This window comes from Aeromicrobium panaciterrae (assembly GCF_039537165.1).
Taxonomy (GTDB): Bacteria; Actinomycetota; Actinomycetes; order Propionibacteriales; family Nocardioidaceae; genus Aeromicrobium; species Aeromicrobium panaciterrae.
Genome location: NZ_BAAAZZ010000002.1, coordinates 208,780 through 263,235 on the forward strand (window position 1 = coordinate 208,780; position 54,456 = coordinate 263,235).

Genomic DNA, 54,456 nt, shown 5'->3' on the forward strand with positions numbered 1-54,456 from the left:
GGTTCGAGCCCGGGGGTTCTCGTTCCGGCCACGAGCTGGCCACCCTGCACGCCGAGCTGGCGGTCAGGATGACCCTTCGGACTGCGTCCTCACGGACTCCGTCCTAGGGCAAGCCCCTTCGGCGGAGACTCCGTCCTAGGGCAAGCCCCTTCGGCGGACTGCGTCCTCACGGACACCGTCCTAGGGCAAGCCCCTTCGGCGGACTGCGTCCTCACGGACACCGTCCTAGGGCAAGCCCCTTCGGCGGACTGCGTCCTCACGGACACAGTCCTAGCGCGATCAGGCTGCGTCAGCCTGAAGAACAGCCTCGGCCACGATGTGGATCGAGATCTTGTCGCCGATGACGACCTTGTCACCCTCGAGCGGGATGTTGAAGTCGATGCCGAACTCCTTGCGGCTGATCTCGGTGGTCGCCTCGACGCCCACGCGGGTCCCGCCCCACGGGTCTGCGCCCTCACCGAGGAAGTCGACGTCGAGCTCGACGGACTTGGTGACGCCCTTGATCGTGAGGTCGCCGGTGACGACGAACTCGGAGTCCGACTTCTGCGTCACGCCTGTCGACACGAACGTCGCCTGGTCCTGGTTGTCAGCGTCGAAGAAGTCGCTCGAACGCAGGTGGTCGTCGCGCTGTGCCGTGCCGGTGTTGATCGACGACAGGTCGAACGAGACCTTGACGGACGAGTCGGTGATGTCGTCGGCCGTGACGAGAGTGCCCTCGAATGTCTCGAACTTTCCGCGCACCTTGCTGATGATGTGGCGGACCGTGAAGCCGATCTCGGTGTGCGTCGGGTCCAGCGTCCAGGTGCCGGTGGTGACCTTGGTGGTGGTGCTGCTCATTTGATGCCTCCGGGTAAGATGGTTGATTGTTCAACAAGTGCGAGACTACAGGTAGTTCAACGTTCAATCAAGTTTGGAATCTTGTATGATGGATCACATGGAGACCACGACGGAGACTCCGTGGCTCACTGCCGCGGAGCAACAGATCTGGCGATCGTTCCTGGGCGGGACGATCGTCCTCAACGAGCGCCTCGATCGCGACCTCCGCACGGCCCACGGCCTCTCGATGCCCGAGTACGAGATCCTCGTACGTCTCTCCGAGGCGCCTGACCGCTCGATCCGCATGGCCGAGCTCGCCGCCGCCGTCTCACACTCTCGCAGTCGAGTGACCCACACGATCGCTCGCCTCGAGCGCGAAGGCCTGGTGTTCCGAGGCCAGTGCTCCGAGGATGGTCGCGGCGTCTCCGCCGTCATGACCGACAGGGGATTCGCCCTTCTCGAGGAGGCGGCGCACACCCACGTACGCGGGGTGCACTCCTACCTCGTCGAGAACGCCTCGCCCGAGGAGTTCGCCGTGCTGGGCCAGATCATGCAGCGCGTCATCACGACGCTTGGCGGCGGCAAGTTCTGACGCTGCGGCGCCGCCTGCCAGCGACAGCTAGTCGCGGGTGAGCTTGCGGTAGGTCACGCTGTGCGGACGTGCCGCCTCTTCACCGAGGCGCTCGACCTTGTTGAGCTCGTAGTCGGCGAAGTTGCCCTCGAACCAGAACCACTTGGCCGGGTTGTCGGCGTCACCCTCCCACGCGAGGATGTGCGTCGCGACACGGTCGAGGAACCACCGGTCGTGCGAGACCACCACAGCGCAGCCGGGGAAGTCGAGCAGTGCGTCCTCGAGGGACTGCAGCGTCTCGACGTCGAGGTCGTTGGTCGGCTCGTCGAGCAGCAACAGGTTGCCGCCCATCTTGAGCGTCAGCGCCAGGTTGAGACGGTTGCGCTCTCCACCTGACAGGACCTTGACGAGCTTCTGCTGGTCGGGCCCCTTGAAGCCGAACGACGCAACGTAGGCGCGACTCGGCACCTCGAAGTTGGCCACCTTGATGAAGTCGAGCTCGCCCGACACCAGCTGCCAGACGTTGAGCTTGTCGTCGATGCCTCCGCGACCCTGGTCGACGTAGGAGATCTTGACGGTCTGGCCGACGTCAAGCGTGCCGCTGTCGGGCTCCTCCTCCCCCACGATCATCCGGAAGAGTGTCGACTTGCCGACGCCGTTGGGACCGACCACACCGACGATGCCGGCGCGCGGGAGGTCGAACGTCAGACCGTCGAACAACTCACGGTCACCGAAGCTCTTGTGGAGGTCCTTGGCGTTGAGGACGACGTCGCCGAGTCGCGGACCCGCGGGGATGTTGATCTCCTCGAAGTCGAGCTTGCGGCTGCGCTCGGCCTCCGCGGCAAGCTCTTCGTAGCGGCTGAGTCGTGCTTGGTTCTTGACCTGGCGGGCCTTGGCGTTGGAGCGGACCCACTCGAGCTCCTTGGCCAGGATCTTGGCGCGCTTGGCGTCCTTCTTGCCCTCCACGACGAGACGGGCCTGCTTGGTCTCGAGGTAGGTCGAGTAGTTGCCTTCGTAGGGGTGCGTCTTGCCGCGATCGAGCTCCAGGATCCACTCGGCGACATTGTCGAGGAAGTAGCGGTCGTGGGTGATGGCCAGCACGGCGCCGGGGTAGGTCGCCAGGTGCTGCTCGAGCCACAGCACGCTCTCGGCGTCCAGGTGGTTGGTCGGCTCGTCGAGGAGCAGCAGGTCGGGCTGCTCAAGCAGCAGCTTGCAGAGCGCGACGCGTCGGCGCTCACCACCGGAGAGGTGGTCGACGACCTCGTCGGGCGGCGGACACCGCAGGGCGTCCATCGCCTGGGCGAGGCGGGAGTCGAGGTCCCACGCGTTGGCGTGGTCGAGATCAGTCTGCAGCTCACCCATCTCCGGGAGGAGCGTGTCGTAGTCGGCGTCAGGGTCAGCAAGCTCTTCGCTGATCTTGTTGAACCGGTCGATCTTGGCCTTGATCTCGCCGACGGCCTCCTCGACGTTCTCCAACACGGTCTTGCCCTCGGTCAGCGGAGGCTCCTGCAGGAGGATGCCGACGGATGCCTCGGGGTCCTTGATCGCATCGCCGTTGTTGGGCTGCTCGAGCCCGGCCATGATCTTGAACAGCGTGGACTTGCCGGTGCCGTTGGGGCCGACCACGCCGATCTTGGCACCGTGCAGGAAGGACAACGTGACGTCGTCGAGGACGACCTTTTCGCCGAGCTTCTTGCGGACATTGCGGAGGGTGAAGACGTAGTCAGCCATAGGCCCCAAGTCTAACGAGACGCCCGTGACCCGACCCCACCGGTCACGCGGCGGATTGCCCCTCGAGCTCCTCGAGAGCGGCCACCGTGCCGTCGTTGGTGGACACCTGCGGCTGCCGCTCGACCTTGCGCAGCGTGGTCACACCCCACGTCAGGTCGTGGCCGATCAGACTGGCCTCCACGACGGTGCTCTCGCGGGCCTCGCCCTCCGAGGTGGTCCACCGCTCGACGCGGACCTTGCCGCTCACGATGATCGGGTCGCCGACCTCCAGCGACTCCGCGGCGTTCTGGGCGAGCGACCGCCAGGCCTTGACCGACAGCCAGATCGTCTCGAGGTCGCGCCACTGACGGGTTGCCTGGTCGAAGTAGCTCGGGGTCGACGCCACGCGGAACAGCACCCACGGCACACCGCCTTCGCGCAGCTCGACCTTGGTGCCGACTCGGCCATGGAACGTCAGGGTGTTGTCGTTGGACATGTGTGGCTCCTTTGGTTGGGAGCCTCAGGATCGAGATGAGCCGCTCCCCCGAGCCACCACCGGCCATCCTGCTGTGGACGGAGTCATGCGAATGAGTGGGTTGTGGAGGGTCAGCCGAGCGCGGCGAGGATTCCGGTGCGGTAGGCGCCGTATGCGTCGAGCTCGGCCTGGACCGGAGCGACGACTCGCGTCACGGCCACCGAGTCGATCGCCTCACGGAGCTGGCGATCGGCATTCCTGGCCCGGCGTCGACCGCTGAGGCGCGCGAACACCCGAGACAGGAGTCCGAGCACGATGCCGACCGCCGCCGAACCCGCCGCGACGACAGCTGCGGCAGGAAAGCCCGCAATGTCCTTGAGCTCCGGCAGCGACATGTCGGGATAGACGGAGTCCTGCAGGCCCTGCGCGGCCAGCCAGCCGAGACCCGCGATCAGCCCGAGCATCGCCAGCCACTGGATGACCTGGACGACGCGCCACCACCATGCGGTGCGGGCGCGGACATGGGTCGCCGCGATCGCCGCGTCGAGGTCGTCGACGATCGTGTGGCCCGGCGGGCTCGCGGCGGCGCGGACGGCGTCGCGCCACGGGTGTTCGAGGCCGACCGATGCCTTCTCGGCGAGGTCGCGGATCGCGAGCTCGGCATTGGCGCGCTGCACCGGGCTCGCCTCGGGCAGCGAAGCCCTGGCCAGCGCGGTCATCGACATGTCGCTGTCGAGCATGAGGCCCTTGAGCGGGTCGCGGCGCAGCTTGCCGAGCCACCGCGCGACGGGCCAGCCCGTACGCAAGATCGCCTGGCGACGCGTCGCCGCCGCGATCGCGTCGACGACCTGAGGCACACCCGCGCAACTGACGAGGGCATCGTCGAGCACCCGGCGATCGGCAGGACTGATGCCGGGAACCTGGTGTGTGCCGCCCACCTGCGCGATGACCTGCGCCGCCGCCGTGATGTCGGACCCGAGCCGCCCCTTGGCGGACGCCTTGGCGCGGATGCGGGTGGCGAGCAGGCGCTTGAGGTCCTCGATGCCGTCACCGCGGGTCGCGGAGACACCGACCACCTCGACGTCCGGGAGGCCTTCGGCGGCAAGGATGCGCCTGACGTCCTCAAGCGTGCGGGTGCGCTGCTCGTAGGGGATGCGGTCGATCTGGTTGAGCACGACCACCGTGACGTCGCTGTAGGACGCCATGGGCCGGATGTAGCGGTCGTGCAGGGCTGCGTCGGCGTACTTCTGGGGATCGAGGACCCACACGAGGAGGTCGGCGTACTTGACCAGTCGGTCCATCTCGAGGTGGTGGGACACCTCGGTCGAGTCATGGTCGGGCAGGTCGAGCAGCACGAGGCCGTCGAGCTTGGTGTCCTCGGCCGACCTGTCGAGCATGCTCAGGCGCGAGACCTGGTGACGCGGCGGGATGCCCATCCACTCCAGCAGACCCTGTGCGCCGTCGGGCCCCCAGGCGCAGGCCAGGGCCCATGACGTGGTGGGGCGGCGTACGCCAACGCCCGCCAGCTCGAGGTCGGTCAGTGCGTTGAACAGCGACGACTTGCCCGAGCCGGTGGCTCCCGCGAGGGCGACGATGGTGTGCTCGCCCGACAGCCGCAGGCGCTCATTGGCCCGGCCAGCAAGCATCTCGGCGGGCGCCAGGATCTCCTCGTCGATACGGCCGCGGCTCGCCGCGACTGCCTGCGTGAGGCCGTCGAGGCGCTTGGAGACGTCGCTGGGCTCACCCGCGAACGTCGGCTGCGCGTCGTGGACCGCGGTGCTCATGCGTCACCGCCGGCGATGAAGTCGGCGTGACGGGCGTATTCGGACTGGCGGGCGGACTCCCGCAGGTCGTGCTGGAAGCCCTTGAGGTCGTCGGGACGACCGACAAGAGCGACGAAGCGCTGCATCTCGCCCTCGAGCAGTGCTGCGACCCGTGACTCGAGGTCGGCGTGCGCCTTGGTGACGAGCGCCTTGACGGCATCGTCGCCGAAGATCGCCGAGAGCAGCTTGTGACCGAGCTCCACCGTGCTGTCCTTGGTGCTCGCCGAGTCGGCGAACATCGTGACCATGAGGGCGACGCCGATGCCGTTGACCCCGAACGCCAGGAACTTCGCCGTCATGCGTTTGTCACCGCCGTCGGTGCGCACGAGCTCGAGCACGGCCTGGCGCCAGTCGCGTACGGTGCGCTCGGCCTTGACCCGGAAGTCGCGAGAGGCCCGATCGATGTCGGGTGTACGAGCAAGGAGCGCCTTGCCGGCGGGGACCTCTGCCCACGCACGAGCTGCCGCCGAGGCTGCCGACTCGGCTTCCTCCACGACCAGGTTGAAGACTCCCGTCTCGATCGCCGCGACGATGTCGCTGGAGCGTGTGCGCTTGCCCGTGACGCCGTCGACGAACCGGTCGCGGATGCGTCCGACCTTGTCCTCGACGGAGCGGAGCAGGTCACCCGTACCGACGAACTCCTGCCACCTGGCCTGGATCTCGCCCCGCAGGAGCGTGCCGTCGGTGATCTGCGTCGTGAACGACTCGAGAGCGTTGCGATAGATCGTGTCGATGCTCGAGTAGAGCTGCTCGGAGACCTCGATCTGGCCGTCCATCGAGTCGGCGATGTCGTGGGCGCGGAGCACGATGTGGCGGATGGCGCCGTCGAGAGTATGGGAGATGACCTTGCCGCGGGCGTCACCGTCGGCGGCAAGGTCGTGCAGCCATCCGACGATCGGTGCGACGGCCTCGGCTGGAAGGAGCCCATCGGCGTCGACGCCGGACTCGGGGACCGTGAACAGCGGTGAGTCGGACAGCCCCCGCGACGTCATCATGCGGGCAAGGTGTCCGCGGACCTCGACCACGGCCTCGGCACTCGTACGGTCGAGCACCACCGCGACCGACGTGCTGCGCTCCGCGGCCAGGCGGAGGTAGTCCCAGGGCACCTGGTCGGCGTAGCGAGCCGCCGACGTCACGAACAGCCAGAGGTCGGCGGCGGCGAGCAGCTGCGCGGCGAGCTCGCGGTTGCCCTTGTCGATCGAGTCGACATCCGGAGCGTCGAGGATCGCGAGCCCGCGCGGGAGCCTGGTCGAGGTCGCGAGACGCAGCGCGTAGGTGTCGTTGCTGGGCACGTTCGTGCGCGGCAGCTCGGGGAGGATCCGGTCGGGCGCGAACCACTCGGCGTCGTCGGGGTGGTGCACCAGCACGGGTGAGCGAGTCGTGGGCCGCAGGACACCGGACTCGGTGATGCGCTGGCCCAGCAGCGAGTTGACCAGCGTCGACTTGCCGGCGCCAGTGGAACCGCCCACCACGGTCAGCAGCGGGCCGTTGAGCTGGACCAGACGCGGCAGCACGTAGTCGGACAGCTGCGTGACGATGTCGGCGCGAATACGACGAGCGTCCGCGACTTCAGGAAGATCGAGGTCGAGAGGTACGGCACTGACGTTGCCGAGCAGCCCGCTCAGGGCACCGAGAAGCTCGGCCGAAGCATGTTCGCCGGGCACTGGAGCTCCTCTCATCAACTCGCGCGTTCACCATCGGGTATGCGTACAGATTAGTGGACGCAGGGGTACAGCGCGGCCACGGCTGTGTGAGAGACGGGTCAGAAGTGACGCACGGTGTTTTGGAGCGCCGGCGGGAATCTCAGCGCCGGCCGCAACGCATACATCTGGTCGAGCAGCGAGTAGGTCCGCTCGACGCCGTGAGGCTTGGACCGGCCGCTCATCATCGCGTGATGCAGGAAGGCCATCTCCGTGGCCAGCTGCTGGTAGTGCTTGACGACCTTGCCGGCCTCCTTGCCGTGATGCTCCCGGGCGAATCGCCGCGCAGCCTTGCGATAGGTGAAGCGCGAGAGGTAAGGGATCTCCGCCGGGTGGATCCAGCCGCGCTGTGCCACGTACGACAGCGACTGCTCGAGGATCCGTATCTGGTTGGAGCGGACGATGATCGCCATCACCGCGACCATGAGCAGGACGACGGCGAGTCCGAGGTAGACGAGGAAGAATCCGGCGCCTTCGCCGATGCTCAGCGAGGCGTTCCACAGGGCGTGGAGGCCCATGCTCAGCGCCAAGCCGACCACGACCAGCGCGACCTTGGCGACCTTGGACCTGCGGGTGACGGCCAGGCCGACCGCGACGCCGAACGCCGAGGTGAACAGCGGGTGCGCAAACGGGCTGAACACCCCGCGCACGATGAACGTGGTCGTCACGCCGGCGGGACCATCGATCTTGATGTCGTCGGAGCCGAGGTAGCTGGCGGCGTAGTAACCGATGTTCTCGACGAACGCGAAGCCGATGCCGACGAGGCCGGCGAAGATCAGCCCGTCCAGGAAGCCGTCGATGACCCGGCGGGCTCGCAGGAACGTGAGGAGGAGGAACAGGCACTTGGCCGGCTCCTCCGTCATCGGCGCGACGACCGAAGCCATCGTGTCGTCGCTGACGTCGAACGCGTGCTGGATCCAGATCTGCAACGAGAGGGCGATCGCGACTGCGATGACTCCGCCCCAGACGAAGGCGGCGAACTTGTAGCGGCGCGGCTCGGGCTCATAGCGGTCGAGCCACCAGTAGGCCACCCAGAGCAAGGGCAGCGGGATGAGGGCGAACAGGAACGACAGGCCCGCGCCCGCGACGTCGCCCGCGCCGAGGGAGAAGATCACGCCGCCGACGGCACCTGCGGCGCCGATGACGCTGAACGCGATGATCAGCGCGGTGCGCCCGCGCTGCCGGAACGGCTCGCGACGCTCCACGCCCGCGATGGTGGGCTCGCTCGCGATTGTCACCTGCGAATCGTAGGGCATACCCGGGCCGCGACCCCCAGCCCACGCGCGCCGATAGGCTTGTCCCGGGCACACCGCCCGCAGGCCCCCGTAGCTCAGTTGGATAGAGCAAGAGCCTTCTAATCTCTAGGTCGCAGGTTCGATTCCTGCCGGGGGCGCTCAGGCGAGGTGGGCCGAGGCCGCCTGATGGACGGCCCGGGCGGTCGCCTCGAGCGCAGGAGTTTGCAAGGTCCACTGCTGCCAGTAGAGCGTGACGTCGACGTGGTGCCCCGGGTCGAGGTCGACCAGCTGTCCATCGCGCTCCAGCTCCTCGGACTGCTCCTTGGGCAGCATCCCCCAACCGAGGCCCAGCCTGATCGCCTCGGCGAACTGCGACGAGGCGGGAATGTGATGGCGGGGCGGGTCGAGTCGGCGGCGGCTCCGGCTGCGGCTGCGCAAGTAGGCGTCCTGGAGGTCGTCGCTGCGATCGAACACCACGACGGGTGCCACCGCGAGGCTCTCCCCGTCGACACCCGCGCTGAACCACGTGTCGGCGAAGGACGTGCTTGCCATCGGGCGGTAGCGCATCGTGCCGAGTCGGGTCGACCGGCAGCCTTGCACGGGTGCGGCATCCGACGTGATCGCGGCCATGACGGTCCCCGAGCGCAGGAGATCTGCCGTACGACCCTCGTCCTCGCGTCGGACGTCGAAGTAGGCCGTGCCGACCAGACCCGCCAGCGCCGGCAGCACCCACGTCGCCAACGAGTCGCCATTGACCGCCAGCGGGATCGTCGGCGGGCGCTCCAGCTCGTGGTCGACCTCGAGCCGTACGTCCTGGACGAGCGACTCGACCTGCCGGGCGAGCCGAAGGTAGGCCTCACCTGCCTCCGTGACCGCGCTGGGCTTGGTGCGGCGGACGAGCACACGTCCGGCGGACTGCTCGAGAGCCTTCATGCGTTGGCTGACGGCCGACGGCGTCAGGTGGAGCGCAGCGGCCGCGGCGTCGAACGAACCTTCATCGACCACGGCGGCGAGGGCACGGAGCTGGGAGAGATCGACGTCAGGCACATAAGCAATACTAATGGATCATTCACAACATGAACTGGCCTTCATCGGCCCCCTCCAGTTGGATTGACCCATGGACCACGCCGCCCTCGTTGCCGCCCTCGCGGGCGCCGGATTCGGCCTGTCCTTGATCGTCGCGATCGGCGCGCAGAACGCATTCGTGCTGCGTCAGGGACTGCGCCGTGAGCACGTGCTTGCCGTCGTGGCGGTGTGTGCCCTGTCCGACGTCGTCCTGATCGCCGTCGGGGTCGGCGGTCTCGGCAGCCTGATCCAGGCCGTCCCCTGGCTGCTCGACACCATGACGATCGGCGGTGCGGCATTCCTCGTCGCGTACGGCCTGCTTGCCGCCCGTCGCGCCCTCCGTCCGGCCGCGATCGACGCCGACGTCGTCGGCCGTCCCACCACCCTCCGGGCCGCGGTCGCCACCTGCCTCGCGCTCACCTGGCTCAACCCGCACGTCTACCTCGACACCGTGATCCTGCTCGGCTCGGTGGCCGGCACGCACGGAGACGATCGCTGGTGGTTTGGTCTGGGCGCAGCTCTCGGCAGCATCGTGTGGTTCTCGTCCCTCGGGTACGGTGCACGCGTGCTCCGTCCGTTGTTCGCCAAGCCCGCCGCCTGGCGCGTCCTCGACGGGCTGATCGCTGTTGTCATGTTCGCGATCGCTGCGAGCCTGCTGGCAGGTGTCGCGTGAAGCAGCTCGCCCTCGTCTTCCTCGGCGGCACGCTCGGCACGCTTGCGCGCCGCGGCGTCAGCGAGATCCCGTACGACGGGGTCTTCCCGCTGGCCACGTTCACCGTCAACGTCGTCGGCTCCTTCGCGCTCGGCGCCCTGCTCGCGGTGGTGGTGCGCCGCTCCGCCGACCAGGCACGACTGCTCCTCGGCACGGGGTTCCTCGGCGGCTTCACCACCTACAGCGCCCTCGCAGTCGAGACCGACACGCTGCTGCGCGGTGACCACGTGGCGCTGGGCCTCACGTACGCGATCGGCACCGTGCTCGCGGGGCTCGTCGCAGCGCTCGCCGGTGTCGCACTCGGATCGAGGGCACGGTCGTGACCCCGATGTGGATCGCCCTGGCGGGCGGCCTGGGGGCGGGCACGAGATTTCTCGTCGACTCGTGGATGAGGCCCCGGGTCTCCGCGACCCTCCCCTGGTCGACACACCTGATCAACGTCACGGGTTCGCTGCTGCTGGGGCTGATCGTCGGCCTCGGTGCCGGGGACACGTGGCACTCGATCGCCGGCACCGGGTTCCTCGGCGGCTACACGACGTTCAGCACGGCAAGCGTCGAGACGGTCCACCTCGCGATCGACCGCCGCTACCGCGCGGCATTCGTCAACGCCACGGCGATGCTGGTGGTGAGCGTCGCCGCTGCCGCCGTGGGCTACGCGGCCGGGCGGGTCATTGCGTGACGGCGCCGACGACGCCGCCATACTGACCGATCGCCCTGGGCTTGCCGTTGCCACCGGGGATGTGGAGCAGCACCTGGTGCTTGTACTTCAGCGTGCCGGAGCCCGAAATGCCCTGCGACAGGAACGCCTGCTGCGGCGTCCCCTGCGGCCACGTCACGGTCAGGCCCTTCTGGACCGTGTAGGTGTCGTCACGCAGCAACGTGACGAATGCCAGTGCACCACCGTCAGACGTGCGCACCACGAACTTCACGTCCTCGGCACTCCATGCCTGCGAGAAGGTCACGCCCTGGAGCCCGCCGTTGGCCGCGGCAGCCGAGCGCATCTGGCGGATGAACGAGTCGTTCACGATGCCGTCCGCCTCCGGTGCCGAGGCGTCGCCGAGCGCCTTGGCGTACTCCGTGGCCGCCTCCTGCGCCGACATGCGCATGCCTGTGCGGTTGCCGGGCTTGACGGTCAGGACCTTCGAGCCATTCGTACGGAGCTCGGGCAGGGACGTCTCGGCGACCGTCTCGGGACTGGCCACGAGCAGCCACGGATCGGCCGCTGCCGCTCGCTCGAACACCTGGACCCGGTTGACACCACGGGCACGGTCACGCACGACGGCGAGGAACCAGAGCGGGTACTTCGAGAACTCCGGGGTCAGCACCTTCGTCACGTCGACCGCAGCGGCATCCTGCTTCTGCTTCTGGGCCAGTCGCTGGGAGACCTCGAACGACCCGGAGTCGATGTCGAGGACCGCCTCGCTCTCGATCGTCGACAACGGCTTGGGATCGAGCAGCTTGATCGCGGCGTTGCGCACCGTGCGGTAACGGTCGAAGACCTGGTCGACCTCGGACGTACGCGCGGCGGCCTTCTCGACCGGGAGGCTCGACCGCTGGTGCGGCACGGCACAAGCCGACAGGACGAGGAGCGCCGATGCCGCGACGATGACACGCTTCACGGCTTCTCCTCCTCTTCGTCGACGAGCTCGAAGTCCGCGAGCTCTTCCTCGCTGACCTCGTGCTCGACTCCATCCTCGTCGACGAACACGTAGACCACGCGCTCCGTCGGCGTGCCGGACGCGGGCGCAGCCTTCACCTCAGCCTCGGGTTCGGGTTCGGGTTCGGGTTCGGGTTCGGGTTCGGGTTCGGGCGCGGGCTCGGGCGCGGGCTCGGGCGCGTCGACGACCGTCTCACCGACGAACTCCAGCTCGGCCGCCTCGTCCGCCGAGATCTCGTGCTCGACACCCTCGTCATCGACGTAGATGTAGACGATCTCGTCCTCGTCGTCCTCCGTGTCCGGCTCCGGAGCGGTCTCGCGTACGACGGGTTGTCGCTCTCCGACGACCGGTCCGGAATCCGGCTCGACGACCTCCTCGTCGACGACCTCGTACTGCTCCGCCTCGTCGGCCGAGATCTCGTGCTCGACACCGTCCTCGTCGACGTAGACGTAGACGACGTCCTCCTCCTCGACGTCGTCGTCATCGCTCCACAGCGACTCGCCACGACGCAGCAGGCGAGCGAGCAGGATGCCCCCGGCGCCCAGGAGGAGAAGGCCCAGGCCCTTGATGAACCCGCCCTTGACGCCGTACGCCAGCGTGACCTTGAGGCCCGACAGGTTGGTGTCGCCGACCGACAGGATCGCCAGTGACACCGTTTCGTCGGGCAGTGTCGCCGAGATGCTCGCGCCACCGCGTCCTGCCGAGCGGGCGAGCCACCAGTCGAGCGCAGTCGGTGCGCCGGGAAGCCCATCCCTGCCATCGACCTGGCGGGTCTTGACCTTCCACGGCGTGTGGAACCGAGTGACCTCGAGGCGGGCCGTGTCGCCCACGTAGTTCTGCACGTCGACCGTGTTGCCCAGCCCGACGAACACGGGCTTCTCTGCCGGAACCTCCGCGAGGACGTCGACCCGGACATCGGCCCAGCTGATGACCCTGGGTGCAGTCACCACGGCGATGCCGTCGGTCTCCACCTCGTGCGGGCCGGTCGTGAAGCGGCTGTCGGGACCGAGGACCAGCATCACGGTGAGCCCCGCGATCGCCGAGAGCACGCCGAGCACGGCGAGCACCCAGCTCCACCTCGTACGCATCGTCACGCTCCCTCGCCGATCTCCGAGCGGACGGCCGGTTTGACCCTACCGGCAAACCCTCCGCGGGTCAGAACAATGCGGACGCGAGAGTCCGGCGCGCCGTGGCCACACGGGGGTCGGCCGTGCCGACAACCGTGAACAGCTCGATGAGCCGCTCGCGCACGGTCTCGCGCTCGTCGCCCGCCGTCCGCTTGACCAGTTGGATCAGCCGATCGAACGCGTCATCGACGTGTCCGCCGCTGACGTCGAGGTCGGCGACCAGCATCTGTGCCTCGAGGTCGTCGGGTGCATCTGCCGCCGCCTTGCGAGCAGCCTGGAGGTCCACGCCCTGCGTACGGGAGAGCAGCTTGACCCCGGCCAGCCGCTCACCGATCTCGGCATCCGCGGGGTACTGGGCGAGGAGCTTTTGGTACTCCGAGACTGCCGTCGCATAGTCGCCCGCGCCGAAAGCCTCGTCGGCCGCGGCGAAACGTGGGTCGGCGGGCTCTTCGTCCTCACCACCGTCGGAGGGCGCACCAGCGGCCGCGGCGCGCCCGGTCACGCCGTTCTCGGCTGCGACCCTCACGAGCTCGGAGAAGAAGCGCATGACCTCGGCCTCGTCGACCGTGCCCTGGAACAGGGGGACGGGCTGGCCCTTGACCAGGCCGACGACCAGCGGCACGGCCTTGGCCTCGAGCGCTTGGGCAATCGCGGGATTGGCGTCGACGTCGACCTGGGCCAGGACGATCTGACCGTCGAATGTCCCCGTCACCTTGGCCAGCACACCGTTGAAGTCGGCGCTCTGCGGTGACCTCGGCGACCAGAGGCTCAGCACGACGACGTGCTGCATCGAGGCCTCGAGGGCGGCTGACTGGAAGTTCTGCTCGGTGATGTCGACGACGTACGAACCGCCGCCGGGTGCAGCGGGTCGCACGGCCGGCTGCTTGAGCGCCGAGAGGTCAATGGCACCGGGACGCGAGAAGTTCATGCGTCCAGTGTAGGAAGTCGCCGGTGGTGAGGACGGCGCCGGTCGCTGGCGCGTGGCTGACAAACCCCGGCGCGGGTGTGCGAGCCACGCGCTAGGTGATCTTGTCGGCCAGCACGCAATAGGTGAAGAACGCGACTCCCAGCAGCATTCCGACATGGCCCAGGATCGACAACGCCGGACCCTGGGCCCAGCTGTCATCGACGGAAGGCGACGCGTGGCGTCCGGAGCCGGGCAACCACCGCAGCAGGATCAAGATCCCCGCCGCGACCTCCAGCCACCACAGGACCAGCGACACCATCCCCACGACGTCGCGCGGCGACGTGAGGTAGTAGACCCAGACCGCCAGAGCCGCCACCCCGAGGACCGTGTGAGCGGCGAGGATCGTGCCCGGGATCTGCGCGTGGCCGGTCTGCCGGCGGTTGGCGGACAGCCGCATCCGCGTCAACAAGATGACGACGGCGGCCAGGGCCGTGAGCATCCAGAGCGCGTCGTCGAGTTCCACGCTGGCATGGTGGCACAAATGTCAGCAAGGCGGGGACAAACCGTCAGCGCCCTTCCATCATCTGCTGCTCGATCGTGCGGCCGCGCAGACCCGAGCGCTGGACCACGCGCTGGATCGTGAGGTCACGTTCGTCCGGGTCTGCGATGTAGCGGATGTTGCGGAGTCCCTGCGCCTGCGCGGCCGACTCGAACGTGAAGTGCCCGTAGCCGAGCATCCGACCGAGGAGCGGCTTTTCGACCGTGATGTCGAGGATGCGGGTGATCGGCATCGTCGCGATCTTTACGGTGAACACGCCACTGGCGCGAAAGACCCTCATGTTGGTCACGACGAACACGTCGCGGCGTTCGCGCAGCGTCAGGTAGAGCGCGTGGAGGGCGAGCACGAACCCGCCGAGGATGAACAGCCAGCCCAGCTGGATCGGACCGATCAGGGCGAGGAACCACAGCAGAGCCGTGCCCGCCACCTCGGCGATCGGGCGCCAGTAGACGATGGAATGGTGATAGACGAGGTCGATCACGCGTTCGCCCTCGTCGGCCAGGAGATGGCTGTCGATCTCCTGGTCGGGCAGTCGGTCGAGCAGCGCCCGGATCATGGATGCCTAGGCGACGAGCTCGTTGACGAAGACGCCGACCTGGCCGAACGCGTCCATCACGGCTCCCGCGGCGTTGCTCACGGCATCGGCCGCGCCAGCAGGCGCCGTCAGCAGGTAGTAGACCCCGAAACCGACGACGAGCAGCATGACGACCTTCTTCACCACAAGCCCATTCTCAACGATGAGGTGGTCCATTGCCCGGACAGACACGCCCTCGGTGCTAGAGATTCTCGACGAGGCTGTCGGCCGCTGCGTAGGGGTCTATGGCGCCCGTCAGGACGTCTGCCGCGAGGGTGTCGAGGCGGGTGTCGCCGGAGAGATGGGCGAACCGGTCGCGTACGGAGGTGAGCGCCAGCGCCTCGATCTCCCGCCTCGTGCGCGCCAGCCGACGTCGGTCGAGCTCCCCCGTGGTGACCAGGTGGTCGTGGTGCTGGGCGATCTCGGAGGCGACCTCGTCGACTCCTTCGCCGCTCGTCGCGACGGTCAGCAGGATCGGTGGCTTCCAGGCGCCGTCGGGACGGTCGGTCATCGTGACGACGGATCGCAGCTCGCGACGTGTCGACTGGGCACCCTCCCGGTCGGCCTTGTTGACGACGAAGATGTCGCCGATCTCGAGGATGCCCGCCTTGGCGGCCTGGATGCCGTCACCCATCCCGGGTGCCAGCAGCACGAGCGTCGTGTCGGCCAGCCCGGAGATCTCGACCTCGGACTGCCCCACTCCGACAGTCTCGACCAGGACGACGTCGCAACCGGCTGCGTCGAGCACGCGCAACGCCTGTGGCGCTGCGACCGACAGCCCACCGAGATGCCCTCGGCTCGCCATCGAGCGGATGTAGACGCCGTCGTCCGTCGCGTGCTCCTGCATGCGAATGCGGTCACCGAGCAGCGCGCCGCCCGAGAACGGCGAGGTCGGATCCACCGCCAGCACACCCACGCGTCGGCCCTGAGCGCGCAGCGCCTTGACCAGCGCCGAGGTCGACGTGGACTTGCCGACGCCGGGCGCACCCGTCAGGCCCACGATGTGGGCCTTCCCTGTGTGCGGCATCAAGGCAGCGCTGACCTCACGCAGCTTCGAAGACTGGTCCTCGACCAGCGAGATCAGCCTGGCGACCGCCCGGGCCTCACCGGCCCGGGCGCGCTCGACGAGATCGGCGACCGAGACCGCCCGGCTGGCCAGGACTACTTCTTGGGTACGCGGATGATCAGTGCGTCGCCCTGACCGCCACCGCCGCACAGCGCCGCAGCACCGATGCCGCCACCGCGGCGCCCGAGCTCCAGGGCCAGGTGCAGGACGATGCGGGCACCACTGGCGCCGATCGGGTGACCGAGGGCGATGGCTCCACCGTTGACGTTGACCTTGTCCTCGGAGATGCCCAGCTTGGCCGAGCTCTCGAGCCCGACCGCCGCGAAGGCCTCGTTGAGCTCGAACAGGTCGATGTCGGAGACGGCGATGCCTTCCTTGCTGGCGGCCTTCTCGATCGCGTTGGCGGGCTGCAGCTGGAGGCTCGAGTCGGGGCCGGCGACAGTGCCGGCGGCGCCGATCTCGGCGATCCACGAGAGACCGAGCTCCTCGGCCTTGGCCTTGCTCATGACGACCACTGCCGCAGCACCGTCGGAGATCTGGCTGGCAGAGCCTGCCGTGATGGTGCCGTCCTTGCTGAACGCCGGACGCAGCTTGCCGAGCGACTCGGTCGTCGTGTCACCACGTACGCCCTCGTCCTCGGAGATCACGACGTCGTCGCCGCGGCGGCTCGGGATCGTGACGGGCACGATCTCCTCGTCGAAGACGCCGTTCTTCTGCGCCGCTGCGGCGAGCTGGTGCGAGCGGGCGCTGAACGCGTCCTGCGCCTCACGGGTGAGCTTGGTGCCGTCGGCGTTGATCTGCTCGGTCAGTCCGCCCATGGCCTGGTCGGTCAGCGCGTCCCAGAGTCCGTCGGCGGCCATGTGGTCGACGAGCTTGGTGTCGCCGTACTTGGTGCCCTCGCGCGAGCCGAGCAGCATGTGCGGTGCCTGCGTCATGGACTCCTGTCCGCCCGCCACGATGATGTCGTACTCGCCAGCACGGATCAGCTGGTCGGCGAGGGCGATCGCATTGATGCCCGAGAGGCACACCTTGTTGATCGTGATGGCCGGCGTGGTGAGCGGGATGCCGCCCTTGAACGCGGCCTGACGGGCCGGAACCTGACCGGCTCCGGCACCCAGGACCTGGCCCATGATCACGTAGTCGACCTGCTCACCGGTGACACCGGCCTTCTCGAGCGCTCCCTTGATGGCGAGGCCACCGAGGTCTGAGCCGGACAGGCTCTTGAGGCCGCCCAACAGGCGGCCGATCGGCGTACGGGCTCCGGCAACGATCACGGACTGCGACATGTGCACTGCTCCTTCAGAAGACTGTTCCTTCACTTTACTCACGGGTAACGATCGTGTGTCGCCCATGTGCGCGGGATCACCCCGACGGTCCGCAACATCTGCTCTACCCTCGAGGCATGCCCAGCGACCCCCTCGTTCCCGGTCACCTCCTGCTTGCGATCGACCACGTCGGCATCGCCGTGCCGGATCTCGATGACGCCCTCGAGATGTACGCCACGACGTTCGGCCTGCACTCGATCCACGAAGAGGTCAACGAGGAGCAAGGAGTGCGTGAGGCGATGCTCGCCGTCGGCGACTCCGGCAGCTGCATCCAGCTCCTGGCACCGCTGAGCGACGACTCGACGATCGCGAAGTTCCTCGCCCGCAACGGTCAGGGCATCCAGCAGCTGGCCTACCGCGTGTCTGACATCGACGCGGTGTCGGAGACGTTGCGTGAGCGCGGCGTACGGCTGCTCTACGACGTGCCCAAGCGGGGTACGTCCGACTCGCGCGTCAACTTCGTGCACCCCAAGGACGCTGGTGGAGTCCTGGTGGAGCTCGTCGAGCCGGCCGCAGACGCGTCCCACTGAGGGCAGGATCACAGGCCGACGCGATGGCCCGACAAGTTAACGCCAAGTAACATCTCGGAGACCCCAAACGAAGGACGCCACCGTGCAGAACATCCTTGACGCCATCCTCGCCGGCGACACCGCGCCCGAGGACTTCGCCACCATCGAGCTCCCCGAGTCCTACAAGGGCATCACGGTCCACAAGGACGAGGTCGACATGTTCGAGGGCATGGCGAGCCGCGACAAGGACCCCCGCAAGAGCCTGCACCTGGATGACGTGCCGATCCCCGAGCTCGCACCCGGCGAGGCGCTCGTGGCCGTCATGGCCAGCGCGATCAACTACAACACCGTGTGGACCTCGATCTTCGAGCCCGTCTCCACGTTCAACTTCCTGGAGCGCTACGGCCGACTCTCTGAATACACCAAGCGGCACGACCTGCCCTATCACGTGGTGGGCTCCGACCTCGCGGGCGTCGTGCTGCGCGTGGGCCCCGGTGTCAACAAGTGGCAGCCCGGCCGCGAGGTCGTCGCGCACTGCCTGTCGGTCGAGCTCGAGGCTCCCGACGGCCACAACGACACGATGATGGATCCCGAGCAGCGCATCTGGGGCTTCGAGACCAACTTCGGTGGCCTGGCCCAGCTCGCCATCGTCAAGGCCAACCAGCTGATGCCCAAGCCCGACCACCTGACCTGGGAAGAGGCAGCATCGCCCGGACTCGTCAACTCGACGGCCTATCGCCAGCTCGTCTCCACCAACGGCGCCAACATGAAACAGGGCGACACCGTTCTGATCTGGGGCGCCTCGGGCGGCCTCGGCTCGTACGCGACCCAGTTCGCGCTCAACGGTGGCGCGACGCCCGTGTGCGTCGTCTCGTCCCCCGAGAAGGCTGAGATCGTCCGATCGATGGGTGCCGAGCACATCATCGATCGCTCCGCCGAGGGCTACAAGTTCTGGAAGGACGAGAACACCCAGGATCCCAAGGAGTGGCAGCGCTTCGGCAAGAAGATCCGCGAGCTCACCGGCGGCGACGATCCCGACATCGTGTTCGAGCACCCGGGCCGCGAGACCTTCGGAGCCAGCGTCTACGTCGCGCGCAAGGGCGGCACGATCGTCACGTGCGCGTCGACGTCCGGATACATGCACCAATACGACAACCGTTACCTCTGGATGAACCTCAAGCGCATCGTGAGCTCCCACTTCGCCAACTACCGCGAGTCCTGGGAAGCCAACAAGCTGATCGACAAGGGCCTGATCCACCCGACCGTGTCACGCGTCTACAAGCTCGAGGACACCGGCCAGGCCGCGCTCGACGTGCACCACAACCTTCATCAGGGCAAGGTCGGCGTTCTGTGCCTCGCGCCCGAGGAGGGACTCGGCGTCCGCGACGCGGAGAAGCGCGCCAAGCACATCGACGCGATCAATCGGTTCAGAGGCGTCTGATCGGGTGATCGGGCCTCCCGATCAGGGTGTTTTGCCGCCCCAGTCGGGAGGTATGGTGTAGGGCACAACACCAACCCACACACTTTCATGAGGGAATCGCATGTCCCAAGAGTCTGGACTGTCCATCTTTGACGCCGCGCAGAAGGCTGCTGACGCATCGTTCCCGCTGGCCCGCCGCGGTGGATACGACAGTGACGCGGTTGACGCATTCGTTCGCACCCAGTCCGCGGAGTTCAAGAGCGCTGCCGAGTCCGTGAAGTCCCTGACGGAGGAGAACGAAAACCTCCGCGAGCTGATCGAGAAGCTCAAGGACCGTGTCGAGGCGGTCGAGAAGCCGACCTACACAGGACTCGGCAATCACGCCGCACAGCTGCTCGGTCTCGCCGAGCAGGAGGCCGAGGACGTACGCAATCGCGCCAACCGTGACGCCGCCGAGCTGATCAAGAAGGCCGAGGAAGAGGCGAGCATGGTGCGCGCCTCCGCCAACCACGAGGCCGAGGAGATGCGCACCAAGGCCGTCACCGAGCTCGAGGAGAAGCGCAAGCAGCTCCTGGAGGACGCCGAGGCGATGCACGCCGAGGCGCTCGCGCACACCGAGGACCTCCGCGCCCACGCCGAGCGTGAGGCCGCCCAGGTCAAGCTCGCCGCCGAGCAGGAGGCCCAAAACCTCCGCTTGGGTGCCACCCGCGAGGTCGAGCAGGCCCGTGCCGCGGCCGACCGCGAGGTCACCGAGGCCCGCCGCGTGCTCGCCGTCGAGAAGGAGCGCCTCGCCCGCGAGGCGTCGGAGCACCACGAGTCGGCCAGCTCACAGACCGCCAAGCTGGTCGCCGACGCCGAGGCTCGCGCCGGCGCAGCCGACGAGCGTGCCCGCGAGATCATGGCCAAGGCGTCCAAGGCCCGCGACATCGCCTCGGAGGAAGCCACACGCGTCCTCGAGGGTGCCAAGGCCGAGGCGTCCGCACTGATGTCGAGCGCCAGCTCGGAGGCCCAGCAGATCCGGGTGAGCGCCACGACCGAGGTCGAGCGCCAGACCCGCGTGCTGCGCGCCGAGGTCGAGGAGCTCCAGCGCAAGCGCGACGGCATCATGGCCCAGATGGGTCAGCTGCGCGACATCGTATCCACCTTCGCTCCCAGCACGCCCGCCAAGGAAGCGCCCAAGGCCGAGCCCAAGGCCGCCGCCAAGGCTGAGCCCAAGGACGAGCCGAAGGCCGAGCCCAAGGCGGCCGTCAAGGACGGCGACGACGAGCCCAAGACCGAGGTCATGGCCGCCGTCAAGGACGACGACAAAGCCTGACTAGTCGTTGTCGAACGCGGCGACCGTGCGGTCCTTGTAGGCCGACGAGTCGGCGCGTTCCATCGGACCGTCCCAGGTGTCCGGCAGCGGTACGGGGACACCCGGCGCGAGCTTGGCGACGATCTCGTCGAGCACCCGCTCCGAGTCGCCGACCCAAAGGTGCTTGGCGCCGTCGACCGCGATGACTTCGGCTTGTGGGATCGCGGCGAAGCGCTGACGAGCCTCGTCCGGCTGCAGGTAGTCGTCGAGCTCGGGGACCAGCGCCGTGACCGGTTTGCCCGAGGCAGCCCAGGCCTGGAGATGGCCGGGCTGCGACGACCGGAGGGGCGGTGACAGCAGCACGATGCCCTCGACCGACGGCTCCAACCCGTACATCAGGGCGAGGTCGGTACCGAAGGACCAGCCGACGATCCAGATGTGCGGGAGGTCGGCGAATTCCGCATGCTCGACAGCGGCAGCGACGTCGTACCGCTCCCCCACGGCGTTGTCGAACTCTCCCTCACTGGTGCCCTGCAGGCTCGAGGTGCCGCGGGTGTTGAACCGCAGCACGGCGATGCCGGCCAGGGCGGGCAGCCGGTAGGACGCCTTGCGGAACAGGTGGCTGTCCATCATGCCGCCATGTGTCGGCAGGGGGTGCAGGCAGATCATCGTCGCCACCGGAGGACGATCGATCGGGAGTGCGAGCTCTCCCACGAGCGTGAGCCCGTCGGCGGTCTCGAGCGTGATCGCCTCACGCCTGGCCGGAAGGACCGAATTGCCTCGTATGCGTTCGCCCATGGTCACTCAGTGCTTCCTCGCCCAGCACGCGGAGTGCCAGTGTCGTCGTTCATCGATCGCGGACTCGCTCAGCAGCGCCGTCTCGACCGGCCACGCGACGACGTGCGGCGTCGCGACGGCGATGACGTGCCCGCAACCGGGACAGCGGTACTGCTTGGACGAGCCGCGGAGCGCCCGAAAATGCCAGTCGCCGTCGGCCTTGGTCTCGACGCGCTCGGGCATCGATCGTGGGGTGGGTCGCTGGCGCGGAGCGGCACGGCGACGAGGCATGGTTCCAGTGTACGGAGACGTCGCGCGACCGCGGCGCGCGTAGGCTGGCCGGGTGCTCATCGCCGGCGTGATCATCGCCGCCTTCGTCGTGGCGTTCTTCGCGCTCCCGTACGTCGCCCAGCTCTCGCAGGACTCGGCGTCGAAGGGCTCCACGTCGTCGGGCCCGTTCGGCATCCTCGATGAGATCTTCCACCCCGGTGCACACGAGTCCAAGATCGTCATCGAACAGCTCAAGGAGCGCAAGGGCGAGGCGCCGTCGCCCGGAGGCGAGGACGAGCCCGGCGACGATCAGAAGCAGTAGCGGCGGATCCAGCCCGCATGTGCACTGGATGCCGCGATGGCCTCCTCGAACGTCAGCACCTGCACCTCGGTCTGCTCCAACGCCTGGAACAGGATCGTGTCGGTCAGGGCCGGCTCCTCACGACACGTCAGACCCCGCGAGGTCTGCTCGACGATCGCCTCTGAAAGGGCAGTGTTGGTCACCGGGCGGGCGACAACGGTCTGCGTGCTCGGAGCCTGGTTGTAGTGGCTCGCGAATGCCTGGACGGACACCCACGCGACAACCATGACCGCGGCGCACGTCACGGTGCAGACCCGGATCAACCGGGCCACAGCGGTGACGTGGGACGTGCCGATCATGATCGCTCCTGGTGCGTCAACCCCCACTCAGAGCAACGAGACCGGCAACTCAGAAGTTACCGGTCTCGCAGGAAAAAAACGGCACAGCCTTGTGCCGTAACTTTTCGGCCTCCAGGGCGTGTGGAAGCCCGCGCCGTCGATCCAGGCGCCGTCCGCGCCCGTTCGCCAAGGCAGAGGTCCGAAGCGATACCGGGTCTCTCGCCGGCGCTGACTGGCAACCTGATGGTCGGTTGCACCTAATAGGTGTGGAAGCCCGCGCCGGTCTTGCGGCCGAGCTTGCCGTCGGCGACGAGGCTCTCCAGGAGCGGTGCGGGAGCCCAGCCGGCGTGCCCGAAGGTCTCGACGAGCGAGTTCTCGATCGCGAGCGACACGTCGTTGCCGACGACATCGAGCAGCTGGAACGGACCGAGCGGCAGCTGGGTCGCCTTCATGGCCTCGTCGATCGACTCCAGGCTGTCACCGTCTGCCTCGTGGAGCTTGATCGCATCGTTGAGGTAGGGAAACAGCAACGCGTTGACGATGAAACCCGCGCGGTCGGTGCACGACACGGGGTGCTTGCCGGTGGCGAGGCACAGTGCGCGTACGGTCTCGGAGACGTCCGCGGAGGTCTCGTCTCCGGACACCACCTCGACGAGCTTCATGACCGGAGCCGGGTTGAAGAAGTGCATCCCGATGACGTCGGCGGGTCGCTTCGTCGCGGCGGCGCAGTCGTTGATCGACAGCGACGACGTCGTGGTGGCCAGGATTGCGCCGGGCTTGCAGATGCGGTCGAGGTCGCCGAACAGCTCGAGCTTGATGTCGAGGTCCTCGGCGATGGCTTCGACGACGATGTCGGCACCGGCCAGGGCCTCGCGCTCGGTCGAGCCGGTCAGCCGGTCGAGGACGTTGGACTTGCCGTCCTCGTCGAGCTTGCCGCGGGCGATCGCCTTGTCGAGGCTCCTGGTGATCGCGGTGAGCACGCCGGCGACCTTGTCCTCGCCACGGCCGACGTACACGACGTCATAGCCCGACTTGGCGAACACCTCGACGATGCCGGAGGCCATCGTGCCGGTGCCGACGACACCGACGACGCGGATGTCGTGCTTGAGGTCGGGTGCTGCGGCGGCGCTGGCGCCCGCGACCTCTGCGAAGGTCGAGTCGTCTCCGGCCATCGCCGTCAGGATGCTGGTGGGCTGGTGAAGGTCATCGCCGCTCTCGGCGTACATCGCGTCGAGGCCCGTCGCGACGGTCTTGGCGCCGATCGCGTCGATCAGGGCCAGCGGGCCGATGGGGTAGCCGCAGCCGAAACGCATCGATGCGTCGATGTCGTCGGCAGTCGCATAGCCACTCTCGTACATCGTGGCGGCATGGTTGAGGTACGGAAGCAGCAGCGTGCGCGCGATCTCTGCACCCCGGTCGCTGCCGGCCAGTCGGTCGACGATCTCCTGCATGGCTACTCCTGAGTAATAAACGGGTCGTGACAGACTAACGTGACTCACAGGGGAGATGAATGAAACTGCGTATGACGCTGGCCACAGGCATTGCCGTGGCCTCTTTGCTTGCCCTCCCAGGGTGCGATCGGGGTGGCGACGACGCCAAGCCTGGCGTCTCCCCCAGCACCTCGGCGTCGGCCTCGGAGTCCTCCGGCTCGATCGCCGACAAGGCCGACCTGGTCGGCGACTGGGAGGACGTCGAGGCGCAGTGGGCCGTGCACTTCAACGAGGACGGCACATTCGTCGAGGACTTCCAGGGAATCGTCGACTTCCGCGTCGGGACGTACGACATCTCGGGCGAGACCGTCTCGCTCATCGGCGACGACGGCAACACGACCACCGGGACCGTCACCGGCGTCACGCTGGTGTTCAAGCTCGGCACCCTGATCAGGAGCTGACATGCGTCTCGTCATCGCCCGGTGCCAGGTCGACTATGCCGGTCGCCTCGCCGCACACCTGCCCCTCGCCACCCGGCTGATCATGGTCAAGAACGACGGCTCGGTGCTGATCCACTCCGACGGCGGTTCCTACAAGCCGCTCAACTGGATGAGCCCGCCGTGCACGCTCCGCGAAGGTGTCGCCGACGACGGCGTCGCCGAGTGGACCGTCACCGCCGGCAAGACCGACGACACGCTGCGCATCCGCATCGAAGAGGTCCTGCACGACTCGGCGCACGAGCTCGGCATCGACCCGGGCCTGCAGAAGGACGGCGTCGAGAAGCACCTCCAGGAGCTCCTGGCCGAGCACACCATGGCACTGGGCGACGGGATGACCCTCGTACGTCGCGAGTTCATGACCGCGATCGGCCCTGTCGACCTGCTCTGCAGGGACGGCGGCGGTGCGTCCGTCGCGGTGGAGATCAAGCGTCGAGGCGACATCGACGGCGTTGAACAGCTGACCCGTTACCTCGAGCTGATGAATCGCGACCCGGCGCTTCGTCCTGTTCGCGGGATCTTCGCCGCGCAGGAGATCAAGCCGCAAGCACGAGTTCTTGCTACCGACCGAGGCATCGAATGCGTAGTGGTGAACTACGACGAGCTCAGAGGCATCGACGACCCCAGCCTCCGCCTCTTCTAGCTCGTGCCACCTTCGCGGTGCTCATAGAGCACTGTCCGGGCTTCCTTGGTGTCCATCAGAGCCAAGCCTGCAGCAGCCGTTTCGCGCAGTGCCTCGTCCTCAGCACCAAGTGCATCGACGAGGACATTGAGATTCTCGGCTCGCGCCGTCGAGCCGATGAGCTCAAGAAGCCAACGCCTGAGACCGATGTCCGGCTCGGACTCATACGCTTCGACGAGCTTGGGCAGATGCGAGCCTGCGATGGTGCGCATCATCCCGAAGCCGTCCTCCATCAGCTGAGGATCGTGCTTGCGCATGAGGCGCATCGCTTCGGCGAATCTGTCTGCCATGCGGCAATGCTAGGCGCCGGACGACTCAGGTTCTGACGGCCGCGATTTGTGACCTTGGAGGCGTCATTCGTACGCCGTCACGCCTAGAAGGTCACAAATCGTGGGGTTCTACTGCAGGGGGAGGTCGAAGACCGTGGTGCCGAGCTTCTCCCAGCGATCGATCTCGCAGCCGTTGGTGCGGCTGAAGGTCGCTTCGATGTGCGCGCCCTCGTAGGAGCCGGAGATCGTCGCGGTCTGTGGTCCGCCGTAGATCATGGTGCAGGCCTGATCCTTGGGAACCGGCTGGAAGACTCCGGAACCCGCGTCCTTGATCTGCTGGCACGCCTCGGCTGGCTGCGGATGATCGCCACCGGGCGGATCGCACACGAGGTGCATCTCAACCGGCGTCGCACCTTCGTCTGCAGTCACCGTGATCGTCAGGTCCGTCGACGTACCGGGTTGGTCGTCGTCGTTGTTGCAGCCGGCGAGTGCGACCACGAGCGTCGCCGCGGCGAGCGCCTTAAGCACCGGCGATGGCTGGGGCCGTCGGGTCGTTGCCCTCGTTCTTGTCCTCGCGGGCGACCCAGTCCTCGATGCGCTCGTAGTCGTCGTTGGCGCGCGTGACGACCGCCAGCAGGTCGCTCATCTTGGCAACCTCCTCGACCTGCTCCTTGATGAACCACTGCATGAACTGGTCGGACGCGTAGTCGTTGTTCTCACGTGCGATACGGGTCAGCTCGTTGATCTGCTCGGTGACGCGCTTCTCCTGCTCGAGCGCGGCCGCGACCGGCTCGATCACGTTCTTGAAGTCCGAACGTGGCGCCTCGAGCGCCGGGATCGTCACCGACTCGTCGGCGTCCAGGAGGTAGCGGACCATCATCATCGCGTGGGCGCGTTCCTCGATCGCCTGCTGGTAGAACAGCCCGGCCATCTGGGGCATCGTCAACGCGTCGAAGTAGGTCGCGATGGCGACGTATTGCTGGTGTGCGCCGAACTCGTTGCCGAGCTGCTCGTTGAGCTGTTTGACGAACGCTGGTGCTGCCATGCGGATGTTCTCCATGTTCTGAAGGAAGGCCGGTCAAGTAAGGCGAGGCTCACCTCACGATGTAAGATAGCAATCGTGCCACCGAAGCCGAAGAAGAAGTGCTGCAGCGACAAGCCTGCCTGCAAGCGCTGTCCCCTGATGATGCTCAAGAACGGCACACTTCCCGAGGGCTACACCGTCAAGAAACGAAAGCTCGTCAAGGTCAAGAAGAAAAAGAAGGACCTCGTCAAGATCGCTGCCTAGCGGCGGTTCGAGACTAGACGACCACGCCCTCCCGATTCCACGAAGGACTGGCTTGCCAAAGTCATCCCGTGGGAGGACGACTGACCTGCATCTCCTCACTAGGGTGAAGGGATGCGTGAGCGGTCCGACTTCTGGCGTCGACTCGACACACGCTGGCTCGATGTCGGCATCACCGCAACTCTCCTGGTGGTCCCGTTCGTCTCGTTCGGGATCGCGCTGCAGGGCGGTGACCTCTTCAACGCGGTCCTGATCGTCCCGCTCGTGCTACGCCGCAAGGCTCCGGTCGTGATGTTCAGCGCGATCTGCGTCCTCCTCCTGGCGCAGACCATCGTGTTCGACGGACCGCGGTACGGCGACATCGCGCTGCTGTTCGGCCTCTACGCGATCGCCGCGTACGGGCCCGCGTGGGCCGTGTGGGGCGGTCTCGTCGCGGGCATCCTCGGCGCTGCCATCGCCTCCACCGCGTGGGGCGTCGGCGCACCCGAGGACATCGCCGGCACCACCTACCGGTTCGTGCTCCTGAGCACCCTGGTCGTCGCGTCCTGGCTGCTCGGGTTCCTCGCCCGCACCAGGCGCGCGTACGTCGCCAGCCTCGAGCAGCGCGCCGAGCAGCTCGAGCGCGACGCCGAGCAGCAGGCGCAGATCGCGACCGCCGCCGAACGCGCCCGCATCGCGCGCGAGATGCACGACGTCGTCGCACACAGCCTCTCGGTGATGGTGGTGCAGGCCGACGGTGCGCTGTATGCGGCCGACAAGCGGCCGGAGTTCGCCCTCGAGACACTGCACACGATCTCCGAGACCGGCCGCGCATCGCTCGTGGAGATGCGCAAGCTGCTCGGGCTGCTCCGCGGCGATGACGACGGCGTCGAGCTGGCGCCGATGCCGGGAGCGAGCGACATCGCCGAGATGGTCGACCAGCTTCGCGCGAGCGGCCTCGCGGTCGAGCTGAGCGTGATGGGCAACCTCGCCAGGCTCGACAGTCCCACGGGGCTCACGGTCTACCGGATCGTGCAGGAAGCCCTGACCAACACGCTCAAGCACGGCGGCCCCGGCGTCACCGCCGCGGTCGACCTGCGCGTGACGACCGACTCCGTACGCATCCAGGTCGACGACGACGGCCGCGGCGGCACCACTCCCGACGACGGTCAGGGCCACGGCATCCTCGGCATGCGCGAGCGCATCGCGGTGCACGCCGGCGAGGTCGAGGCCGGCCCGCGACCCGGCGGAGGCTTCCGGGTGCGCGCTGTCGTCCCGGCTCCGGCGGTGGCGGGATGATCCGCATCTTCCTGGTCGACGACCAGCAGCTCGTACGCGCCGGGTTTCGCATGCTGATCGAGTCGCAGGACGACATGGAAGTCGTCGGCGAGGCAGGTGACGGCGCCGAGGCCACCGAGCTGCTGACCGTCACGGCGGCTGACATCGTGCTCATGGACGTACGCATGCCACGCATGGACGGCGTCGAGGCCACCCGCGTGCTCGCTGCCAGGTCCGAGCGTCCGCGAGTCGTCGTGCTGACGACGTTCGACCTCGACGAGTACGTCTACAACGCGCTGCGGGCAGGAGCTTCGGCGTTCCTGCTCAAGGACGCACGTCCGGAGATGCTCCTCGGTGCGATTCGTGACGTGCACGAGGGCGATGCCGTCGTCGCACCCAGCGTGACCCGGCGGATGCTCGAACGGTTCTTGGTCGAGCCGGTCCGCGATCCTGGTGAGCACCACAGGCTCGCCGACCTGACGGCCCGTGAGCGCGAAGTGCTCGGTCTGGTCGCGGCGGGCCGCTCCAACACCGAGATCGCCGGCGAGCTGTTCCTTGCCGAGGCCACCGTCAAGACACATGTCGGCCGCATCCTGGCCAAGACGGGTTCCCGTGACCGCGTACAGCTTGTCGTGCTCGGCTACGAGTCCGGGCTGGTCAGCCCGGGCGAGGGCTGACTACGACCTGGGTATGACGCCCGGCTCCCAGGTCCCACCCGTGGGCTGACGCAATCGGGCACGGCCGTTCCTAGCGTGAAGGTGAACGATTCCACTCACCCCAGGAGCAGCATGAACGCCGTCGCCGCACATCCCGCAACGACCACCGGCATCGCCGCCCGCGTCACCGGCCTGACCAAGGTCTACGGCAGCGGAGAGGCCCAGGTGCACGCCCTGGCGGGTGTCGACCTCGCCATCGAGGACGCGCGGTTCACCGCGATCATGGGTCCGTCCGGCTCCGGAAAGTCCACCCTGATGCACTGCATCGCCGGGCTCGACCAGGCCACCTCGGGTGAGGTGATCGTCGGTGATCACAGTCTCGCGACGATGTCCGACAACGAGCTGACGCGCTTCCGGCGCCATCACGTCGGCTTCGTGTTCCAGGCGTTCAACCTGCTGCCGATGCTCACCGCGAAGCAAAACATGCTGCTCCCCCTCGACCTCGCCGGCAGGGATCCTGACTGGCCCTGGTTCGACGAGCTCGTCGACGTGCTCGCCGTGGCGGACCGGTTGTCGCACCGACCGACCCAGCTCTCCGGTGGACAGCAGCAGCGCGTCGCGATCGCCCGAGCCCTGATGAGCCGGCCGCAGATCGTGTTCGCCGACGAGCCCACCGGCAACCTCGACAGCGGTACCAGCGGCGAGGTGCTCGGCTTCCTCCGCCGTTCGGTGCGCGAGCTCGGCCAGACGACCGTCATGGTCACGCACGAGCCGTCGGCCGCGGCGTACGCCGACCGCGTCGTGCTGATCGCCGACGGCAAGGTGGCCGGACAGCTCGACGACCCGACCCAAGACGGCATCCTGAATGCCCTGCGCCAGATCGGCGCGTGACCCGTGCGTACCGTGATCCTCGCCTCCATGCGGACCTACGTCCGCCGCTACGTCGCCGCGCTGCTCGCCATCACGATCGCGACGGCCTTCATCGTCGCGATCAACGCTCTCAGCGCCGCCGCCAGGACCGGGGCCGGCGAGGCGGTCGAGCAGCAGTACGGGCGGGCTGACCTCGCCATCTCCGACTTGGGAGACCCGGCGTCGTACGTGTCCACGGCACGCCAGGCGGGCGCAACGCCGGGCATCGCCGCCGTCGCGACCAACTGGGAGGCGTACGGGGACGCCCGCTTCCCGGACGGGCCCCAGAACATCTCGATCGGCAGCATCGCGACCGAGCCGGACCTGCGCTGGCAGCAGGCCCTGAAGGGTCGGCTCCCGGCTGCACCCGACGAGATCGCGTTGTCGTCCAAGCGGGCGAAAGAGCACGGTGTCGCCATCGGTGACCGTCTCACGTTCGAAGCACCCGGCGGCGATCGCCGGTTCATCGTGACAGGGACGGTCGACGACGTCGACGGACCGCTGAAGGCGACGGCGTACCTGCCGGAGTCAGACTTCGCCGCACTCGGCGAGCTGGCGTTTCCCCGCGACATCGTCATGACCACAAACGGCGACGCCGCAGCGGCCAAGGCGGCGCTCACGGCGGCCGTCAAGGACGGCACGGTGTCCACCGGGACGGCATACCAGCGCCAGCTGCGACTCAGCGCCACCCAGGGAATCGACGTCTTCCAGATCCTGATCACGATCTTTGCCGGCGTCTCGCTGTTCGTCGGTGCCCTCGTGATCGCCAACACCTTCACGATCCTGCTGGCCCAGCGCGCGAGAGACCTCGCGCTGTTGCGCTGCGTCGGGGCGATGCGCGCGCAGATCGCCCGCTCGGTCGTCGCGGAAGGCGTGCTGATCGGCGTCCTCGGCTCGGCACTTGGCGTCGCGGCCGGGTACGGCGTCGCGCTGATCGGCGTCGCGGTGACCCGCCACCTCTCCCCCGAGACACCCATGGGCGATCCATCGTTGTCGCTGCCCAGCGTCGCGATCCCCGTCGTGCTGGGTGTGCTCGTCACCGCTGCCGCGGCGGCCCTCCCGGCGCAGCGGGCGAGCGCCCAATCACCCCTGAACGCGCTGCACCCGCAGGACGTCGTCGAGCTGCGTTCGAGAGCAGGCGCACTCCGCCTAGCCATGGCGGGACTGTTCCTCGCCGGCGGCAGTGGCGGCCTGCTGCTCGGACTGTCGGGCTCGCTGCCGGTGGGCCTGGCCGGCGGGATGCTCTCGTTCATCGGCGTCCTCCTCCTGACTCCGGTACTCATACCCGGAGCGATCCGCGCACTCGGACCCGTCGCACGCCGGTTCGGCCTGGCCGGCCGGCTGGCCCACATGAACTCGCTGCGCAACCCCCGCCGTACGGCCGCGACCTCCACCGCTCTGCTCATCGGGGTCACCCTCATCACGTCGGTCGTCGTGGGCGCCTCGTCGATCTCGCACAAGGTCAACACCTCACTCGACCGCAACCACCCGATCGACCTGATGACCACCTCGGCGTCCGCGCCGATTCCGGGCCATGTCGTCGACGAGCTCCGCGACGTGGGAGGCATCGCGAAGGTCGCCGCACTTCCCGGAGCCGACGCCACGGTGGGCAAGGACACCCTTGCGCTGGTGGGTGCCGATGCCGACGCACTCTCCCTGGTGCACGGCAACGCCTGGCTGCACGACCTCAAGCCGGACGAGATCGTCCTCCCAGGCTCCACCGACATCTCCGGTGACACCGTGACCGTACGGATCGGCAACCAGTTCCGCGAGCTCAAGGTCTTGTACGGCGCCGGGCTGGGCGATGTCGCCGTCATCACCCGGGCGACCCTCGACGACCTGGCGCCGGTGACGACGACGCGGGCCGTCTGGGTGCGCGCCTCGGACTCGGCTGATGCCCGTGACGTGACGACTGCAGTCACAGCAATCGGCAGGCCCGCCGACCTCGAGGTCGACGGCGGGCTCTTCGACCGCGCCTACATCCTCAAGATCCTGTCGGTGGTGCTCGCGGTCACGGTCGCCCTGCTCGCGATCGCGGTGCTGATCGCACTGATCGGCGTCGGCAACACGCTCAGCCTGTCGGTCCTCGAACGCGTCCGGGAGAACTCCCTGCTCCGGGCCCTCGGCCTCGGCTCGTTCGGCCTGCGCTCCATGCTCGCACTGGAGGCGTTGCTGATGGCGACCGTTGCGGCCATCCTCGGGGTGGCGCTCGGGACGACGTATGCCTGGTTCGGCATCCGTACGGCGACGTCCGGCGTGTTCACCTCGGCACCCGACCTGACGATGCCTTGGGGACAGATCGGCTTGATCTTCCTGACCGCCGCGCTGGCCGGACTGGCGGCGTGCGTCCTGCCAGCGCGCAGGGCGGCCCGGATCGAACCGGCCGCCGGCCTGGTCGCCGACTGAGTCCCGTCGGTGCCGGGTCGTACGGTGGCAGCATGACCAACGTCGCCGCACAGGCCCAGAAGCTCCTTGCCCTCCACACCGACCCCACGCTGCTCACCGTCGTCAATGTCTGGGATGCGATCAGCGCCCGCATCGTCGCCGAAGTCGAGGGCACCACGGCGCTCGCCACGGCCAGCCACTCGATCGCGGTGGCGCATGGCTACGAGGACGGCGAAAACATCCCGGTCGACCTGATGATCGACGCCGTGGCCCGGGTCGTCGCCGCCACCGACCTGCCGGTGACCGCCGATCTGGAGGCTGGCTACGGCAACCCCGGCGAGACGATCCGCAAGGCGATCGGTGTGGGCGCTGTCGGTGCCAACATCGAGGACCAGATGAAGCCGCTCGCCGAGTCCGTCGCCGCCGTCGAGGCCGTCATGGCGGCGGGCCAGGCCGAGGGTGTCGATTTCGTGCTCAACGCCCGTACGGACGCGTTCCTCCGGGCCGGCGATCGTCCGCACGCGGACGTCCTCGCCGATACGATCGAGCGCGGCTCGGCCTACCTCGCCGCCGGTGCACCGGTCGTGTTCGTGCCCGGCGCGCTGTCTGAGGATGACATCGCGGCGATCGTCGACGTCTGGGGCCCGCAGAAGCTGACACTGATCGGCGCTCCGGGCTCCGTGCCGCTCGCCCGCATGGAGGAGCTCGGCGTCGCGCGGGTCTCGTACGGTCCGTTCAGCCAGTCCGTCGCACTGATGGCGCTGCAAGACCTGACAGCCGATATCAACGCCGGTGGCGGACTGCCAAGCGACTACCGCCACCTCAACTAGTCACAAGATTCCCAGCAGCACCTCGAAAACTGGCACTCCACCCTTGTTGCAACAGGGGTGGAGTGTCGGCTTTAAGGGACCTCCTGGGAATCAGACAGTCAGGCCGTTGGCCTTGCGGATCTCGTCGACGATGCGGTCCATGATCGTCGTCATGCCGAAGTCCTTGGGGGTGAAGACCGCGGCAACCCCAGCGGCCTCCATCCTGCGCGCATCTGACTCGGGGATGATGCCACCCACGATCAGGGGAACGTCACCGATGCCGCTTTCGGCCATCGCCTTCTGGACCTCAGGGACGAGTTCCATGTGGGATCCCGACAGGATCGACAGGCCGACGCAGTGCACGTCCTCGGCCACTGCCGCGGCGACGATCTGAGCCGGTGTGAGCCGGATTCCCTGATAGATGACCTCGAAGCCGGCGTCACGCGCGCGTACGGCGATCTGCTCGGCACCGTTGGAATGACCGTCGAGTCCGGGCTTGCCGACGAGGAGGCGCAGGCGGGTGCCGAGCTCCTCCCCCGTCTGCCTGACCTTCTCGCGTACGGCCGTGAGCTCCTTGCCGGACTCTGCCACGCCGACGACGCCGCTGACGCCCGTGGGTGCGCGGTACTCGCCGAACACCTCACGCAGTGCTCCGGCCCACTCGCCGACGGTGGCACCCGCGCGTACGGCGGCGAGTGTGGCCTCCATCAGGTTGGTGTCGGTCTTGGCCTCGGCGCGGAGGCGGTCGAGCGCCTCGTCGACGGCACCCTGGTCGCGCTGCTTGCGCCACGCGACGACGTCGGCGATCGCGTTGGCCTCAGCCTCGGGGTCAGCGGTCATGATCGCCGCGTCGAGGTCCTCGGTCAGCGGCGACGGCTCGGTCTCGGTGTAGACGTTGACGCCCACGACCTTCATCTCGCCCGCCTCGATGCGGGCACGTCGCTCGGCGTGCGAGCCGACGAGAGCCTGCTTCATGTAGCCCGACTCGACAGCAGCAACGGCGCCGCCCATCGCCTGGACTCGGTCGATCTCTTCCCTGGCGCCGTCGACGAGCTCGGCGACCTTGGCCTCGATCACGACGGAACCCTCGAAGATGTCGTCATACTCGAGCAGGTCGGACTCGAACGCCAGGACCTGCTGCAGGCGTAGCGACCACTGCTGGTCCCACGGACGCGGCAGGCCGAGCGCCTCGTTCCATGCGGGAAGCTGTACGGCGCGGGCGCGGGCGTCCTTGCTCAGCGTCACACCGAGCATCTCCAGGACGATGCGCTGCACGTTGTTCTCGGGCTGCGCCTCCGTCAGGCCAAGCGAGTTGACCTGCACGCCGTAACGGAGTCGGCGCATCTTGGGATCGGTCACGCCGTAACGCTCACGGGTGATCTCCTCCCAGAGTCGCCCGAAGGCACGCATCTTGCACATCTCCTCGATGAAGCGCACACCCGCGTTCACGAAGAACGAGATGCGGCCGACGACGGCGTCGAACTCCTCCGGCGGCACCTGGCCGGAGTCGCGAACGGCGTCCAGCACCGCGATCGCGGTCGTGAGTGCGTACGCCAGCTCCTGCGTGGGTGTCGCTCCGGCTTCCTGCAGGTGATAGCTGCAGATGTTGAGCGGGTTCCACTTGGGGATCGTGCTGACGGTGTAGGCGATCATGTCGGTCGTCAGGCGCAGCGACGGCGCGGGGCCGAAGACGTAGGTGCCGCGCGAGAGGTATTCCTTGATGATGTCGTTCTGCGTCGTGCCGGAGAGCTGCGCCGGGTCGACGCCCTGCTCCTCGGCCGCGACCTCGTACATCGCCAGCAGCCACATCGCGGTGGCGTTGATCGTCATCGACGTGTTCATGGTGTCGAGTGGGATGTCCTTGAACAGTTGACGCATCGCACCGAGGTGCGGGATCGGTACGCCGACCTTGCCGACCTCGCCACGGCTGAGCTCGTGATCGGGGTCGTAGCCCGTCTGCGTCGGCAGGTCGAAGGCCACCGAGAGTCCGGTCTGGCCCTTCGCGAGGTTGCGGCGGTAGAGCGCGTTGGACTCCGTGGCCGAGCTGTGTCCGGCGTACGTGCGCATCACCCAGGGCTTGTCAGGCATAACGTTCAGGTTACCGCGCGGTATCCGCGGCGGTCACGGGCTGAGCGGGGCGTTCTGCCTCACACTGCCCGCACGCCTAGACTCGCTGTCATGGTCAACCTGACACGGATCTACACGCGTACCGGCGACGACGGCACGACCAACCTCGGCGACATGAGCAAGACCTCCAAGCTCGATCTGAGGCTCGCCGCGTACGCCGACGTCGACGAGGCCAACAGCCAGATCGGCCTCGCGATCGCCCTCGGCGGTCTCCAGGACGACGTCGTCAAGGTCCTGACGCACGTGCAGAACGACATGTTCGACGTGGGCGCCGACCTGTCGTGCCCCGTCGTCGACAACCCGGAGTTCCCAGCCCTGCGGGTCGAGCCCGACTACATCGACCGCCTCGAGGGATGGTGCGACCACTACAACGAGCAGCTCCCCAAGCTCCGCTCGTTCATCCTGCGCGGCGGCACGCCCTCAGCCGCGGCCGTGCACGTGGCGTGCACCGTGACGCGCCGGGCCGAGCGATCTGCATGGGCCGCGCTCGAGGAGCACGGCGACACGATGAACGTGCTGACGGCGAAGTACCTCAACCGGCTCAGCGACCTGCTGTTCATCCTGGGCCGCCATGCGAACCGCGAGACCGGAGACGTGCTCTGGGTCCCGGGCGGTGAACGCTGAGCGAGCTCTGCGAGCGAACGCGTTCATCGCGCCAAGGAGCGAGGCTGGGGTCCCCCCACGAGCGCCAGCGAGTAGGGGGCCTGTGAGGGATACACGCCGAAGGCGTCAGGCTCCGAGGCGTAGTGACGTGACTCAGTAACGCGAGTACACAAGGTCACCACGCCTCGCTACGCCCACGTTCGGCCGCAGGCGGCCTCACTGGCGGCTAGAAGCTCAGTCCCAGTCGATCGCGCTGGTCGTCGGGCCGCTGGGAGCCGTCGGGCTCGGAGCGTCCCAGTCGATCACGCTGGCGATTCGGTGGTGCGACCGCGGCGCGGCTGATGCAGCGGGCGCCACGCCGACCACGACGAGTGCGGAGATGCAAGCTGCGGCCAGAGAACGTTTGAACAACGTGAACACCAACTTTGTCAGAGGAGAGTCGCTTCACACGATCTTACGTGAGGGACGTGAACCGTCAACCGCATCAGACGACGTTGTTGACGCGCTGTCCCGGGGGCGCGGACTCCAGCCACGACAACAGCCCGGTTAGTGCGTTGGCACTCATGGCAAACTGCCTGACACCCGAGGCATTCTCGGTGCCGACGATCAGGTGGCCGTCGTGCAACGCGTGGACTTCGTTGCCATCGGGCTCGCGGCGTCCCTCGATGCGTACGTCGGTGCGCGCGAAGCGGTAACGCGGACGTAGGGACAGCGAGAACGTCCGGAACCACTCGAGGTGGTTGTCGCGGTAGACCGCGAGGCCGAGTGTCCACCCCTTGGTGACGCCGGCCTCGTTGCGGTTGATGCTCATGTCGAACGTTCCACCCTTGCGGGCCAGGACCCGTCGGCGAACCAACAGCCCGACCAGCGGCACCAGCATCAGCGCGATGACGAGCGCGAGGGAGTCGACGAGCCACAACCAGAATGGCATCGCAACTCCCTCCCGACGTCAGGACGCCTTGTCGACCAAGCTCAACTTGGCTTCGGCTCGCAGGATAGCGGTCTCGTCCTCATCGGCCTCAGCCGCTTCGAGCTCGGCCCGCGCTGCGGCGGCGTCGATCTCGTCGGCGAGGAACGCATCCTCGCTCAGGATGGAGACACGGTTGTTGGCGACCGAGATGAATCCCTCGGCGACAGCAGCCTTGATGTCGGCCTCTCCCTCGAGCGGCGTGATGACCACGACACCCGGGACCAGGAGCGACAGCAGCGGAGCGTGGTCGGCCAGCACGCCGAGGTCTCCCTCGACGGTGCGGGCGAGCACCTCGCTGGCCTGGCCGGACCACACGACGCGGTCGGCCGAGACCAGCTCGATCTGCAACGGATCTGCCATCAGAGGCTCTTCTGGATTTCTTCCCACTTCTTGTCGACGTCTTCAAGACCGCCGCACATGAAGAAGGCCTGCTCAGCAACGTGGTCGTAGTCGCCGTCACAGATCTTGGTGAAGCCGTCGATCGTCTCGTCGATGGAGACGGTCGAACCCTCGATACCCGTGAACTGCTTGGCCACGTACGTGTTCTGCGACAGGAAGCGCTGGATACGACGGGCGCGACCGACCAGGGTCTTGTCCTCTTCGCTGAGCTCGTCGACACCGAGGATCGCGATGATGTCCTGGAGCTCCTTGTTGCGCTGCAGGATGCTCTTGACGCGGTTGGCGGTGTTGTAGTGATCGTTGCTGATGTAGCGCGGGTCGAGGATTCGTGACGTCGACGTCAGCGGGTTGACGGCCGGGTAGATGCCCATCGAGGCGATCTCTCGGTCGAGCTCCGTGGTGGCATCGAGGTGCGCGAACGTGGTGGCCGGCGCCGGGTCGGTGTAGTCATCGGCCGGGACGTAGATCGCCTGGAGCGACGTGATCGAGTGACCACGCGTCGAGGTGATGCGCTCCTGCAGCACGCCCATCTCGTCAGCCAGCGTCGGCTGGTAGCCCACGGCGGACGGCATGCGGCCGAGCAGCGTGGACACCTCCGAACCTGCCTGGGTGAAACGGAAGATGTTGTCGATGAACAGCAGCACGTCCTGGTTCTGGACATCGCGGAAGTACTCCGCCATGGTCAGCGCCGACAGGGCGACGCGAAGACGCGCTCCCGGCGGCTCGTCCATCTGGCCGAACACGAGGGCGGTCTGCCCGAGGACGCCGGCCTCCTCCATCTCGGCGATGAGGTCGTTGCCCTCACGCGTACGCTCACCGACGCCGGCGAACACCGACACACCACCGTGGTCGCGTGCGACTCGGGCGATCATCTCCTGGATCAGCACGGTCTTGCCGACACCGGCACCACCGAACAGGCCGATCTTGCCGCCCTGCACGTACGGGGTGAGGAGGTCGATGACCTTGATGCCGGTCTGGAACATCTCGGTCTTGGACTCGAGCTGGTCGAATGCAGGAGCCTTGCCGTGGATGCCACGGCGCTCCTTGACCTCCCACTTCTCGCCCTCGGCGAGGTTCATCACGTCGCCGGTGGTGTTGAACACCTTGCCGAGCGTTTGGTCACCAACCGGCACCGTGATCGGCTCACCGGTGTTGATGACCGTCGCGCCGCGGACGATGCCGTCGGTCGGGCGCAGGCTGATGGCTCGCACCATGCCGTCACCGATGTGAAGCGCGACCTCGAGCGTCAGCGTCTCCTTGACGCCGGCGACCTCGGTGTCGACCTTGAGGGCGGCGTACATCTCAGGGATCGCGTCGCTGGGGAACTCGATGTCGAGAACGGGGCCGATGACGCGAGCAACGCGGCCGGTGGCCAGGTCGCTCGACGACTTTGCGGCCGCCTTCTTGGCGGGAGCCTTCTTGGCTGCGGTCTTCTTGGCTGCGGTAGGCATATCTCTCACTCACTCCCAGCGGTGGCGTCGGCGAGCGCGTTAGCGCCACCCACGATCTCGCTGATCTCCTGGGTAATCCCGGCCTGTCGGGCCTGGTTGGCGATTCGGGTGTACTTCTGGATCAGGTCGTCTGCGTTGTCGGTTGCGGACTTCATCGCCTTCTGGCGAGCAGCCAGCTCAGACGCTGCGGCCTGCAGCAGGCAGTAGTAGATGCGACTCTGAACGTACTTGGGCAGCAATGCGTCGAGCACCTCGCTCGCCGACGGCTCGAACTCGTAGAGCGGCAGGACTTCACCCTCGGCCGGAGCCTCGGTGCCTTCGACGACCTCGAGCGGGAGCAGACGGATCACGTCGGGCTCCTGCACCAGCATCGACTTGAAGCGGGTGAAGACGATGTGCAGCTCGTCGACGACGCGCTCCGGGTCGACCTTGTCCTCGTCGTCCTCGTCCACGTGGAACGTACGTACGAGGGTTGCGCCGATCTCGCGAGCGTTGTCGTACTCCGGCTTGTCGGAGAACCCGGTCCACGACTGGATGAACTCGCGCTGGCGGAAGTTGTAGTAGGCCTCGGCCTTGCGTCCCGCGAGGTAGAGGTCGACTTCCTTGCCTTCACCGTGCAGCTTCTCGACGAGACGCTCGGCCTCCTTGAGCACCGACGACGAGTAGGCACCCGCGAGCCCGCGGTCACTGGAGATGACCAGCACCGCGGCCTTCTTGGGATCTTCCTTCTCGGTCGTCAGCGGGTGGTCGACGTTGGAGAACGTGGCGACCGCCGAGACGGCACGCGTCAGCTCACGGGCATACGGTGCTGCCGCTGCCGCCTGCTGCTGCGCCTTGATGATCCGGGACGCAGCAATGAGCTCCATGGCGCGCGTGATCTTCTTCATCGACGTCGTCGACCTGATCTTCGCGCGCAGTTCGCGCACTGATGCTGCCATGCGTCAGCTCCGCTTCTGCTTGACGATCTGCTCCTGCTCGACATCTTCGTCAGCAAGGGCAACGTGCTCTTCATGACCGGCCTTGATGGACTGGCCATCGCTGGTCTCGAACTGGTCGAGGAACGACTCGTACGCCTTCTCCAGGGCCTGCTCGTTGTCGTCCTCGAACTTGCCCGACTCGCGGATCGCGGTGAGCACGTCACCGTGCGAGCGCGAGAGGTAGTCGAGGAACTCCGACTCGAAGCGGCTCACGTCGTTGACGGGGACGTTGTCGAGCTTGCCCGTCGTCGCGGCCCAGATCGAGACGACCTGGTTCTCGACGGGGAACGGTGCGTACTGGCCCTGCTTGAACAGCTCCATGATGCGCTGACCACGGGCGAGCTGCTGCTTGGACGCGGCGTCGAGGTCGGACGCGAACATCGCGAACGCCTCCATCGCGCGGTACTGCGCGAGCTCGACCTTGAGCGAACCGGTGACGGCCTTCATCGACTTGTTCATCGCCGCGCCACCAACTCGCGACACCGAGATGCCGACGTCGACGGCGGGGCGCTGGTTGGCGTTGAACAGGTCGGACTGCAGGAAGATCTGTCCGTCGGTGATCGAGATGACGTTGGTCGGGATGTAGGCCGACACGTCGTTGGCCTTGGTCTCGACGATCGGCAGACCCGTCATCGAGCCGGCACCCAGATCGTCGCTGAGCTTGGCGCAACGCTCGAGGAGCCGCGAGTGCAGGTAGAACACGTCGCCGGGGTATGCCTCGCGGCCCGGCGGGCGACGGAGCAGCAGCGACACCGCACGGTAGGCCTCGGCCTGCTTCGACAGGTCGTCAAAGATGATCAGGACGTGCTTGCCGGCGTACATCCACTCCTGGCCGATGGCCGAGCCGGTGTAGGGGGCGAGGTACTTGAAGCCTGCCGAGTCTGACGCCGGAGCCGCGACGATCGTCGTGTACTCGAGCGCGCCGGCCTCTTCGAGGGCGCCACGCACGGCGGCGATGGTCGAACCCTTCTGACCGATGCCGACGTAGATGCAGCGGACCTGCTTGGACGGATCGCCCGACTCCCAGAAGTCCTTCTGGTTGATGATCGTGTCGATCGCGATGGCGGTCTTGCCGGTCTGACGGTCACCGATGATCAGCTGGCGCTGGCCGCGGCCGATGGGCGTCAGCGAGTCGATCGCCTTGAGGCCCGTCATCAGCGGCTCGTGGACGCTCTTGCGCTGCATGACGTTGGGGGCCTGCAGCTCGAGCGCACGACGCTTGTCGGACTTGATCTCGCCGAGGCCGTCGATCGGGTTGCCCAGCGGGTCGCACACGCGACCGAGGTAGGCATCGCCGACGGGAACCGAGAGGACCTCGCCCGTACGACGAACCTTCTGGCCCTCTTCGATGCCGGAGAACTCACCCAGGATGACGACGCCGATCTCGCGGACGTCGAGGTTGAGCGCGAGGCCGAGCGTGCCGTCCTCGAACTCGAGGAGCTCGTTGGCCATGGCCGACGGGAGACCTTCGACGCGTGCGATGCCGTCACCGGCTTCGGACACGATGCCGATCTCGTCGGTCGCCGCAGCGCTCGGGGTGTAGTCGGCCACGAACTTCTGCAACGCGTCGCGGATCTCGTCCGGACGGATGGTGAGTTCCGCCATGTGGGTGCCTACCTTCTTGTGGAGTCTTGAGTTGGGTCTGGTCAGCCTGCGAGGAGCCGTCGGGCGTCTTCGAGGCGGCTGGATACGGAGCCGTCGATCACGTCGCCGCCGACGGAGACACGGATGCCTCCGACGAGGTCGGGATCGATGACGGTGTTGAGGTGGAACTCGCGGTCGTAACGCTTGGCGAGTGCGGCCGCGATGCGGTTGAGCTCGGCGTCGGACAGCGGGTAGGTCGAGCGGACCTCGGCGAGCAGGCGGTTGCGGCGAGCGGCGACCTCGTCGGCGAAGGCCGCGAGGACCTTCTCGAACGAAGCGGTGCGTGCTGCAGCTGCCTGGCGTACGAGGGCGACGGTCGGCGCCGTGACCTTGCCGCCGAAGATCGAGTCGACGAGCTCGGCCTTGGCCGAGGCTGCCGTCGTACGATCCGTCAGCGCGGCACGGAGCCCGCTGTCGGCGATCACGATGTTGCCGACCTCGAAGAGCTCGCTCTCCATCGCCTCGAGCTGGCCGTCCTTGTCGGCGGCCACGACGTGGGCCGCGACACCGGAGATCTCGAGCCCGTCGGTCAGGTCGCGGCTTGAGGCCCAACGGCCCTTGGCAGCGACCTCGAGGATTGCGAGCGTGCCCTTGCTGACCTTGTCGCCCAGCACCTGCTTCAGCAGGCCGACGCGGGCGTCGGCCTCCGTCGCGGGGTCGGTGAGGATCCGTCGAAGCGACGGAGTCGCGTCGAGCAACGCGGTGACGGAGAACAGCTCGTCACCGATGTCTGAGGTGCCGGAGCCTTCGACGGCTGCCAGGACCTCGGTGAGCGTTGCTGCAGATACGCCGCGCATCAGTTCGAAGACTCCTCGAGCTCGGCGATGAACCGCTCCACCGTGCGCTTCTGGCGTGCCTCGTCGTCGAGCGACTCGCCCACGATGCGCCCCGCGAGCTGGGTCGCGATGGTGCCGACCTCGCCCTTGAGCTGAGCCATGGCCTGCGAACGCTCGGCCTCGATCTGCGCGTGAGCGTGCGTCGTGATGCGGTCAGCCTCGGTCTGGGCCTGGGTGCGCATCTCGGCGATGATCTGCGCGCCCTGCTCCTTGGCTTCCTCGCGAATGCGAGCAGCGTCGGCGCGGGCGTCGGCGATCTGCGCGCGGTAGGCCTCCTTCTCGGCCTCAGCTTCACTCTTGGCCTTCTCGGCGTCGGCGAACTGCTGGCGGATGTTGTTCTGGCGGTCCGTCAGTCCCTTGTTGACCGGGGGGATGACGTACTTGGCCAGGATGAACATCAAGATCGCGAACGCCAGGATCTCAAAGAGGATCGTGCCGTTCGGGACGAGGAAGTTGCTCTCGGCCGATGTTGTCTCGGGCATCAGTGTTCCCGTCTGCTCAGAGGTGCTGCACTCGTCACGCGAGGACGAATACGAACAACGCCATGAAGGCGAGGTTGATGAAGTAAGCGGCTTCTGCCAGACCGACGGTCAGGAAGAAGATCGTCATGAGGCGGCTCTGTGCCTCAGGCTGACGAGCGACGCCCTGGATCGTGGCGCTACCGGCCAGGCCGTCACCGATGGCTGCACCGATGGCGCCGCCGCCGAGGGCGAGGCCGCCGCCGACAAAGGCTCCCGCAGTGGTGATTGCGTCGTTGAGGTTTTCCGCTGCCATGTCTCTCCTTGGGTCTCGCGGGCGGTGGTCCCGCTCGCGATGTACGGGGTGTTGCTTGTTGAACGTCTGGGGTTGCTATTCAGGTATGGGTGGTGCTCAGGCCGCGACTGCGACCTTTTCGTCGGCCTTCTTGGCCTTCTTTTCCTTCTTCTTTTTTGGCTCGTCGTGGTGCTCGTCGTCTCCGCCGTGGCTGACGGCGAAGCCGAAGTAGAGGATCGTCAGCAGCGTGAAGATGAACGCCTGGATGCCGCCGATGGCCATGCCGAAGATCTTCCAGAGGACTTCTGGGATCCAGGCACCGTAGTTGGGGATCAGGCCGATCAGGCTCAAGATGATGCCGCCGGCGAAGATGTTGCCGAAGAGTCGCAGTGCGAGGCTGAACGGCTTGACGATCTCCTCGATCAGGTGGAGCGGGGAGAGGAACGGCTTGAGGTACTTGCGGATGCCGATCTCGCGGATGCCGTAGGTGTGCACCGCGACGATCACGACGAGCGCCAGGCCGTAGGTCATGTTGGTGTCGGCGGCCGGCGGCGGGAGCTTGTGGCCCGTCGGGATCGCCTCGAACCAGTTGCCGATCAGGATGAACAGGAACAGCGCGACGGCGAGCGGGACGACGAAGGGGTTGAGACGCCCGAGACTGTCGAGCGTCAGGCCCTGCACCCACTCGACGAGGGACTCCCACAGGAGCTGCACCTTGCTGGGCACACCGCTGGTGACCTTGCGGCGGAGCAGGAAGCCGAAGATGACGACGATGACACCGGCGACGACGGTCGACAGCATCGTGTCGGAGTTGAACGTCATCCCCAGCCACGTGAACGTGGTGTGGTGACCCGCCTCGATCTCGGTCTCGGCGGCGAGGCCTGCAGCAAAGATGCTCATGCCTTCTCCTCAATCTGCTCGTTCAATTCCTTGCGCACCTCTCGGAGGAGTGGGATGCCCGTGAAGACCAGGGCGATCAGGTGGAAGATGGCCAGACCGAACAGTACGGCGGCACCGTGTGGCCAGAACACGAGGGCCAGCACAACCGCGACACCGGACACGCCGATCAGGCGTACGGCGGAGCTGGCGGCGTACTGCTTCTTGGTCGGCAGCTCGCCCCCCTCGACCTGGGTGAGCAGGTAGTGCTCGGTGAGCAGGTGGTTGATCGCACCGAGGACGATGCCGATCGAGAGGAACAGTCCGCCGCGCCACTCGCCGAGCGGGATGCTGATCCAGATGGCGGCCACGATGAGCAGGCCAGCGGTCAGAAGCGCACGCCTCTGGTTGCGGATGGAGCGCAGGATGGACGGTGTCGAGGTCATCGTGTCGAGCTCCTCTCTGTCATGTGCTGCTCATGTGCTGAGGAAGCGCTTGATCTGTCGCCAGGCGCTGATGAAAGCCGTGACCATGCCGATGCCGATGCCCGAAAGGACGAAGACCGGCGAGGTGTTCCAGTGTTGATCTGCGAGGAACCCGAGGACGAGACCCGCGACGATGTTGCCGACGAAAAGCATTCCGAGACCGACGAGTCGCCAGACTCCAAGAGTGGCCGCGTCAGGAGAACCGTCGAGTCGTTCATCGTTCATCGTTGGTCGTCATTTTCGGCGGCCATCCTCGGTGGTTCGGGGTCACGAGCGAGGCTCGCAATCTGTTCGTGAAAGTTATCACGAGCGCCAAACGCGCTCCAACTTGGGATGCCCCTCGGCCACACCTAGGACCAGAGCTTCTCGTCCAGCTTGGGCAGCAGGAAAACGGCGGCCGCGGTGAGCACGGCCAGGAAGCTGAAGCCGGCGATCGACTGCCAGCCGCTGAACAGGCTGATCACGACGCTGCCGAACGCCACCAGGCCCGCTCCCGCATACATCAGCAGCACCGCGCGGCGGTGCGAGTGGCCGATCTCGAGGAGTCGGTGATGGATGTGCATCTTGTCGGGGCTGAACGGCGAGCGGCCCGCCCTCGTACGCCGGACGACGGCGAGCGCGAGGTCGACGAACGGCACCAGCAGGATCGTGAACGGCAGCAGCAGCGGCAGCAGGGCCGGCAGGAAGCTGGCCTCGGCGCCGGCGACACCCTCGGAGAGGCTGGTCGCCGGGAACTGGCCCGTCAGGCTGATCGACGAGCAGGCCAGGACGAAGCCGATCAGCATCGAGCCGGAGTCGCCGATGAACATCCGTGCCGGGAAGAAGTTGTGCGGGAGGATCCCGATGCAGGCTCCCGCCAGCGCGGCCGTGAGCAGCGCCGCCGCGATCGCGCGGGTCTCACCGTTCTCGACCGCGAGCACGAACGCGTACGCAAAGAACGCCACGGCACCGATCGCGACGATGCCGGCGGCGAGTCCGTCCAGTCCGTCCACGAAGTTGACCGCGTTGGCGGTGCCGACGATCAGCAGCACCGTGAAGATCATCGCCTGGACCTGGTCGAGGCCCAGGTAGTTGCCGTACAGCGGGAGGTAGAAGAACTGCACGCCCTGCGTCACCACGATGATCGCGGCGAGCACCTGCCCCGCGAACTTGCTCAGCGCATCGAGCTCGAACAGGTCGTCGATGATGCCGACCAGGCAGATGACGGCGCCACCGAGCAGCACGCCGCGTACCGGGCCGAACACCGTCGAGTCGGCCAGGGAGAGGAACGGCAGGTGCATCGAGACGAGGAACGCGGCCAGCAGCCCGCCGAACATCGCGGGGCCGCCGAAGTACGGCGTCGGGATCGCGTGCACGTCACGATCGCGGACCCGGGCGACGGCGCCGAAACGTACGGCGAGCATCCGGGCGATCGACGCGAGGAGGTAGGTGACACCGAGGGAGATGCCGAAGACCACGAGATATTCGCGCACAGGTCAGCTGACCTCGTCCGGCGGCTCGATCGTGTTGTTGTAGGCGTGGAGCGTCTCGAGGGTCACTCCCCCGGCCCGCAGGATTCGCGGGGTCGAGCCGGTGGCGTCGAGGATCGTGGACGGCACTCCGGACTTCGAGGGGCCGCCGTCGAGATAGACCGCGACCTTGGTGCCGAGCATCTCCTCGGCCTCCTCGATCGTCTGCGCGGGTGGCTGGCTGGTGATGTTGGCGCTGCTGACGGCCAGCGGGCCGGTCTGCCCGAGCAGCGCCAGCGCGCGCTCGTCGTCGGGCATGCGTACGGCCACCGTGTTGTGGGTCTCGCCGAGGTCCCAGGTCAGCGATGACTGCTGCTTGAGGATCACCGTGAGCGGCCCGGGCCACAGCGCGTCGACGGCGGAGCGCAACCACGACGGCACTTCGCTCGCCAGTGCGTCGAGCGTCGTCGGCGCGCCCACGAGCACGGGAGGCGGCATGCGGCGGCTTCGGCCCTTGGCGTCGAGCAGGCTCTGCACGGCGTGCGGCGAGAACGCATCGGCGGCAAGCCCGTAGACCGTGTCGGTCGGCAGCACGACGAGGGTGCCTGAGTCGAGTGCCGTCTTGGCGGCCTTGAGCCCCTCGTCGAACTCCTCGGGCACGCTGCAGTCGAACTTCACGCGGCCAAGCATAGGTGCCGCCGGACCATCAACCGGTTGGAACGGTGGGTTCGCGCCCACGACGTCAGAGCGTCGATGGTCAGAACCAGCTGATGCCGTGGAGGAGGAAGGCGATCGCGAGGAACTGGATCAGCCGCCCGACGAACACCATCGTGAGGAACAGCCACTGGGGCTGTTTCGACGCCCCCGCGATGATCGTCACGATGGCCAGCGGCGGGATGCCGGTCAGCGACGAGACGAACGCCGTGAGGGCGCCCGCGTACGGACGGTCGAGCAGGGTCAGCAGCCAGTCGCTCAGCCGTCGGACCTGGGCGAACAGCTTGTTGCGCGGCGGTTTGCGCTCCACAGTCGACCGGATCTTGCGGCTGCCCGCACGGGCAAGCTGGAAGACGAACGCCTTGCCGATCACGGTGGCGATGACGAGCGCCAGGATCGCGAGGACCAGAGTCAGTCGGCTGTCGACGGTGGCGCCGAGGCTGCCGACGAACAGCTCGGCATTGACGAAGATCGGCAGCAGTGCCGATCCGATGCCGACGGCGAACGCGGCGCCGAAGAGTGCAAGGTCGCCGCCCATAAGAGCCCCAGACTATCCGGCGCTATGCGAGAGGTTTGGTTGCCGTCACGTAGCGAGGTCGGCGCGCCAGATCGAGGTTGTCACGCACGCTGGTCCAGCGGCCCGTGAACACCTCCGGCGCCGACTCCCCCTGGGCGTCGGCATGCTCGGCGCCGACGACTCCTCCGGGCTTGAGGAGTCGCCACGCCGTCTGCTCGAGCACCCGCATGGCGTCGAGCCCGTCGTCGCCCGACCACAAGGCGAGCGACGGATCGTGGTCGCGAACCTCGGGCGCGACGCTCTCCCACGCATCGAGCGGGATGTACGGCGGGTTGGCGACGACGATGTCCACCGTGCCGTCGAGGTCGTGGAACGCATCGGCCATGTCGCCGAGCCGCAGGTCGACCCCCGTCTCGACGAGGTTGCGCTGCGCCCACTCGTATGCCGGCTCGTCGATCTCGACGGCGTGCACCCGCGCCGCCGGGACCTCGTGCACGATCGACAGCGAGATCGCGCCGGAGCCGGCGCACAGCTCGACGACGACGGGATCAGTCAGCACCTTGGCCCGGTCGATCGCCCATCCCGCCAGGAGCTCGGTCTCCGGACGGGGCACGAAGACGCCCGGACCGACCTCGAGGTCGACGTAGCGGAACGCGGCAGAGCCGGTCAGGTGCTGCAGCGGGATACGGGTGGCGCGGGCATCGACGAGCTTGAGGAACGCGTCCTTCTGAATCCCGTCAGGCCTGGCCATCGTGACCAGCGACATGCGGGGCACACCTGTGACATGGCTCAGCAACGACTCGGCGTCATGCCGTGCCGACTCGACGCCGGCGGCCTCGAGGATCTCGGTCGCCTCGACGAGCAGTCGTTCGGCCTGCGTGCGTACGGTCACTCGCCGACGGCTTCGAGGCGTGCCGCGAGGTCCGCCTCGACGAGCGAGGTGATGACGTCGTCGAGGGCGCCGTCCATGACCTGGTCGAGGTTGTAGGCCTTGAAGCCGGTGCGGTGGTCGGAGAGACGGTTCTCGGGGAAGTTGTAGGTGCGGATGCGCTCGGAGCGGTCGACCGTACGGATCTGCGACTTGCGGGCATCCGACGCCTCGGCGTCAGCCGCGGCCTGGGCAGCCTCGAGCAGGCGAGCCCGCAGGATGCGCATGGCCTGCTCACGGTTCTGCAGCTGGCTCTTCTCGTTCTGGCAGCTCGCGACGATGCCGGTCGGCAGGTGTGTGATGCGTACGGCCGAGTCGGTCGTGTTGACGCTCTGGCCGCCGGGGCCGGACGAGCGGTAGACGTCGATGCGCAGGTCGCTGTCGTGGATCTCGACGTCGATGTCCTCGGCCTCGGGCATCACGAGGACGCCGGCGGCCGAGGTGTGGATGCGGCCCTGCGACTCCGTCACGGGGACGCGTTGAACGCGGTGCACGCCACCCTCGAACTTCAGCTGCGCATAGGGCGCCATGCCGGGCTCGGGGTTGCCCGTCGCCTTGACCGCCATCGTCACGGACTTGTAGCCGCCCAGCGCCGACTCGGTGGAGTCGAGGATCTCGGTCTTCCAGCCGCGCTGCTCGGCGAAGCGCGCGTACATGCGCTGCAGGTCGCCGGCGAACAGCGCCGACTCCTCGCCGCCTTCGCCGCCCTTGATCTCCATGAGGACGTCCTTGGAGTCCGCAGGATCGCGGGGTACGAGGAGGCGCTGGAGGCGTTCGCTGAGCTCGGTGATGCGGGGTTCGAGCGCATCGGCCTCGGCCGCGAACGTCGGGTCCTCGGCCGCCAGCTCGCGCGCTGCCTCGAGGTCGTCGGTGGCCTGCTGGTAGTCGCGGTAGGTCTTGACGATCGCGCTGACCTCGGCGTACCGCTGGCCGAGCTTCTTGGCCAGACCCTGGTCGGAGTGCACGGCAGGATCAGACATCTTGCGCTCGAGCTCAGCATGCTCGGCGACGAGCGTCTCGACTGCTTCGAACATCACGCACTCCTTCCGATCGGCGGGGACAACGACAGCGCCGACCCTAGCCAGATGGCTGGGGTCGGCGCTGGAACGTTGCTACTTCTTGGCGTAGCGCTTCTCGAAGCGGGCCACGCGTCCGCCGGTGTCGAGGATCTTCTGCTTGCCGGTGTAGAACGGGTGGCAGGCCGAGCAGACGTCGGCGCGCAGGACGCCCTCGGGCGCAGTGCTCTTGGTCGTGAACGAGTTGCCGCAGGTACAGGTGACCTGGGTCTCGACGTAGTCAGGGTGAATGCCTTGCTTCATGATGTCCTCTCGCGGCGCTGGGTCGTCTCGCTGAATGCGGTCCGTGAACCAGAACCAAGGGTCAATTGTGCCAGTTGGCGTAGGTGTAACGCGAATCGGTGCCCGAGCATTCCCGCCGGTCAGGCAGGCAGGAGCTTCTCGATGTCGCCCTTGATCTTCTCGGGGGTCGTCGTGGAGCCGTAGCGCTTGACGACGTTGCCCTCGGTGTCGACCAGGAACTTGGTGAAGTTCCACTTGATCTTGCTCGGGCCGAGGCCACCCTTCTCTTCCTTCAGCCACTTGTAGAGCGGGTGGGCGTCGTCGCCGTTGACGTCGATCACGGAAAACAGCGGGAACGTCACGCCATAGTTTTTCTCGCAGAACGTCGCGGTGTCGGCGTCGTCCTCGGGGTTCTGATGGCCGAACTGGTCGCTCGGGAAGCCGAGCACCACGAGTCCCCTGTCGACGTACTCCTTGTAGACCGACTCGAGGCCCTTGAACTGTGGGGTGAATCCGCAGTGCGTCGCGGTGTTGACGACGAGCACCACCTTGCCCTTGTAGTCGGCGAGCTGCTGCTCGGTGCCGTCGATCGCGGTCGCGGAGAAGTCATGCAAAGAGGTCATGAACCAAGCGTAGTTGCGCCCTTCAACCAGTGCTCGCCGATGTGGATCCGTCCCACGGAGTGAGCCGCGGCCACCAGCCCGGAACTGCGGCGAGGTAGTCGTCGTACGACGCCCCGTAGGTCTCCCGTAGCGTCGGCTGCTCGTAGAACGTGACGAACGAGAACACCAAGGCGAAGAACGCGACCAGATAGCCGGCCACGGCCCAGCTGGTGAAGATCACGGCCTGACCGCCGATGATCGCGCCGACGAAGAGATACATCGGGTTGCGGACGAACCGATAGAGGCCTCCGACGACCAGCTCCTCCGTCGGTGCGATGGGTGCCGGCGTGCCTCGACCTTCACGTACGAACTGGGCGAAAGCGGCGATGACGCCCCACACTCCAAGAACGACGAGCGCGCATCCCGCGATGACCATCGCCAGCGGGCCCGGGTCACGGTCACCGGCAATCCACCAGGGAAGGAGTCCGCCGACCACGCCCGGTGCCGCGAAGAAGAAGACCACGGTTCCCCATGCCGCCTTGCTCATGCCGGGAAAATATCAACACTTGTTGAATTAGGTCAATCCTTGCAGCACACAGCCCGGCACCCCGTGGGGATGCCGGGCTGTGTGAGTGACTCAACTGCCGTGAGTGCTTGCCTCGGGCATCGTCTTGTTGATCTGCATGAGGAACTCGACGTTGCTGTCGGTCTTCTTGAGCTTGTCGAGGATCAGCTCGAGGCCCTGCTGGCCCTCGAGGCCCGACAGCACCCGACGCAGCTTCCAGACGACAGCGAGCTCGTCCTTGCCCATGAGCAGCTCCTCGCGGCGCGTGCTCGACGCGTCGACGTCGACGGCCGGGAAGATGCGCTTGTCCGCGAAGTCACGACGCAGGCGGAGCTCCCAGTTGCCGGTGCCCTTGAACTCCTCGAAGATGACCTCGTCCATACGCGACCCGGTCTCGACCAGCGCGGTGGCGAGGATCGTCAGCGATCCGCCGTCCTCGATGTTGCGAGCAGCACCGAAGAACTTCTTGGGCGGGTAGAGCGCCGACGAGTCGACGCCACCCGACATGATGCGTCCGCTCGTCGGGGCAGCGAGGTTGTAGGCGCGACCAAGACGCGTGATGCCGTCAAGCAGGAGCACGACGTCATGACCAAGCTCGACGAGACGCTTGGCACGCTCGATCGCGAGCTCGGCGACCATCGTGTGGTCAGTGGCCGGTCGGTCGAACGTCGAGGCGATGACCTCACCCTTGACGGTGCGCTGGAAGTCGGTGACCTCCTCCGGACGCTCGTCGACGAGGACGATCATCAGGTGGACCTCGGGGTTGTTCTCGGTGATCGCATTGGCCACCTGCTGCATGATCATCGTCTTGCCGGCCTTGGGCGGCGACACGATGAGGCCACGCTGGCCCTTGCCGATCGGGGCGACCAGGTCCACGACGCGACCCGTGATGCCGCCAGCCTCGCCCTCGAGGCGCAGGCGCTCCGACGGGTAGAGCGGGGTCAGCTTGGAGAACTCGACGCGCTTGTTGCTGTCGTCGATCGTCATCCCGTTGACCGAGTCGATCTTGACCATCGGGTTGAACTTCTCCTTGCGCTCGCCCTCGCGGGGCTGGCGCACCTGGCCGATGACGGCGTCACCGCGACGGAGTCCCCACTTGCGGACCATCGTCAGCGACACGTAGACGTCGTTCTCGCTGGGCAGGTAGCCCGTCGTACGGACGAACGCGTAGTTGTCGAGGATGTCGAGGATTCCGGCGGCCGGTACGAGGATGTCGTCCTCGGTGAACGTCGGCTCGGCTTCCATGCCACCGCGTCCACCGTTGCGGTTGCGACCGCGACGGTTGCGACGACGACCTCCGCCGAACTCGTCATCGTCGTCATCGGGCTGGTTGCGGTTCTGGTTGTTCTGGTTGCGGTTCTGCTGGTTGCCGCCGCCCTGCGCGTTCCCGGCGTTCTGGTTGCGGTTGCGGTTCTGCTGGTTGCCGCCGCCCTGCGCGTTCGCAGCGTTCTGGTTGCGGTTGCGACCCGGGTTGTCGCCTTCGCCCGACTCGTCGTTCTTGTCGGCCTTGGACTCGGCGTCCCGGGGCTCGTCGACCTTGCTGGCCTTGTCAGCCTGGGGCTCGTCGACCTTGTCGACCTTGCTGGCCTTGTCAGCCTGGGGCTCGTCGACCTTGCTGGCCTTGTCGGCCTGGGGCTCGCCGGCCTTGTCGTTCTTTTCCGTCTTGGCCGGGCCGTTGTCGCCGCGAGCCGTCTTGATGGCGTCGATGAGGGCGCCCTTGCGCATCTGCGCGGCGCCGTCGATACCGAGGCCGCCGGCGATCTCCTGCAGCTCGGCGAGCACCTTGCCACCAAGTCCTCCCCCGGACTTCTTGGGGGCCGCCTCCGTCACTGCGTCAGCAGCCGGGGTCAGGGTGTCAGGTGTCGTGGATGTTTCTGTCACGTAGGTTCCTTTGAATGAGGCCATCGGCCGAATCTGCTGCCAGCACCGTGGAGGGCTGGCAGATCACATAAAAGGCTTGCCCGTATCCGACGGGCTTCTTTAATGGCTTGCCGGGGAGTAGAACTCGACTCCGGCTCTTCCACTGTAACACCAGGGCCGGCTCCTGCATTCCCCCATGGTTCAAGTCACAGCGATGTGTGCACCTTCGGCGTCGACGCCCAGCTCGCGCATGGTCCAGCCGTCCGGAAGGCGGTCGGCGAGACCCCGTGAGAACGCCAGAACCGTGGGGCCGGCACCGGAGATCGTGGCCGCGATCCCGTCCTCGCGAAGGCTCGACATCAGGGCGTACGACGCTGGCATCGCGCTCGACCGGTAGGACTGGTGGAGCCGGTCCTCCGTTGCGGCGAGCAGCAGCTCGGGAGCACCGCTGAACGCCCGTACGAGCAGTGCCGCGCGACCGGCGTTGGCCGCGGCATCCGCATGCGGAACCGACTCGGGCAGCAGTCCGCGAGCCTTCTCGGTGGACACCGCGTCGGAAGGGATGAAGGCCGTGACCTCGACGTCTGCGTCGATCCGCGCGACTCGCGCCGACGCGCCCTCGAGCCACGCGATCGTCAGACCTCCGAACATCGCTGCTGCGACGTTGTCGGGGTGACCCTCGAGCTCAGCGGCGAGCTGGAGCTCGTCGACCTCGCCACCTTCTGTCAGGGCACGGGCGAGGACGACACCGGCCACGATCGCTGCCGCTGATGAGCCGAGTCCGCGGCCGTGCGGGATCTCGTTGGCGCACGCCAGCCGGAGCCCGGAGGGTCGCGTGCCCAATGCGTCGAACGTCGCATTCATGGCGCGTACGACCAGGTGCGATTCATCGAGCGGAACGCCGTCAGCGCCTTCCCCGCTCACCGAGATCTCGAGTCCCGACGGCGTCACCTCGGCGGTGACCTCGTCGTACAACGTGAGTGCCAGGCCCAGCGCATCGAAGCCCGGGCCGAGGTTGGCGCTGGAGGCCGGGGTCCGTACGGTGACCGGTCCGGCGACGAAGCTCACTGCCCGCCGCCCGGCAGCATCACGACAGCCCGGCGGCTGCGGCCGCTGCGTCGACGTCGGCCTCGATGACGGCGTCGACGATCGACCCGATGCCCGACAGCGCGGTGTCGACATCCTTGAGTCCGTGACCCGTGACGGTGACGACGATCTTCTGACCCGCCTCGACCTGCCCGGCCGACGCGGCTGCGACGAGCCCGGCCACACCCGCCGCGGATGCCGGCTCGACGAACACGCCGTCATGAGACGCGAGATCGCGCTGTGCCTGCAGGATCTGCTCGTCGGTGACCGACTCGATGCGACCACCGGAGTCGTCACGGGCGGCGACGGCGAGATGCCACGAGGCGGGATTGCCGATGCGAATCGCGGTGGCCACGGTCTCGGGGTGCGGGATCGGCGCGCCCTGGACGATGGGGTCGGCGCCCTGGGCCTGGAATCCCCACATCAAGGGGGTCTTGGACGCGATGCCCGCGTCGACGTACTCGCGATAGCCCAGCCAGTAGGCCGAGATGTTGCCGGCGTTGCCCACCGGCAGTACGTGGACGTCGGGAGTGGCACCGAGCGCATCGACGATCTCGAACGACGCGGTCTTCTGTCCCTGCAGGCGTACGGGGTTGACCGAGTTGACCAGCGCGACGGGATAGCGCTCGGCGAGGCCGCGCGACAGCTGGAGGCACTCGTCGAACCCGCCCTTGACCTGGATGATCTCGGCGCCGTGAATGACGGCCTGCGCCATCTTGCCGGCGGCGATCTTGCCGTGCGGCACGAGCACGATCGGGGTGATGCCCGCACGAGCGGCATAGGCAGCCATGGATGCCGAGGTGTTGCCCGTCGACGCACACACGACGGCCTTGGCGCCCTCGCCGACCGCGACCGAGAGCGCGAGTGTCATGCCGCGGTCCTTGAACGAACCGGTGGGGTTGTCGCCCTCGACCTTGAGCCATACGTCACCGTGCACCAGGCCGGACAACCAGGCCGAGTGCACGAGCGGCGTGCCGCCCTCGCCCAAGGTGATGACCGGGGTCTCGGCCGTGACGGGCAGCCAGTCACGGTATTCCTCGATCACGCCACGCCACAGGTGTGCCATCAGAACCCTCCCTCGACGCGCATGACGGACGAGACGTCACGCACCATGTCGAGCTTGCGCAGTGCCGCGACCGTCGCGGACAGGGCTGCATCGTCGGCCTCGTGGGTCACGATGACGAGCTGTGCGTCAAGGCCCGAGCCCTCCTGGCGCACGGTACGGATCGACACGTCGAACTCGGCGAACGCGTGCGCCACCGTCGCGAGTACGCCCGCACGGTCATCGACGTCGATCGCCACGTGATAGCGGGTGCGCGCGCGTCCGATGTCGAGCACCTCGAGCTGGGCGTGGGTCGACTCCCCCGGGCCGAAGACGTCATTGCGGCGGTTGCGGGCCACCGACACGACATCGCCGAGCACGGCGCTCGCCGTGGGGGCACCGCCCGCTCCGGGGCCGTAGAACATGAGCTGCCCGGCTGACTCGCTCTCGACGAACACCGCGTTGTAGGCACCGCGGACGCTCGCCAGCGGGTGCGAGAGCGGGATCATCGCGGGGTGTACGCGGGCTGACACCGCGGCACCGTCAGGAGTGTCTCGCTTCTCGCAGATTGCCAGCAGCTTGACGACACAGCCCATCTCGTTGGCCGAGCGGATGTCGGCGGCGCTGACCTCGGTGATGCCCTCGCGGTGCACGTCGCCCAGCGTCATGCGCGTGTGGAACGCGAGACCCGACAGGATCGCCGCCTTGGCCGCGGCGTCGAATCCCTCGATGTCAGCGGTCGGGTCTGCCTCGGCATAACCGAGGCGCTGCGCATCGTCGAGCGCCTCGGAGAACCCGGTGCCGTTGGTGGTCATCGCGTCCAGGATGAAGTTGGTGGTGCCGTTGACGATGCCGAGAACCCGC

The 54,456-nt window shown here is 67.3% G+C and carries 64 protein-coding genes and 1 tRNA gene (1 of these 65 only partly in view); 18 read left to right on the plus strand and 47 right to left on the minus strand.

All coding sequences use genetic code 11. The features are described from left to right. Positions 1-279: 279 nt before the first annotated feature. A complete protein-coding gene (locus tag ABD683_RS01405; protein WP_344766666.1) occupies positions 280-837 on the minus strand; it encodes a YceI family protein in 558 nt (185 codons plus the stop codon). A gap of 97 nt (positions 838-934) precedes the next feature. On the opposite strand from ABD683_RS01405, the gene ABD683_RS01410 reads away from it, so the two are divergent. Further along, entirely contained in the window at positions 935-1,408 is a 474-nt protein-coding gene (locus ABD683_RS01410; protein ID WP_344766668.1) for a MarR family winged helix-turn-helix transcriptional regulator, read from the plus strand. Between the two features lie 27 nt (positions 1,409-1,435). Here the strand turns inward: ABD683_RS01410 and ettA are convergent, their stop codons facing one another. The 5 genes from ettA to ABD683_RS01435 form a co-directional block, all read right to left on the minus strand. Continuing rightward, positions 1,436-3,118 (minus strand): energy-dependent translational throttle protein EttA, encoded by a 1,683-nt coding sequence (gene ettA, locus ABD683_RS01415; RefSeq protein ID WP_344766670.1) that lies wholly within the window; start codon positions 3,116-3,118, stop codon positions 1,436-1,438. 43 nt (positions 3,119-3,161) lie between these two features. Further along, positions 3,162-3,593, minus strand: coding sequence for a single-stranded DNA-binding protein (locus ABD683_RS01420; protein WP_344766671.1), 432 nt, complete (start codon positions 3,591-3,593; stop codon positions 3,162-3,164). A 110-nt stretch (positions 3,594-3,703) separates the two neighbouring features. After that, entirely contained in the window at positions 3,704-5,356 is a 1,653-nt protein-coding gene (locus tag ABD683_RS01425) for a GTPase (protein ID WP_344766673.1), read from the minus strand. Next, positions 5,353-7,059: a dynamin family protein gene (locus ABD683_RS01430; RefSeq protein WP_344766675.1), complete on the minus strand. Its 1,707-nt coding sequence runs from the start codon at positions 7,057-7,059 to the stop codon at positions 5,353-5,355. Before ABD683_RS01430 ends, ABD683_RS01425 begins: the two co-directional genes overlap by 4 nt. 98 nt (positions 7,060-7,157) lie before the next feature. Beyond that, entirely contained in the window at positions 7,158-8,333 is a 1,176-nt protein-coding gene (locus tag ABD683_RS01435; protein WP_344766676.1) for a PrsW family intramembrane metalloprotease, read from the minus strand. 81 nt (positions 8,334-8,414) lie between these two features. On the opposite strand from ABD683_RS01435, the gene ABD683_RS01440 reads away from it, so the two are divergent. Further along, positions 8,415-8,488 (plus strand) — tRNA-Arg (locus tag ABD683_RS01440). Position 8,489: 1 nt separating this feature from the next. Here the strand turns inward: ABD683_RS01440 and ABD683_RS01445 are convergent. Beyond that, on the minus strand, positions 8,490-9,377 hold the full coding sequence (locus ABD683_RS01445; RefSeq protein ID WP_344766678.1) for a LysR family transcriptional regulator ArgP: 888 nt from the start codon (positions 9,375-9,377) through the stop codon (positions 8,490-8,492). A 70-nt stretch (positions 9,378-9,447) separates the two neighbouring features. Here ABD683_RS01445 and ABD683_RS01450 point away from each other — a divergent pair, with 70 nt between their 5' ends. Genes ABD683_RS01450 through ABD683_RS01460 form a run of 3 tightly spaced genes read left to right on the plus strand, consistent with a single transcriptional unit; the run spans position 9,448 to position 10,786 of the window. Then, positions 9,448-10,068 carry a LysE/ArgO family amino acid transporter gene (locus ABD683_RS01450; RefSeq protein WP_344766680.1) on the plus strand — a complete coding sequence of 207 codons (621 nt, stop codon included), beginning with the start codon at positions 9,448-9,450 and terminating at the stop codon, positions 10,066-10,068. Further along, positions 10,065-10,430 carry a fluoride efflux transporter FluC gene (locus ABD683_RS01455; protein ID WP_344766682.1) on the plus strand — a complete coding sequence of 122 codons (366 nt, stop codon included), beginning with the start codon at positions 10,065-10,067 and terminating at the stop codon, positions 10,428-10,430. The genes ABD683_RS01450 and ABD683_RS01455 overlap by 4 nt, the downstream gene beginning before the upstream one ends. A gap of 5 nt (positions 10,431-10,435) precedes the next feature. Further along, a complete protein-coding gene (locus ABD683_RS01460; protein WP_344771552.1) occupies positions 10,436-10,786 on the plus strand; it encodes a fluoride efflux transporter FluC in 351 nt (116 codons plus the stop codon). Here the strand turns inward: ABD683_RS01460 and ABD683_RS01465 are convergent. From ABD683_RS01465 to ABD683_RS01500, 8 genes are all read right to left on the minus strand, one after another. Further along, positions 10,776-11,726 (minus strand): DUF8094 domain-containing protein, encoded by a 951-nt coding sequence (locus ABD683_RS01465; RefSeq protein WP_344766684.1) that lies wholly within the window; start codon positions 11,724-11,726, stop codon positions 10,776-10,778. The two genes, ABD683_RS01460 and ABD683_RS01465, sit on opposite strands and share 11 nt — an antisense overlap. Further along, complete coding sequence (locus ABD683_RS01470) at positions 11,723-12,853, minus strand: hypothetical protein (RefSeq protein WP_344766685.1); 1,131 nt, start codon at positions 12,851-12,853, stop codon at positions 11,723-11,725. Before ABD683_RS01470 ends, ABD683_RS01465 begins: the two co-directional genes overlap by 4 nt. A gap of 67 nt (positions 12,854-12,920) precedes the next feature. After that, positions 12,921-13,820, minus strand: a complete 900-nt coding sequence (locus tag ABD683_RS01475; RefSeq protein WP_344766686.1) for a tetratricopeptide repeat protein — start codon at positions 13,818-13,820, stop codon at positions 12,921-12,923. A 91-nt stretch (positions 13,821-13,911) separates the two neighbouring features. Continuing rightward, positions 13,912-14,322, minus strand: a complete 411-nt coding sequence (locus ABD683_RS01480) for a hypothetical protein (RefSeq protein WP_344766688.1) — start codon at positions 14,320-14,322, stop codon at positions 13,912-13,914. 43 nt (positions 14,323-14,365) lie between these two features. Further along, positions 14,366-14,914 (minus strand): PH domain-containing protein, encoded by a 549-nt coding sequence (locus tag ABD683_RS01485; protein ID WP_344766690.1) that lies wholly within the window; start codon positions 14,912-14,914, stop codon positions 14,366-14,368. Between the two features lie 6 nt (positions 14,915-14,920). Next, a complete protein-coding gene (locus ABD683_RS01490) occupies positions 14,921-15,079 on the minus strand; it encodes a hypothetical protein (protein WP_344766692.1) in 159 nt (52 codons plus the stop codon). Positions 15,080-15,134: 55 nt separating this feature from the next. Continuing rightward, on the minus strand, positions 15,135-16,091 hold the full coding sequence (gene meaB / locus ABD683_RS01495; RefSeq protein WP_344771553.1) for a methylmalonyl Co-A mutase-associated GTPase MeaB: 957 nt from the start codon (positions 16,089-16,091) through the stop codon (positions 15,135-15,137). A 2-nt stretch (positions 16,092-16,093) separates the two neighbouring features. Continuing rightward, positions 16,094-17,284, minus strand: a complete 1,191-nt coding sequence (locus ABD683_RS01500; protein ID WP_344766694.1) for an acetyl-CoA C-acetyltransferase — start codon at positions 17,282-17,284, stop codon at positions 16,094-16,096. Positions 17,285-17,400: 116 nt separating this feature from the next. Between ABD683_RS01500 and mce the strand changes: the two genes are divergently transcribed. From mce to ABD683_RS01515, 3 genes are all read left to right on the plus strand, one after another. Next, positions 17,401-17,853, plus strand: coding sequence for a methylmalonyl-CoA epimerase (gene mce / locus ABD683_RS01505; RefSeq protein WP_344766696.1), 453 nt, complete (start codon positions 17,401-17,403; stop codon positions 17,851-17,853). Between the two features lie 82 nt (positions 17,854-17,935). After that, complete coding sequence (gene ccrA / locus ABD683_RS01510) at positions 17,936-19,273, plus strand: crotonyl-CoA carboxylase/reductase (RefSeq protein ID WP_344766697.1); 1,338 nt, start codon at positions 17,936-17,938, stop codon at positions 19,271-19,273. A gap of 100 nt (positions 19,274-19,373) precedes the next feature. After that, positions 19,374-20,567: a DivIVA domain-containing protein gene (locus tag ABD683_RS01515; RefSeq protein WP_344766699.1), complete on the plus strand. Its 1,194-nt coding sequence runs from the start codon at positions 19,374-19,376 to the stop codon at positions 20,565-20,567. On the opposite strand, the gene ABD683_RS01520 is transcribed toward ABD683_RS01515, so the two are convergent. After that, positions 20,568-21,344 carry an alpha/beta hydrolase gene (locus ABD683_RS01520; protein WP_344771554.1) on the minus strand — a complete coding sequence of 259 codons (777 nt, stop codon included), beginning with the start codon at positions 21,342-21,344 and terminating at the stop codon, positions 20,568-20,570. Positions 21,345-21,350: 6 nt separating this feature from the next. Further along, a complete protein-coding gene (locus ABD683_RS01525) occupies positions 21,351-21,614 on the minus strand; it encodes a hypothetical protein (protein ID WP_344766700.1) in 264 nt (87 codons plus the stop codon). 52 nt (positions 21,615-21,666) lie between these two features. On the opposite strand from ABD683_RS01525, the gene ABD683_RS01530 reads away from it, so the two are divergent. Further along, positions 21,667-21,915: a hypothetical protein gene (locus ABD683_RS01530; protein ID WP_344766702.1), complete on the plus strand. Its 249-nt coding sequence runs from the start codon at positions 21,667-21,669 to the stop codon at positions 21,913-21,915. Here ABD683_RS01530 and ABD683_RS01535 read toward each other — a convergent pair. Continuing rightward, positions 21,903-22,253 carry a hypothetical protein gene (locus ABD683_RS01535; protein ID WP_344766703.1) on the minus strand — a complete coding sequence of 117 codons (351 nt, stop codon included), beginning with the start codon at positions 22,251-22,253 and terminating at the stop codon, positions 21,903-21,905. The genes ABD683_RS01530 and ABD683_RS01535 overlap by 13 nt on opposite strands. Before the next feature lie 236 nt (positions 22,254-22,489). Beyond that, positions 22,490-23,683: a 3-hydroxyacyl-CoA dehydrogenase family protein gene (locus tag ABD683_RS01540; RefSeq protein ID WP_344766704.1), complete on the minus strand. Its 1,194-nt coding sequence runs from the start codon at positions 23,681-23,683 to the stop codon at positions 22,490-22,492. A 71-nt stretch (positions 23,684-23,754) separates the two neighbouring features. Between ABD683_RS01540 and ABD683_RS01545 the strand changes: the two genes are divergently transcribed. Continuing rightward, the gene (locus ABD683_RS01545) at positions 23,755-24,123 is read left to right on the plus strand and encodes a hypothetical protein (protein ID WP_344766706.1); all 369 of its coding nucleotides are present in this window, start codon (positions 23,755-23,757) and stop codon (positions 24,121-24,123) included. Between the two features lies 1 nt (position 24,124). Then, on the plus strand, positions 24,125-24,802 hold the full coding sequence (nucS, locus tag ABD683_RS01550; protein WP_344766708.1) for an endonuclease NucS: 678 nt from the start codon (positions 24,125-24,127) through the stop codon (positions 24,800-24,802). On the opposite strand, the gene ABD683_RS01555 is transcribed toward nucS, so the two are convergent. The 3 genes from ABD683_RS01555 to ABD683_RS01565 all read right to left on the minus strand — a co-directional run bounded on the left by ABD683_RS01555 (position 24,799) and on the right by ABD683_RS01565 (position 26,155). Beyond that, positions 24,799-25,131: a HEAT repeat domain-containing protein gene (locus ABD683_RS01555; RefSeq protein WP_344766710.1), complete on the minus strand. Its 333-nt coding sequence runs from the start codon at positions 25,129-25,131 to the stop codon at positions 24,799-24,801. The two genes, nucS and ABD683_RS01555, sit on opposite strands and share 4 nt — an antisense overlap. 108 nt (positions 25,132-25,239) lie before the next feature. After that, positions 25,240-25,638 carry an SSI family serine proteinase inhibitor gene (locus ABD683_RS01560; RefSeq protein WP_344766712.1) on the minus strand — a complete coding sequence of 133 codons (399 nt, stop codon included), beginning with the start codon at positions 25,636-25,638 and terminating at the stop codon, positions 25,240-25,242. Beyond that, entirely contained in the window at positions 25,631-26,155 is a 525-nt protein-coding gene (locus ABD683_RS01565; protein WP_344766714.1) for a ferritin, read from the minus strand. The genes ABD683_RS01560 and ABD683_RS01565 overlap by 8 nt, the downstream gene beginning before the upstream one ends. Before the next feature lie 75 nt (positions 26,156-26,230). On the opposite strand from ABD683_RS01565, the gene ABD683_RS01570 reads away from it, so the two are divergent. From ABD683_RS01570 to ABD683_RS01595, 6 genes are all read left to right on the plus strand, one after another. After that, a complete protein-coding gene (locus ABD683_RS01570) occupies positions 26,231-26,398 on the plus strand; it encodes a hypothetical protein (RefSeq protein ID WP_344766715.1) in 168 nt (55 codons plus the stop codon). 111 nt (positions 26,399-26,509) lie between these two features. Then, positions 26,510-27,673: a sensor histidine kinase gene (locus ABD683_RS01575; protein ID WP_344766716.1), complete on the plus strand. Its 1,164-nt coding sequence runs from the start codon at positions 26,510-26,512 to the stop codon at positions 27,671-27,673. Next, entirely contained in the window at positions 27,670-28,329 is a 660-nt protein-coding gene (locus tag ABD683_RS01580; protein WP_344766717.1) for a response regulator, read from the plus strand. The genes ABD683_RS01575 and ABD683_RS01580 overlap by 4 nt, the downstream gene beginning before the upstream one ends. Positions 28,330-28,440: 111 nt before the next feature. Continuing rightward, positions 28,441-29,199 carry an ABC transporter ATP-binding protein gene (locus ABD683_RS01585; RefSeq protein WP_344766718.1) on the plus strand — a complete coding sequence of 253 codons (759 nt, stop codon included), beginning with the start codon at positions 28,441-28,443 and terminating at the stop codon, positions 29,197-29,199. Positions 29,200-29,226: 27 nt separating this feature from the next. Next, on the plus strand, positions 29,227-31,623 hold the full coding sequence (locus ABD683_RS01590; protein WP_344766719.1) for an ABC transporter permease: 2,397 nt from the start codon (positions 29,227-29,229) through the stop codon (positions 31,621-31,623). A gap of 32 nt (positions 31,624-31,655) precedes the next feature. Beyond that, positions 31,656-32,432 (plus strand): isocitrate lyase/PEP mutase family protein, encoded by a 777-nt coding sequence (locus ABD683_RS01595; RefSeq protein WP_344766721.1) that lies wholly within the window; start codon positions 31,656-31,658, stop codon positions 32,430-32,432. A 90-nt stretch (positions 32,433-32,522) separates the two neighbouring features. On the opposite strand, the gene ABD683_RS01600 is transcribed toward ABD683_RS01595, so the two are convergent. Further along, the gene (locus ABD683_RS01600) at positions 32,523-34,499 is read right to left on the minus strand and encodes a protein meaA (protein WP_486303577.1); all 1,977 of its coding nucleotides are present in this window, start codon (positions 34,497-34,499) and stop codon (positions 32,523-32,525) included. 90 nt (positions 34,500-34,589) lie between these two features. On the opposite strand from ABD683_RS01600, the gene ABD683_RS01605 reads away from it, so the two are divergent. Then, positions 34,590-35,162: a cob(I)yrinic acid a,c-diamide adenosyltransferase gene (locus ABD683_RS01605; RefSeq protein WP_344766722.1), complete on the plus strand. Its 573-nt coding sequence runs from the start codon at positions 34,590-34,592 to the stop codon at positions 35,160-35,162. A gap of 213 nt (positions 35,163-35,375) precedes the next feature. On the opposite strand, the gene ABD683_RS01610 is transcribed toward ABD683_RS01605, so the two are convergent. From ABD683_RS01610 to ABD683_RS01725, 24 genes are all read right to left on the minus strand, one after another. Next, a complete protein-coding gene (locus tag ABD683_RS01610; protein ID WP_344766723.1) occupies positions 35,376-35,552 on the minus strand; it encodes a hypothetical protein in 177 nt (58 codons plus the stop codon). Positions 35,553-35,625: 73 nt separating this feature from the next. Next, positions 35,626-36,072 carry a DUF2550 domain-containing protein gene (locus tag ABD683_RS01615; RefSeq protein ID WP_344766724.1) on the minus strand — a complete coding sequence of 149 codons (447 nt, stop codon included), beginning with the start codon at positions 36,070-36,072 and terminating at the stop codon, positions 35,626-35,628. A gap of 18 nt (positions 36,073-36,090) precedes the next feature. Beyond that, positions 36,091-36,471 carry a F0F1 ATP synthase subunit epsilon gene (locus tag ABD683_RS01620; RefSeq protein ID WP_344766726.1) on the minus strand — a complete coding sequence of 127 codons (381 nt, stop codon included), beginning with the start codon at positions 36,469-36,471 and terminating at the stop codon, positions 36,091-36,093. Continuing rightward, complete coding sequence (gene atpD, locus ABD683_RS01625; RefSeq protein WP_344766727.1) at positions 36,471-37,961, minus strand: F0F1 ATP synthase subunit beta; 1,491 nt, start codon at positions 37,959-37,961, stop codon at positions 36,471-36,473. The genes ABD683_RS01620 and atpD overlap by 1 nt, the downstream gene beginning before the upstream one ends. Positions 37,962-37,966: 5 nt before the next feature. Further along, positions 37,967-38,899, minus strand: coding sequence for a F0F1 ATP synthase subunit gamma (locus tag ABD683_RS01630; protein WP_344766728.1), 933 nt, complete (start codon positions 38,897-38,899; stop codon positions 37,967-37,969). A gap of 3 nt (positions 38,900-38,902) precedes the next feature. Continuing rightward, complete coding sequence (atpA, locus tag ABD683_RS01635; RefSeq protein ID WP_344766729.1) at positions 38,903-40,543, minus strand: F0F1 ATP synthase subunit alpha; 1,641 nt, start codon at positions 40,541-40,543, stop codon at positions 38,903-38,905. Between the two features lie 41 nt (positions 40,544-40,584). Continuing rightward, positions 40,585-41,379 carry a F0F1 ATP synthase subunit delta gene (locus ABD683_RS01640; protein ID WP_344766730.1) on the minus strand — a complete coding sequence of 265 codons (795 nt, stop codon included), beginning with the start codon at positions 41,377-41,379 and terminating at the stop codon, positions 40,585-40,587. Continuing rightward, complete coding sequence (locus ABD683_RS01645; RefSeq protein ID WP_344766731.1) at positions 41,379-41,900, minus strand: F0F1 ATP synthase subunit B; 522 nt, start codon at positions 41,898-41,900, stop codon at positions 41,379-41,381. Before ABD683_RS01645 ends, ABD683_RS01640 begins: the two co-directional genes overlap by 1 nt. A 34-nt stretch (positions 41,901-41,934) precedes the next feature. Then, positions 41,935-42,192 (minus strand): F0F1 ATP synthase subunit C, encoded by a 258-nt coding sequence (locus tag ABD683_RS01650; RefSeq protein WP_344766733.1) that lies wholly within the window; start codon positions 42,190-42,192, stop codon positions 41,935-41,937. A gap of 96 nt (positions 42,193-42,288) precedes the next feature. Then, positions 42,289-43,071 carry a F0F1 ATP synthase subunit A gene (gene atpB / locus ABD683_RS01655; protein WP_344766734.1) on the minus strand — a complete coding sequence of 261 codons (783 nt, stop codon included), beginning with the start codon at positions 43,069-43,071 and terminating at the stop codon, positions 42,289-42,291. Continuing rightward, positions 43,068-43,493, minus strand: a complete 426-nt coding sequence (locus ABD683_RS01660; RefSeq protein WP_344766736.1) for a hypothetical protein — start codon at positions 43,491-43,493, stop codon at positions 43,068-43,070. Before ABD683_RS01660 ends, atpB begins: the two co-directional genes overlap by 4 nt. 30 nt (positions 43,494-43,523) lie before the next feature. Next, complete coding sequence (locus ABD683_RS01665) at positions 43,524-43,757, minus strand: AtpZ/AtpI family protein (protein WP_344766737.1); 234 nt, start codon at positions 43,755-43,757, stop codon at positions 43,524-43,526. A 125-nt stretch (positions 43,758-43,882) separates the two neighbouring features. After that, complete coding sequence (locus tag ABD683_RS01670) at positions 43,883-45,004, minus strand: glycosyltransferase family 4 protein (RefSeq protein WP_344766739.1); 1,122 nt, start codon at positions 45,002-45,004, stop codon at positions 43,883-43,885. 3 nt (positions 45,005-45,007) lie between these two features. Then, positions 45,008-45,658: an L-threonylcarbamoyladenylate synthase gene (locus ABD683_RS01675; RefSeq protein ID WP_344766741.1), complete on the minus strand. Its 651-nt coding sequence runs from the start codon at positions 45,656-45,658 to the stop codon at positions 45,008-45,010. A 79-nt stretch (positions 45,659-45,737) separates the two neighbouring features. Further along, a complete protein-coding gene (locus tag ABD683_RS01680; protein ID WP_344766742.1) occupies positions 45,738-46,232 on the minus strand; it encodes a VTT domain-containing protein in 495 nt (164 codons plus the stop codon). Between the two features lie 22 nt (positions 46,233-46,254). Then, positions 46,255-47,103: a peptide chain release factor N(5)-glutamine methyltransferase gene (gene prmC, locus ABD683_RS01685; protein WP_344766743.1), complete on the minus strand. Its 849-nt coding sequence runs from the start codon at positions 47,101-47,103 to the stop codon at positions 46,255-46,257. Continuing rightward, complete coding sequence (gene prfA / locus ABD683_RS01690) at positions 47,100-48,173, minus strand: peptide chain release factor 1 (protein ID WP_344766746.1); 1,074 nt, start codon at positions 48,171-48,173, stop codon at positions 47,100-47,102. The genes prmC and prfA overlap by 4 nt, the downstream gene beginning before the upstream one ends. Positions 48,174-48,251: 78 nt before the next feature. Beyond that, positions 48,252-48,458, minus strand: coding sequence for a 50S ribosomal protein L31 (gene rpmE / locus ABD683_RS01695; RefSeq protein WP_309968218.1), 207 nt, complete (start codon positions 48,456-48,458; stop codon positions 48,252-48,254). 119 nt (positions 48,459-48,577) lie between these two features. Further along, on the minus strand, positions 48,578-49,060 hold the full coding sequence (locus ABD683_RS01700; RefSeq protein ID WP_344766750.1) for a glutathione peroxidase: 483 nt from the start codon (positions 49,058-49,060) through the stop codon (positions 48,578-48,580). Between the two features lie 22 nt (positions 49,061-49,082). Beyond that, on the minus strand, positions 49,083-49,586 hold the full coding sequence (locus ABD683_RS01705; protein WP_344766752.1) for a methyltransferase family protein: 504 nt from the start codon (positions 49,584-49,586) through the stop codon (positions 49,083-49,085). Between the two features lie 90 nt (positions 49,587-49,676). Beyond that, positions 49,677-51,485: a transcription termination factor Rho gene (rho, locus tag ABD683_RS01710; protein WP_425548473.1), complete on the minus strand. Its 1,809-nt coding sequence runs from the start codon at positions 51,483-51,485 to the stop codon at positions 49,677-49,679. A gap of 180 nt (positions 51,486-51,665) precedes the next feature. After that, positions 51,666-52,532 (minus strand): homoserine kinase, encoded by an 867-nt coding sequence (gene thrB, locus ABD683_RS01715; RefSeq protein ID WP_344766754.1) that lies wholly within the window; start codon positions 52,530-52,532, stop codon positions 51,666-51,668. A gap of 19 nt (positions 52,533-52,551) precedes the next feature. Then, the gene (gene thrC / locus ABD683_RS01720) at positions 52,552-53,616 is read right to left on the minus strand and encodes a threonine synthase (protein ID WP_344766756.1); all 1,065 of its coding nucleotides are present in this window, start codon (positions 53,614-53,616) and stop codon (positions 52,552-52,554) included. Beyond that, on the minus strand, positions 53,616-54,456 hold the 3' portion of the coding sequence (locus ABD683_RS01725) for a homoserine dehydrogenase (RefSeq protein WP_344766757.1). The gene runs 479 nt beyond the window's last position; only the last 841 of its 1,320 coding nucleotides appear in the window; its start codon lies off the right edge, out of view; its stop codon occupies positions 53,616-53,618. The genes thrC and ABD683_RS01725 overlap by 1 nt, the downstream gene beginning before the upstream one ends.

Coding starts and splice junctions, on each gene's coding strand:
- ABD683_RS01405 (WP_344766666.1), bottom strand. CDS start 837: ATGAGCAGCACCACCACCAAGGTCACCACCGGCACCTGGACGCTGGAC.
- ABD683_RS01410 (WP_344766668.1), top strand. CDS start 935: ATGGAGACCACGACGGAGACTCCGTGGCTCACTGCCGCGGAGCAACAG.
- ettA (WP_344766670.1), bottom strand. CDS start 3,118: ATGGCTGACTACGTCTTCACCCTCCGCAATGTCCGCAAGAAGCTCGGC.
- ABD683_RS01420 (WP_344766671.1), bottom strand. CDS start 3,593: ATGTCCAACGACAACACCCTGACGTTCCATGGCCGAGTCGGCACCAAG.
- ABD683_RS01425 (WP_344766673.1), bottom strand. CDS start 5,356: ATGAGCACCGCGGTCCACGACGCGCAGCCGACGTTCGCGGGTGAGCCC.
- ABD683_RS01450 (WP_344766680.1), top strand. CDS start 9,448: ATGGACCACGCCGCCCTCGTTGCCGCCCTCGCGGGCGCCGGATTCGGC.
- ABD683_RS01460 (WP_344771552.1), top strand. CDS start 10,436: ATGTGGATCGCCCTGGCGGGCGGCCTGGGGGCGGGCACGAGATTTCTC.
- ABD683_RS01470 (WP_344766685.1), bottom strand. CDS start 12,853: ATGCGTACGAGGTGGAGCTGGGTGCTCGCCGTGCTCGGCGTGCTCTCG.
- ABD683_RS01475 (WP_344766686.1), bottom strand. CDS start 13,820: ATGAACTTCTCGCGTCCCGGTGCCATTGACCTCTCGGCGCTCAAGCAG.
- ABD683_RS01485 (WP_344766690.1), bottom strand. CDS start 14,914: ATGATCCGGGCGCTGCTCGACCGACTGCCCGACCAGGAGATCGACAGC.
- ABD683_RS01500 (WP_344766694.1), bottom strand. CDS start 17,284: ATGTCGCAGTCCGTGATCGTTGCCGGAGCCCGTACGCCGATCGGCCGC.
- mce (WP_344766696.1), top strand. CDS start 17,401: ATGCCCAGCGACCCCCTCGTTCCCGGTCACCTCCTGCTTGCGATCGAC.
- ABD683_RS01515 (WP_344766699.1), top strand. CDS start 19,374: ATGTCCCAAGAGTCTGGACTGTCCATCTTTGACGCCGCGCAGAAGGCT.
- ABD683_RS01520 (WP_344771554.1), bottom strand. CDS start 21,344: ATGGGCGAACGCATACGAGGCAATTCGGTCCTTCCGGCCAGGCGTGAG.
- ABD683_RS01525 (WP_344766700.1), bottom strand. CDS start 21,614: ATGCCTCGTCGCCGTGCCGCTCCGCGCCAGCGACCCACCCCACGATCG.
- ABD683_RS01535 (WP_344766703.1), bottom strand. CDS start 22,253: ATGATCGGCACGTCCCACGTCACCGCTGTGGCCCGGTTGATCCGGGTC.
- ABD683_RS01540 (WP_344766704.1), bottom strand. CDS start 23,683: ATGCAGGAGATCGTCGACCGACTGGCCGGCAGCGACCGGGGTGCAGAG.
- ABD683_RS01545 (WP_344766706.1), top strand. CDS start 23,755: ATGACGCTGGCCACAGGCATTGCCGTGGCCTCTTTGCTTGCCCTCCCA.
- nucS (WP_344766708.1), top strand. CDS start 24,125: ATGCGTCTCGTCATCGCCCGGTGCCAGGTCGACTATGCCGGTCGCCTC.
- ABD683_RS01555 (WP_344766710.1), bottom strand. CDS start 25,131: ATGGCAGACAGATTCGCCGAAGCGATGCGCCTCATGCGCAAGCACGAT.
- ABD683_RS01565 (WP_344766714.1), bottom strand. CDS start 26,155: ATGGCAGCACCAGCGTTCGTCAAACAGCTCAACGAGCAGCTCGGCAAC.
- ABD683_RS01575 (WP_344766716.1), top strand. CDS start 26,510: ATGCGTGAGCGGTCCGACTTCTGGCGTCGACTCGACACACGCTGGCTC.
- ABD683_RS01580 (WP_344766717.1), top strand. CDS start 27,670: ATGATCCGCATCTTCCTGGTCGACGACCAGCAGCTCGTACGCGCCGGG.
- ABD683_RS01585 (WP_344766718.1), top strand. CDS start 28,441: ATGAACGCCGTCGCCGCACATCCCGCAACGACCACCGGCATCGCCGCC.
- ABD683_RS01590 (WP_344766719.1), top strand. CDS start 29,227: ATGCGGACCTACGTCCGCCGCTACGTCGCCGCGCTGCTCGCCATCACG.
- ABD683_RS01595 (WP_344766721.1), top strand. CDS start 31,656: ATGACCAACGTCGCCGCACAGGCCCAGAAGCTCCTTGCCCTCCACACC.
- ABD683_RS01600 (WP_486303577.1), bottom strand. CDS start 34,499: ATGCCTGACAAGCCCTGGGTGATGCGCACGTACGCCGGACACAGCTCG.
- ABD683_RS01605 (WP_344766722.1), top strand. CDS start 34,590: ATGGTCAACCTGACACGGATCTACACGCGTACCGGCGACGACGGCACG.
- ABD683_RS01615 (WP_344766724.1), bottom strand. CDS start 36,072: ATGCCATTCTGGTTGTGGCTCGTCGACTCCCTCGCGCTCGTCATCGCG.
- ABD683_RS01620 (WP_344766726.1), bottom strand. CDS start 36,471: ATGGCAGATCCGTTGCAGATCGAGCTGGTCTCGGCCGACCGCGTCGTG.
- atpD (WP_344766727.1), bottom strand. CDS start 37,961: ATGCCTACCGCAGCCAAGAAGACCGCAGCCAAGAAGGCTCCCGCCAAG.
- ABD683_RS01630 (WP_344766728.1), bottom strand. CDS start 38,899: ATGGCAGCATCAGTGCGCGAACTGCGCGCGAAGATCAGGTCGACGACG.
- atpA (WP_344766729.1), bottom strand. CDS start 40,543: ATGGCGGAACTCACCATCCGTCCGGACGAGATCCGCGACGCGTTGCAG.
- ABD683_RS01640 (WP_344766730.1), bottom strand. CDS start 41,379: ATGCGCGGCGTATCTGCAGCAACGCTCACCGAGGTCCTGGCAGCCGTC.
- ABD683_RS01645 (WP_344766731.1), bottom strand. CDS start 41,900: ATGCCCGAGACAACATCGGCCGAGAGCAACTTCCTCGTCCCGAACGGC.
- ABD683_RS01650 (WP_344766733.1), bottom strand. CDS start 42,192: ATGGCAGCGGAAAACCTCAACGACGCAATCACCACTGCGGGAGCCTTT.
- atpB (WP_344766734.1), bottom strand. CDS start 43,071: ATGAGCATCTTTGCTGCAGGCCTCGCCGCCGAGACCGAGATCGAGGCG.
- ABD683_RS01660 (WP_344766736.1), bottom strand. CDS start 43,493: ATGACCTCGACACCGTCCATCCTGCGCTCCATCCGCAACCAGAGGCGT.
- ABD683_RS01665 (WP_344766737.1), bottom strand. CDS start 43,757: ATGAACGATGAACGACTCGACGGTTCTCCTGACGCGGCCACTCTTGGA.
- ABD683_RS01680 (WP_344766742.1), bottom strand. CDS start 46,232: ATGGGCGGCGACCTTGCACTCTTCGGCGCCGCGTTCGCCGTCGGCATC.
- prfA (WP_344766746.1), bottom strand. CDS start 48,173: ATGTTCGAAGCAGTCGAGACGCTCGTCGCCGAGCATGCTGAGCTCGAG.
- rpmE (WP_309968218.1), bottom strand. CDS start 48,458: ATGAAGCAAGGCATTCACCCTGACTACGTCGAGACCCAGGTCACCTGT.
- ABD683_RS01700 (WP_344766750.1), bottom strand. CDS start 49,060: ATGACCTCTTTGCATGACTTCTCCGCGACCGCGATCGACGGCACCGAG.
- ABD683_RS01705 (WP_344766752.1), bottom strand. CDS start 49,586: ATGAGCAAGGCGGCATGGGGAACCGTGGTCTTCTTCTTCGCGGCACCG.
- thrC (WP_344766756.1), bottom strand. CDS start 53,616: ATGGCACACCTGTGGCGTGGCGTGATCGAGGAATACCGTGACTGGCTG.